The organism is Adhaeribacter aerolatus, from assembly GCF_007991635.1.
GTDB lineage: Bacteria > Bacteroidota > Bacteroidia > Cytophagales > Hymenobacteraceae > Adhaeribacter > Adhaeribacter aerolatus.
Window position 1 is genome coordinate 57,672 of record NZ_BJYS01000032.1, and the last position, 43,820, is coordinate 101,491.

Annotated in this window: 36 protein-coding genes and 1 pseudogene (1 of these 37 only partly in view); 22 read left to right on the plus strand and 15 right to left on the minus strand. The window is 45.6% G+C overall.

The window, feature by feature from the left end:
* Positions 1-1,158: the 5' portion of an NAD(P)-dependent oxidoreductase gene (locus AAE02nite_RS19425; RefSeq protein WP_146901720.1), read on the minus strand. Its footprint begins 72 nt before the window's first position; the window shows 1,158 of its 1,230 coding nt (coding positions 1-1,158); its start codon is at positions 1,156-1,158; its stop codon lies beyond the left edge, outside the window.
* A 369-nt stretch (positions 1,159-1,527) separates the two neighbouring features.
* Between AAE02nite_RS19425 and gcvP the strand changes: the two genes are divergently transcribed.
* The 6 genes from gcvP to AAE02nite_RS19455 all read left to right on the plus strand — a co-directional run bounded on the left by gcvP (position 1,528) and on the right by AAE02nite_RS19455 (position 8,585).
* Positions 1,528-4,452 (plus strand): aminomethyl-transferring glycine dehydrogenase, encoded by a 2,925-nt coding sequence (gene gcvP, locus AAE02nite_RS19430; RefSeq protein ID WP_146901723.1) that lies wholly within the window; start codon positions 1,528-1,530, stop codon positions 4,450-4,452.
* Positions 4,453-4,664: 212 nt separating this feature from the next.
* The gene (locus AAE02nite_RS19435; protein WP_146901726.1) at positions 4,665-5,207 is read left to right on the plus strand and encodes a DUF4136 domain-containing protein; all 543 of its coding nucleotides are present in this window, start codon (positions 4,665-4,667) and stop codon (positions 5,205-5,207) included.
* 206 nt (positions 5,208-5,413) lie between these two features.
* Positions 5,414-6,370, plus strand: coding sequence for an aldo/keto reductase (locus AAE02nite_RS19440; RefSeq protein WP_146901729.1), 957 nt, complete (start codon positions 5,414-5,416; stop codon positions 6,368-6,370).
* 2 nt (positions 6,371-6,372) lie between these two features.
* Positions 6,373-7,392, plus strand: a complete 1,020-nt coding sequence (locus AAE02nite_RS19445; RefSeq protein ID WP_146901732.1) for a zinc-binding alcohol dehydrogenase family protein — start codon at positions 6,373-6,375, stop codon at positions 7,390-7,392.
* Between the two features lie 6 nt (positions 7,393-7,398).
* Positions 7,399-8,217, plus strand: a complete 819-nt coding sequence (locus AAE02nite_RS19450) for a sugar phosphate isomerase/epimerase family protein (RefSeq protein ID WP_146901735.1) — start codon at positions 7,399-7,401, stop codon at positions 8,215-8,217.
* A gap of 26 nt (positions 8,218-8,243) precedes the next feature.
* Positions 8,244-8,585, plus strand: coding sequence for an L-rhamnose mutarotase (locus AAE02nite_RS19455; RefSeq protein WP_146901738.1), 342 nt, complete (start codon positions 8,244-8,246; stop codon positions 8,583-8,585).
* 167 nt (positions 8,586-8,752) lie between these two features.
* Here the strand turns inward: AAE02nite_RS19455 and lipA are convergent, their stop codons facing one another.
* From lipA to AAE02nite_RS19480, 5 genes are all read right to left on the minus strand, one after another.
* Positions 8,753-9,640 (minus strand): lipoyl synthase, encoded by an 888-nt coding sequence (gene lipA, locus AAE02nite_RS19460; protein ID WP_146901836.1) that lies wholly within the window; start codon positions 9,638-9,640, stop codon positions 8,753-8,755.
* A 194-nt stretch (positions 9,641-9,834) separates the two neighbouring features.
* Positions 9,835-10,590 (minus strand): hypothetical protein, encoded by a 756-nt coding sequence (locus AAE02nite_RS19465; RefSeq protein ID WP_246151182.1) that lies wholly within the window; start codon positions 10,588-10,590, stop codon positions 9,835-9,837.
* A 323-nt stretch (positions 10,591-10,913) separates the two neighbouring features.
* Positions 10,914-11,255, minus strand: a complete 342-nt coding sequence (gene ytxJ / locus AAE02nite_RS19470) for a bacillithiol system redox-active protein YtxJ (protein WP_146901741.1) — start codon at positions 11,253-11,255, stop codon at positions 10,914-10,916.
* 14 nt (positions 11,256-11,269) lie between these two features.
* Positions 11,270-11,635: a hypothetical protein gene (locus AAE02nite_RS19475; RefSeq protein ID WP_146901744.1), complete on the minus strand. Its 366-nt coding sequence runs from the start codon at positions 11,633-11,635 to the stop codon at positions 11,270-11,272.
* A gap of 543 nt (positions 11,636-12,178) precedes the next feature.
* Positions 12,179-14,158, minus strand: a complete 1,980-nt coding sequence (locus AAE02nite_RS19480) for an alpha-ketoacid dehydrogenase subunit alpha/beta (protein ID WP_146901747.1) — start codon at positions 14,156-14,158, stop codon at positions 12,179-12,181.
* A gap of 174 nt (positions 14,159-14,332) precedes the next feature.
* On the opposite strand from AAE02nite_RS19480, the gene AAE02nite_RS19485 reads away from it, so the two are divergent.
* The 7 genes and pseudogenes from AAE02nite_RS19485 to AAE02nite_RS19515 all read left to right on the plus strand — a co-directional run bounded on the left by AAE02nite_RS19485 (position 14,333) and on the right by AAE02nite_RS19515 (position 22,314).
* Entirely contained in the window at positions 14,333-15,580 is a 1,248-nt protein-coding gene (locus AAE02nite_RS19485) for a M16 family metallopeptidase (RefSeq protein WP_146901750.1), read from the plus strand.
* 299 nt (positions 15,581-15,879) lie between these two features.
* Entirely contained in the window at positions 15,880-16,359 is a 480-nt protein-coding gene (ispF, locus tag AAE02nite_RS19490) for a 2-C-methyl-D-erythritol 2,4-cyclodiphosphate synthase (protein WP_146901753.1), read from the plus strand.
* A 37-nt stretch (positions 16,360-16,396) separates the two neighbouring features.
* Positions 16,397-18,061, plus strand: a complete 1,665-nt coding sequence (locus tag AAE02nite_RS19495) for a M28 family peptidase (protein WP_146901757.1) — start codon at positions 16,397-16,399, stop codon at positions 18,059-18,061.
* Between the two features lie 229 nt (positions 18,062-18,290).
* Entirely contained in the window at positions 18,291-19,673 is a 1,383-nt protein-coding gene (locus tag AAE02nite_RS19500) for a LutB/LldF family L-lactate oxidation iron-sulfur protein (protein WP_246151185.1), read from the plus strand.
* 416 nt (positions 19,674-20,089) lie between these two features.
* Positions 20,090-20,473: pseudogene (locus AAE02nite_RS19505) on the plus strand (GAF domain-containing protein); the annotation flags it as partial.
* 281 nt (positions 20,474-20,754) lie between these two features.
* Positions 20,755-21,642 (plus strand): glycerophosphodiester phosphodiesterase, encoded by an 888-nt coding sequence (locus AAE02nite_RS19510; RefSeq protein WP_146901763.1) that lies wholly within the window; start codon positions 20,755-20,757, stop codon positions 21,640-21,642.
* Entirely contained in the window at positions 21,643-22,314 is a 672-nt protein-coding gene (locus AAE02nite_RS19515; RefSeq protein WP_146901766.1) for an SdpI family protein, read from the plus strand.
* Position 22,315: 1 nt separating this feature from the next.
* Here the strand turns inward: AAE02nite_RS19515 and sdaAA are convergent, their stop codons facing one another.
* Positions 22,316-23,221: an L-serine ammonia-lyase, iron-sulfur-dependent, subunit alpha gene (gene sdaAA / locus AAE02nite_RS19520; RefSeq protein ID WP_146901769.1), complete on the minus strand. Its 906-nt coding sequence runs from the start codon at positions 23,219-23,221 to the stop codon at positions 22,316-22,318.
* Positions 23,222-23,341: 120 nt separating this feature from the next.
* Positions 23,342-24,757, minus strand: a complete 1,416-nt coding sequence (locus AAE02nite_RS19525; protein WP_146901772.1) for a thioredoxin-like domain-containing protein — start codon at positions 24,755-24,757, stop codon at positions 23,342-23,344.
* Positions 24,758-25,014: 257 nt separating this feature from the next.
* On the opposite strand from AAE02nite_RS19525, the gene AAE02nite_RS19530 reads away from it, so the two are divergent.
* From AAE02nite_RS19530 to AAE02nite_RS19560, 7 genes are all read left to right on the plus strand, one after another.
* Positions 25,015-25,521 carry an NADH-quinone oxidoreductase subunit A gene (locus AAE02nite_RS19530; RefSeq protein WP_146901775.1) on the plus strand — a complete coding sequence of 169 codons (507 nt, stop codon included), beginning with the start codon at positions 25,015-25,017 and terminating at the stop codon, positions 25,519-25,521.
* A 90-nt stretch (positions 25,522-25,611) separates the two neighbouring features.
* Positions 25,612-26,133, plus strand: a complete 522-nt coding sequence (locus tag AAE02nite_RS19535; RefSeq protein WP_146901778.1) for an NADH-quinone oxidoreductase subunit B — start codon at positions 25,612-25,614, stop codon at positions 26,131-26,133.
* Between the two features lie 236 nt (positions 26,134-26,369).
* Positions 26,370-26,615, plus strand: a complete 246-nt coding sequence (locus AAE02nite_RS19540) for a type II toxin-antitoxin system RelE/ParE family toxin (protein WP_371863492.1) — start codon at positions 26,370-26,372, stop codon at positions 26,613-26,615.
* 53 nt (positions 26,616-26,668) lie between these two features.
* The gene (locus AAE02nite_RS19545; RefSeq protein WP_146901781.1) at positions 26,669-26,971 is read left to right on the plus strand and encodes a helix-turn-helix domain-containing protein; all 303 of its coding nucleotides are present in this window, start codon (positions 26,669-26,671) and stop codon (positions 26,969-26,971) included.
* Positions 26,972-27,340: 369 nt separating this feature from the next.
* Positions 27,341-27,898, plus strand: coding sequence for an NADH-quinone oxidoreductase subunit C (locus AAE02nite_RS19550; RefSeq protein ID WP_146901783.1), 558 nt, complete (start codon positions 27,341-27,343; stop codon positions 27,896-27,898).
* A gap of 114 nt (positions 27,899-28,012) precedes the next feature.
* Positions 28,013-29,224, plus strand: coding sequence for an NADH-quinone oxidoreductase subunit D (locus tag AAE02nite_RS19555; RefSeq protein WP_146901786.1), 1,212 nt, complete (start codon positions 28,013-28,015; stop codon positions 29,222-29,224).
* Positions 29,225-29,508: 284 nt separating this feature from the next.
* The gene (locus AAE02nite_RS19560) at positions 29,509-31,011 is read left to right on the plus strand and encodes an NAD(P)H-hydrate dehydratase (RefSeq protein WP_146901790.1); all 1,503 of its coding nucleotides are present in this window, start codon (positions 29,509-29,511) and stop codon (positions 31,009-31,011) included.
* Between the two features lie 22 nt (positions 31,012-31,033).
* Here AAE02nite_RS19560 and AAE02nite_RS19565 read toward each other — a convergent pair whose 3' ends face one another.
* From AAE02nite_RS19565 to AAE02nite_RS19575, 3 genes are all read right to left on the minus strand, one after another.
* Positions 31,034-31,825 carry a UbiA family prenyltransferase gene (locus AAE02nite_RS19565; protein WP_146901793.1) on the minus strand — a complete coding sequence of 264 codons (792 nt, stop codon included), beginning with the start codon at positions 31,823-31,825 and terminating at the stop codon, positions 31,034-31,036.
* 322 nt (positions 31,826-32,147) lie between these two features.
* Complete coding sequence (locus AAE02nite_RS19570; protein ID WP_146901796.1) at positions 32,148-32,708, minus strand: inorganic diphosphatase; 561 nt, start codon at positions 32,706-32,708, stop codon at positions 32,148-32,150.
* Positions 32,709-33,015: 307 nt separating this feature from the next.
* Positions 33,016-33,690: a hypothetical protein gene (locus tag AAE02nite_RS19575; protein WP_146901799.1), complete on the minus strand. Its 675-nt coding sequence runs from the start codon at positions 33,688-33,690 to the stop codon at positions 33,016-33,018.
* Between the two features lie 150 nt (positions 33,691-33,840).
* Here AAE02nite_RS19575 and AAE02nite_RS19580 point away from each other — a divergent pair, with 150 nt between their 5' ends.
* The gene (locus tag AAE02nite_RS19580) at positions 33,841-34,662 is read left to right on the plus strand and encodes a phosphatase PAP2 family protein (RefSeq protein WP_146901802.1); all 822 of its coding nucleotides are present in this window, start codon (positions 33,841-33,843) and stop codon (positions 34,660-34,662) included.
* 116 nt (positions 34,663-34,778) lie between these two features.
* Here the strand turns inward: AAE02nite_RS19580 and AAE02nite_RS19585 are convergent, their stop codons facing one another.
* The 4 genes from AAE02nite_RS19585 to AAE02nite_RS19600 all read right to left on the minus strand — a co-directional run bounded on the left by AAE02nite_RS19585 (position 34,779) and on the right by AAE02nite_RS19600 (position 42,746).
* Positions 34,779-35,255 carry a GNAT family N-acetyltransferase gene (locus AAE02nite_RS19585; protein WP_146901805.1) on the minus strand — a complete coding sequence of 159 codons (477 nt, stop codon included), beginning with the start codon at positions 35,253-35,255 and terminating at the stop codon, positions 34,779-34,781.
* A 121-nt stretch (positions 35,256-35,376) separates the two neighbouring features.
* On the minus strand, positions 35,377-37,770 hold the full coding sequence (locus AAE02nite_RS19590; RefSeq protein WP_146901841.1) for a S9 family peptidase: 2,394 nt from the start codon (positions 37,768-37,770) through the stop codon (positions 35,377-35,379).
* 184 nt (positions 37,771-37,954) lie between these two features.
* The gene (locus AAE02nite_RS19595; protein ID WP_146901807.1) at positions 37,955-39,517 is read right to left on the minus strand and encodes a RagB/SusD family nutrient uptake outer membrane protein; all 1,563 of its coding nucleotides are present in this window, start codon (positions 39,515-39,517) and stop codon (positions 37,955-37,957) included.
* A 10-nt stretch (positions 39,518-39,527) separates the two neighbouring features.
* Entirely contained in the window at positions 39,528-42,746 is a 3,219-nt protein-coding gene (locus AAE02nite_RS19600; RefSeq protein WP_246151190.1) for a SusC/RagA family TonB-linked outer membrane protein, read from the minus strand.
* 832 nt (positions 42,747-43,578) lie between these two features.
* On the opposite strand from AAE02nite_RS19600, the gene AAE02nite_RS26865 reads away from it, so the two are divergent.
* The gene (locus tag AAE02nite_RS26865; protein WP_262713470.1) at positions 43,579-43,710 is read left to right on the plus strand and encodes a hypothetical protein; all 132 of its coding nucleotides are present in this window, start codon (positions 43,579-43,581) and stop codon (positions 43,708-43,710) included.
* Positions 43,711-43,820: the final 110 nt, after the last annotated feature.

Here is a 43,820-nt window from a genome sequence, read left to right on the forward strand (position 1 = left end):
GGCAATGGTAGCCCGCTGAATAATGCCTTGCGCATCGTTCCGGAACAAATGGGGAAATACTACGTCTATTAACTGCCGGCCAAAGTCGCGGGAAGCGTTGCGAGGCAATTCACAAGGCAAATTATCTACGGCCATTACCGTAATATTCTTCGATCGGCTAAAAGCTGGTTCCAGTAATTCCGTTTGGGGGTTGTAATCGTAAACCGGGTCCAGGATGGTAGAAGCCCGTTTGGTGCTGGGTACCGAGCCATCAATATCGCAGGTAATATCGGCAATGGTGTTTATCTTAAAATTAGGGTGGCGCATTTCGGCTGGGGTAAATAATACAGGCGCGGCCGGATTCCAGTAAGCCCCCGCCATTAATAAATCTGTTACTTCGCTAAATTTCCCAAACGTAGATTGATATTCTTTCGGGTGGGCATAAAAGTCCGGCGTATCCCATACTTTGCCGTCGCGGCGGGCATTATAATCCGACGAGTGCAGTTGCGCGTAAACCGGTTCCGCAAATTCTTTATACAAATAATCAAATACGCTCACTTTCCGGATGCCCATGCGGGTAAGCACCTCCATGGCGCCGGTTGCTACGCGGCCGCCACCGGTTACAGCAATTTTAATTGGCGGCAAGGCTTTTACTTTAAAATATTCTTCTTCCATGTCGTCCATGTCCACGCATTGCCAGGCTGGTTTCAAGTCGAAAAGGCCCCATTTTTTACCGTAAGTCTTTATTCCGTTGTAAGCGCCCACAATACCGGCGTAGTAGCCAAATGCCACCATGCGCTCGCCTTTATCGGTGGTTAATAATTCATAATCGATGAGGGTAATATTTTTTTCCAGAATGGCTTTTAACAACTTCTGGTTATGCGGCTGCTTTTTAATGGTGTGGGAGAAAAACAAATAAGTTTTATTTGGAATCAGTTGGTCTACGGGCACTTCTTTTACACCCATCAAAATATGGCAACTAGTTAAATCTTCCTGCACCGGTATGCCTAGTTCTAAATATTCCTCATCAGCGTAACTGCGCACCGGGCTGGCCTGCACAATTATTTCTACTTCCGGAAAAGCTGCTAAAGTCTCCTGGCACTTTAAAGGGGTTAAGGGCACACGCTTATCCGGCGGTATACGCCCTTCCCGGATAATGCCTAATTTTATTTTATTCATATACAGAATAAACAACAGCAGTTGCCGCGTGTTTGCAGCTTTAATTCAGAACCGAATAATAATCCCAAAACCAGTTGCCGCGCTTAGTCAGGTAAAATAAGGAATCTTCCGGTAAAATACAATTGGGTCGGCACAAGTCTTAAGTGTAATAAGGTAGCTTATAGTTTTTTGGTGCGCGCTAAAAACAACAATAGCAAACCTTCAAATACCAGCCTATTACTTTTAAATATCTATAGCATTGGGTTATACTGATAGGGCTTTGGGAAAATAATACAACTGGTTTAAAATTCTAAATTATTCCCGTTACTTTTGTGTTAAGAGGTTATTAAGACCAGATTCATCCTAATTCTCAGCTCATAATATTCTTATATGTCCTATAAAATTAAGCCTGCCGATATTTTTAAAGAGCGCCACAACGGCCCGGTAAAAAGTCAGATTCAGGCGATGCTTAAAACCGTTAAAGTTGATTCGCTGGACCAACTGATTGATGAAACCGTACCGGCGGCTATCCGGCTGAAAAAACCGTTAAATATTCCGGAGGCTTTAACCGAGCGTGATTTTCTGAAGAGGTTTAAGAAAATTGTCCAGCAAAATAAAGTTTTCCGTTCCTACATTGGCCTAGGTTATCACGATACTGTTTTACCTCCGGTAATTCAGCGGAATATTCTGGAAAACCCGGGTTGGTATACCGCCTATACGCCTTACCAGGCCGAAATTGCGCAAGGCCGTCTGGAAGCCCTGATAAATTACCAAACCATGGTAATGGACCTGACCGGGATGGAAATTGCCAATGCCTCGCTGCTCGACGAAGCTACTGCCGCCGCTGAGGCCATGGGTATGTTTTACGCCCAGCGCAAGAGCACCCGCAAAAACGCAACCCGCTTTTTTGTGTCGGAGCAGGTATTGCCTCAAACTTTAGATGTACTTAAAAGCCGTTCTACGCCGTTGGGCATTGAACTAATAGTAGGCAATCACCGCGAAGCTGACTTAACCGACGAAACCATTTTTGGAGCGCTGCTGCAATACCCTGGTGCCGACGGCGAAGTTTTTGACTATACTAATTTCTTTAAGCAGGCCCACGATAGCGATATTATGGTGGCCGTAGCCGCCGATTTATTAAGCCTGACCTTATTAACTCCTCCGGGTGAACTGGGTGCCGATGTAGCCGTGGGTTCGAGCCAGCGTTTTGGCGTACCCATGGGCTATGGTGGTCCGCACGCGGGCTATTTTGCCACCAAAGATGCCTTTAAACGTAATATTCCGGGCCGGATTATTGGGCAGTCGGTAGATGCACACGGCAACAAAGCTTATCGCATGGCGCTGCAAACCCGCGAGCAGCACATCCGCCGCGAAAAAGCTACTTCTAATATTTGTACGGCCCAGGTATTATTATCGGTTATGGCCGGTATGTACGCGGTTTATCACGGTCCGCGCCGCTTAAAATATATTGCCCTGAATGTGTATCTGCTTACCCAACTCCTGGAAAAAGCTTTACAGGACTTAGGCCTGGAGCAGGTAAACGAATATTATTTCGATACTTTAAAGATTCGGGTGGAAAGTGCGGAACTTAAAAATGCGATTCGCCAGGAAGCCGAGGCCGCCCAGATAAACCTACGTTACTTCGAAGATAATTTTATCGGTATCTCGCTTAATGAAAATACTGATTTAGCTGATTTACAGGAACTGGTGGCAGTATTCTCGAAAGTAATGAATAAAACTACCGAAGCCGCTAATTTATCGGAATTGCCGAACGAAGCCGACATTAACTGGCCAGAGGCATTAATTCGGAAAACCACTTACCTGGAGCACGAAGTTTTCAACCGCTATCATTCCGAAAGTGAGCTGTTGCGCTACATGAAATACCTGGAGAACAAAGATTTTTCTTTAACCAACGGCATGATTCCGCTGGGCTCCTGCACCATGAAACTGAATGCCACCGCCGAAATGATACCGGTTACCTGGCCCGAAATCGGCAACCTGCATCCCTTTGCGCCCGCCGACCAGGCCCAAGGTTACCAACAGATATTCGCAGATCTGGAAGGTTGGTTATGCGAAGTTACCGGGTTTGCCGGCATCTCACTGCAACCTAATTCCGGTGCGCAAGGCGAATACGCCGGTTTAATGGTTATCCGGGCGTACCACGAAGCGCGCGGCGACCACCACCGGAACGTAGCTTTAATTCCCACTTCGGCCCACGGCACCAACCCGGCTAGTGCCGCTATGGCCGGTATGAAAATAGTGCTGGTGAAATGCGATGAGAGCGGTAATATTGATGTAGCCGATCTACGTGCCAAAGCCGAAGCTCATAAAAACGACCTCTCCTGCCTGATGGTAACGTACCCGTCTACCCACGGCGTTTACGAAGAAAGCATCATCGAAATTTGCCAACTGGTACACGAGAACGGTGGCCGGGTTTATATGGACGGCGCGAACATGAACGCCCAGGTAGGCCTGACCAGTCCGGCTAATATTGGCGCCGATGTGTGCCACCTGAACTTGCATAAAACTTTTTGTATCCCGCATGGTGGCGGCGGACCGGGCGTGGGCCCGATTGGCGTAGTAGCGGATTTGGTGCCATTTTTGCCAGGCCACGCCATAGTGCCCATTGGTGATGAAAAAGCTATTTCAGCGGTATCGGCAGCTCCTTGGGGCAGTGCCAGTATTCTGCCTATTTCTTACGCTTATATTTCGATGATGGGCGGCGAGGGCTTAACCGAAGCCACCAAGTTTGCTATTCTGAACGCCAACTACATTAAAGCCCGCCTGCAGGATCATTACCCGGTATTGTACACTGGCACCAACGGCCACTGCGCCCACGAAATGATTCTGGATTGCCGGGCTTTCAAAAAAGCCGGGGTAGAAGTAGAAGATATTGCCAAACGTCTGATGGACTACGGTTTCCACGCCCCGACTGTATCGTTCCCGGTACCGGGCACTTTAATGGTGGAGCCTACTGAAAGCGAGCCAAAAGAAGAACTCGATCGTTTCTGCGATGCCATGATTTCTATCCGGGAAGAAATAAGAGAAATAGAAGAAGGCCGCGCCGACCAGAAAAACAACGTACTTAAAAATGCCCCGCACACTGCTCAGGTTGCGTTGGCCGAAAACTGGGACAAACCTTATACCCGCGAAAAAGCCGTTTACCCTTACGAGTTCTCCCGTATTGCTAAATTCTGGCCAGCCGTTAGCCGCGTAGATAACGCTTACGGTGACCGTAACTTAATTTGTAGCTGTACACCGCTGGAAGCCTATGCGCAACCCGAAGAAGTTACAACTGCTACGGGTATTGAGTAATATTTAATAATTCTTACTTTTTTAAGAGGCCCGGTTACTTAGGTAACCGGGCTTTCTATTTGTATACATATGAAGGTAATGCCTATTCTTCCGGTATATCAAAATCGTTATAGAATATAACTCCTGCTTGACCACTTCGTAAAAATTAAGAAAAAATGGTCCCATTATTGCTATAGGTAAATAGCATTTAATTAACAAAAACCTAATCAGAGATGAAAAAATATAGTAGTATTTTAATATTATTCTTATTTGTACTCCTGGCTTCCTGTTCGCCGGGTTTGCAGGTTAGCAGCGATTACGACGTTGCCACGAACTTCCGGGAGTTTAAAACTTTTGGCTGGTATACCGATAAAGTTAAAACCAAATCCGATTCAGTAGGGTACGATACCTTCTTCGATAAGCGTATGAAAAGATCCATCGAAACCCAGTTGAAAGGCCTTGGTATGACCTATACCGATAACAATCCGGATGTGCTGATTAACTATTCTGTTAATGTGTCGAATCAGCAGCGTTACCGTAACAACTCGCCTTATGGATATGGCTATTATGGCTACCCGTTCGGCATGGGAACCACCGTACAGCAATACAAAGAAGGAACCATTACCATTGACATGGTTAACGCCAACAAAAAAGAATTACTTTGGCGTGGGGTAGGCGAAACGGAAGTTGGTAACCGTAATATCAGCGAAGAGAAAGTTCACCAGATTGTTACGAATATTCTGCGGCAATATCCACCGCGGCCCGATAACCGGTAATATTTATTAGTTTCGTTTAAACAGGAGAGCCTTAGCAATTTTTTGCTAAGGCTTTTTATTTGCATAGGTACTCACCTGAAAAAATTACCTATATTAAACCCCTTATAGCTCAAAGCTTAAATTCTGATAAAAATATATTGGCTATATTAAGTTCTTACTAGCGGTCTTTGTAATAAAGGCCAAAATCAACCTTGTTAGAGTAAAAAATGGAATATCGCAGATTAGGTAAAACCGATATGGACGTTTCGGTGCTGGGCTTCGGCGCCTCGCCGATGGGAAATGTGTTTGATGTAGCCACTGAGCAGGAAGGCATTCAGGCCGTGAACGATGCCATTAACCAAGGTATCAACTTTTTTGATGTAGCTCCTTTTTATGGCTTTACCTTAGCCGAAGAGCGGCTGGGCAAAGCACTGGTCGGCAAACGAAAAGATATATTTTTAGCTACCAAATGCGGCCGCTACGGCCTGGATGATTTTGATTTCTCCTACAACCGGGTTTTGCAAAGCATCGACGAATCGCTAACCAGGCTTAAAACCGATTACGTTGATATTTTACAATTGCACGATATTGAATTTGTTGACCGGGAACAAATATTAAACGAAGCTATTCCGGCTGCCCTGAAAGTAAAGGAAATGGGGAAAGCCCGCTACATTGGTATTACCGGTTTGCCCGTGCGCTACCTCGCCGATATTGCCCGGCAAGTAGAAATAGACACGGTACTTTCGTGGGCGCACTATAATTTGCTCGAAGATGAAGTTAACGACGAATTAGTACCGCTCTCGAAAGAAAAAGGGTTTGGCCTGATGAACGCGGCGCCTTTACTGCAGCGGATTTTATCGGACGCCCCCCTGCCCGAATGGCACCGTTCACCTCAGGCCGTGAAAGACATGCAGCCTCGTTTATTAGCGTTATGCAAAAATTACGGCGTAAACTTAAGCGAAGTAGCGATGCGTTACGCCATGGATCACCCGGATATTGCCACTACCATTGTGGGCATGTCTAACCCTACCCACGTGCAACAAAACCTGAAAGCAGTAGTTTTGCGGATACCCGACGGGCTTTTAGCCGAAATAGAAGATTTAGTGGCACCCGTTAAAAACCAGATGTGGTTTGAGGGCAACCCGGCGAATAATATTCCTAAAAAAGAAAAACTAACTAAATAATTATGAAGGCATTATTTTTAGTTGAACCCGGCAAAACTGAAGTCCGGGAAGTTGAGGCGCAGGCACCCGGACCAGAAGAAGTGTTGTTGCGGATAGGCATGGTGGGTTTCTGTGGCGGCGACCTGAACGGCTACCGGGGATTGTTTGAATTGCAGGAATACCCGAATATTTTAGGCCACGAAGTAGGCGCTACTATTGAACAAGTGGGCGATAAAGTGCCGGATAATTTTAAAACTGGCATGCGGGTTACGGTTTATCCTTACTTAAACTGCGGCACCTGCGTTTCCTGCCGCAAAGGTCGGCCTAATGCCTGCCAGGATAATAAAACCATGGGTGTCAGGCGCCCCGGTGCCATGACTAACTATATTACTATTAACTGGAAAAATTTATTTACTTCCGAAAAATTATCACTCCGCGAATTAGCCTTGGTAGAACCCCTGACAGTAGGCTTTCATGCGGCTGCCCGCGGACGGGTTTCCGATAAAGACCGGGTGGCGGTAATTGGTTGCGGCATTGTGGGCATGGGTGCCTTAGCAGCATCGGTAAATCGGGGAGCCGAGGTAATTGCCATCGACATTGACGATTCCAAAATGGAAATTGCCAAAAAAATTGGCGTTGCGCATACCATTAATACCACCCAAGTAGATTTGCACGAAGCGCTAGCCCAAATAACAGATGGCGATGGCCCGGACGTAATTATTGAAGCTGTAGGCAGCCCGGCCACGTACCGGGCCGCTGTGGAAGAAGTGGCTTATACTGGTCGAGTGGTTTGTATTGGTTACGCCAAAAAGCCAGCTGAATTCAACACCGGTGTTTTTGTCCGGAAAGAAATTGAAATCCTGGGTTCCCGCAATTGCCTCGGCGAATTTGAAGATGTTATCAGTTATCTGGAATCGGGCAAATTCCCGGTAGAGGCAGTTATCAGCAAGGTAGTATCGATTGAGGAAGCCGGCGCTGCCCTGGCCGAATGGTCGGATAACCCCGGACCAATTACCAAAATAATGGTTGATTTTGATAGATAAAGAACCATGATTAAATCCTGTGTTACCATCGCGTTAGTTCCCGAAATAAAAACTGGTCCCTGGATTTTCTGGGAAAATATGGAAACCAGCATGGCCAAAGCGGCTGATCTGGGCTTTGACGCGATAGAACTTTTCACGCCTTCGGCCGATGCCATCGAGCCGGAAATATTAACCACCTTGCTCCAAAAATATAACCTGGCACTAGCTGCTGTAGGTACCGGCGCCGGCAAGGTAATCAAGGGTTTAACCCTGACTGATCCAAACCAGGAAATAAGGAAACAGTCCATCTCCTTCATTATTGATATGATTTCTTTTGGCGCTCAGTTTGGTGCTCCAGCAATTATTGGCTCCATGCAAGGCAATGTGGTACCGGGTGTAGAACGAGAGAGAGCTTTGGAATGGCTGGCCGAAGGCCTCACAATACTTGGCATATACGCTGAAGCTAGAGGAGTAACGCTCATTTACGAACCCCTCAACCGTTATGAAACCAATCTGATCAACAGGTTAGAGGAAGGAACAGCATTTATTAATGCTTTAGCTACCATCAATGTCAAGTTATTGGCTGATTTGTTTCACATGAATATCGAAGAAGCCTCCTTGCCCGAAAGTATCCGGGCGTATGGTACTTCTATTGGTCATGTCCATTTTGCCGACAGTAACCGGCGACCAGTAGGCTTGGGGCATACCAACATAACAGATATTGCCGCTGCCTTGAGAGAAATTAACTATCAGGGCTATGTATCGGCAGAAGCTTTCCCCTGGCCTAATCCGGACGAAGCCGCTAAACAAACCATCGAGTCTTTTAAGCAATATTTTAATAATTAGTAACACAGCTATTTTTATAAAAAGAAATGCAGAGATTTTGCTTCGCCCTTGATCTAAAAGATGATCCGCAGTTGATAAAGGAATACGAAAATTACCACGCCCCAGGCAATGCTTGGCCGGAGATAACGCAGCATGATTTGGATGCGGGTATTATAAACCTCCAAATTTATCGCACCGGCAACCGTATGTTTATGATTATGGATACGGACGATGACTTTACTTTTGAAAGAAAAGCTGCGATGGATGCCGCTCAACCCAAAGTGCAGGAATGGGAAAAGCTTATGTGGAAATACCAGGTACCGCTGCCTTGGGCTAAAGAAGGCGAGAAATGGATTTTAATGGATCAAATATTCCAATCGCAAGCTTAGCTTCTAACTAAAAAATCAAAAAAAATTAAACAAAATCCCGAATATTTCCCGGACAGGAAGTTGCCCTACCTCTTCTGACAACTTTCAGATATTTTAATGCAGCTTGAAAATGAAAAGAGCCCTATTATTATATAGGGCTCTCCTTTTCAGATGGTTATACACTACTGTTAAATATGCACGTGCCGCTCAGCGTGGTACGAAGAACGCACCAAAGGTCCTGACTCTACGTATTTCAAGCCCCGGTTTAATCCTTCTTCGCGGTAGTGCGCAAATAAATCTGGGTGAATAAATTCGGCTACTTCCAGGTGGCGCTTGGTAGGCTGTAAATATTGGCCTAAAGTTAAAATATCCAAACCATTCGCTGCCAAATCATCCATGGCTTTGTATACTTCTTCTTTGGTTTCGCCGAGGCCTAGCATAATACCGGATTTTGAACGTTTACCGTACTCTTTAATGCGTTTTAACTGCTCCAGGCTCCGCTCGTACTTGGCCTGCGGCCGCACCATGCGGTAAAGACTTTCTACAGTTTCCATGTTGTGCGAAACCACCTCTTGGCCCGGCGAAATCATGGTATACAACGCTTCCCAGTTACCTTTTACATCCGGAATTAACGTTTCGATAGTCGTTTCGGGTGATAGTTGCTTTACCTGCACCACCGTTTCGTGCCAGATGCTGGCACCGCGGTCCTTCAGCTCATCGCGGTTAACCGAGGTAATAACGGCGTGCTTTACGCCCATTAATTTAATCGCCTCAGCCACGCGGCGGGGCTCATCGGTATCGTATTCATTCGGCCGGCCGGTGGCTACGGCGCAAAAAGAGCAGCTCCGGGTACACACGTTACCCAATATCATAAAGGTAGCTGTGCCGGCACCCCAGCATTCACCCATATTGGGGCAATTGCCACTCTCACAAATCGTATGTAGTTTATATTGATCTACCAGGCTACGCACCTGGGCATATTCTTTTCCGACGGGCAATTTTACCCGGAGCCAATCTGGCTTACGCGGCCGGGCTGGTTGCGCGGCTTCCGGCTGAATTACCGGCAATAATACCATTTCATCCATAACACAAAGATAAGCAATATCTGTTAATAGCTAATATACAACAGCCAAAGGGCCGGAAAGATTACAGCTGAGGCTAATTTTGAGGTGGATGAAATAACGCTACTGAAAAAGCAGTGAATAACCAGTAGAATTGTAAGGACTACGTTGTGCTGCCCGAGCTTTGGACCGCTTATTTTAAATATTAATTACTTCCGGCGGCCGTAATACAAGATTAAATAAACCGATGAAAATAAACTGGTGTTGTTGGCACGTGGCACCAGTATCATCTTTTTAGGATAAGCTTCGAGCAAAAAACCTACTTCTACCCCGGTTACGTCCTCGCGGTACCGGCCGTATTCAAAGCTTAAGCCGCCTTTGGCGTGGAGCCCCAGGTTAAAATTAGTTTGTCCGAAACCTGACAAAAAGCCGGCGTTGCCCCGGATACGCTCATTACTATCATGCTTGATTGGGTCGTACTGTTCGGTGCGGTAATCGGTTTGCCCACCTGGCCGGGGTCCGGTGTAAGAACTATAGTCGTACACAATGTAGTAGGGTACCAGTAAACCAATGGTTGGCCCGCCGGCAAAAATACCGTTTACCTGCACCCCCGATTCTGGCGCTTTCCGGAAAAATACATACTCCCGGCCATAATGCGGCCGCAACGCGTATAAATAATTGCTTTTACCAAAAATAAAGGAGTTGCCGGTTTCCTGGCTAAAAACCCGGTTACCTTTTTCTTTTGGGTGCTTCACTTCTACTATTTCCAGGCCCCAGAACTTAGACCAGTTAGGCTTCAGGTACTGCGAAGCTTTAATCATGCCGCCGCCAATCAGACCGCCGTTGGAATTAAAATTAATGCCGTAGTTAAACTCCCGCCGGTAAGCCTCTTCGTCCTGTTGCTGGGCCCAAGCCGTAGAAACGAACAAAAAGAAAGCACAAAAGAGTAGATTTATTCTCAACACAAAACAAACGGTTAATATTTACTTAAATATATATAATATTACGAAAGGTACAAAACCAGGTTTATACCTGAAAATACTGAAAATTAATCTTTTATTCTCGCCTTGGCGATCTCCGGCCACTTATCCGGCTGCCGGAACGGAGAACCTTATAATTATTTTTAAAGAATACCCGATTATTGCCTTGTGTTTATCTGTGAATAACTATCCTTACCGGAATTCCAAACAGCAGGCAACAGCCTTTCTACCAAGGTATAGGCTGCATTATTAACGAAAGGCCAGTTTACTTAGTATCCGGCCTTTCGTTAATTACCTGCGTTTTAGCGCTACGCTATATTCTTTTTTACTTCGTTCAGATTTATACCCAAATGCGAGGCATCGTACTGACAAACGCCATCCTTTATCAGCAATAATTGCGGCGACTGGTGTTCTACGTCAAAAGTCTGCGCCACCAGGTTCGAGATCGGGCGATAGGCCAGTAAATCCAGGTAATACGTTTTAACATTTTTCAGGCCGGCATCTGCCCACTGCCGCTCCAGCCGGTTTTTAGCCGTCGCGCTGATAGAACAAGTAGTACTATGTTTAAATATAATAACCGGCGTTTCCTTCGATTCGGAAATTATTTCCTGTATTTGATTTTGCTGGGTTAATTTATTCCAATTTACCATAATTCGATTAAGCTTTATTTCTCTTGCTGCTTTTGCTCTTTCAAAAGCTTTTTCTTTTTATTCAACGTTTTACGGCTTTCGAAAAGCGCATTTTTTTCTTTGTCGTTACTATAGTCGGTGGCTTCCTCTTCTACCGGCACTGGTTTGCGCCCGGATTGACCAACTTTATAGTTAAACTGATCCACATCCAAATGCGTTTCCTTGTGTTCGGCTTTGTAGGCCGCCGCGGCTTTTTTACTTTTCCGGGTTTCGGCCTTTATACTGGCCGGCGTTGAATAGGAAGTTTGCGCCCAGGCCGGTCTCACCGAACAAACCATGATTAACAAACCAACTGCCAACGCAAAAGTTATATTTTTACCAAGTGTAAAGTTTCTCTCCATATCAGCCGAATATAATTATTACCTATTTCTATACTTTTTGCGTTTCGGTTTGTTTCTCAAATACTTATATTTATTCTTTTTAAGTAAACCGTCTTTCCCATAAGCAACTCTTTCGCCCAGTGGCGCTTCGCCGGGCTTAGTTGCCGCCGATTTAACCTTAAACAAACCAAAGTTCTTATCAGTGCCAAATTTGGGGCAGGGAATTTTGCCGTTCCGGCAACTAGTCAGAGCCAGGCTCCCAACCACCATAATTACAAGCAAATTTCTAACGCCTACCAAAACAATTCGGGTTTATTTAATTTGCCAAAATTACTAAATAAAAGTATATCCATAATTTAATAAATTAATAACGAACTACTTACTTTCTAGCCTAAAAAATTAAGCATGGGTAAAAAGCATTACAGGTACCACATCAACTTTTTAGAAACTTAATATTTACCCAATTATTACCCCTCTAGCCCGACTGGTAGCTCGAACGAAAAATTAAGCTGAATTAGTAGCTGTCCTAAAAATATTTTTTTACCTGCTTTTGGTTTGAAAGCATTAATATTTAAGTAATTGCGCTACTTTTTCCTGCAGGCGCTGTACCGGTAAAAATTGTTGTTCTAAAGGCGGCGAAAAAGGCACTGCCGTATCGAGGCTGGCTACGCGTATAACTGGTCCATCGAGGTAATTAAAGCAGTTCTCCGAAATCCAGGCACTGATCTCCGCGCCTATGCCGCCGGTTAAAGTATCTTCGTGTAAAATAAGCACCCGACCGGTTTTCTTAACAGTCTGGGCTACAGCTTCCTGATCCCAGGGCAGTAAGGTGCGCAAATCCAGTATATCGGCGCTTACTTCGGGCATGGTTTGCAATAAGCGTGTAGCCCAGTGCACACCCATGCCGTAAGTTATTATCGAAATATCGTCGCCTTCGGTAACCAGTTTGGCTTTTCCTATTTCTAAAGTATAATATTCATCCGGAATCTGGCTCGCAACAGAGCGGTATAATAACTTATGCTCGAAATACAGGACCGGATTGGGATCTGCGATGGCCGCGTTTAACAAACCTTTGGCATCGTAGGGGCTGGATGGATACACAATTTTCAGGCCAGGGGTATGAAAGAACCAGGCTTCGTTCGATTGGGAATGGAAAGGCCCGGCGGCCGTACCCGCGCCGGTAGGCATTCGGATAACCACATCGGCGTTCTGCCCCCAGCGATAGTGCGATTTTGCCAGGTTATTTACCACCTGGTTAAAAGCACTCGTCACAAAATCGGCAAACTGCATTTCAATCACCGATTTTTTTTCTTTCACCGACATACCCAGGCCAATGCCCACAATAGCCGACTCGCACAAAGGCGTGTTGCGGATGCGCTGCTTACCAAACTGCTCCACAAAACCTTCGGTAACTTTAAACACACCGCCGTATTCGGCAATATCCTGGCCCATTATTACCAGTTCGGGGTAGTGCTCCAAGCTTTGCCGCAAGCCATCTGAAATAGCATCTACAAAACGTTTTTCGGTGGTGTTAGGTGAAGTTGGGGTAATTAAAGCTGGGGCAAAAGGCCGGTACATGTCGGCCAGTTCTTCGGCCACATTTGGTTCCGGCATCGGCACCGCAAAGGCTTTATCCAGGCCCTCTTCAATTAAACTTTTAAGCTCCTCCCGAATGGCAACCTGGGAACGGGAAGTCAGAACCATTTCGTCCAGGAGGTATTTTTCAAAATTCTCAACCGGATCTTTCTTTACCCATTTTTCAAAGAGTTCCTGCGGCACGTATTTAGTACCGGAAGCTTCTTCGTGGCCCCGCATCCGGAAAGTCATGGCTTCGATTAAAATGGGCCGGGGATTCTGGCGAATACTGGCCGCTGCCTGCCGCACCGTATCGTACACCTCTAATACGTTATTACCGTCTATCTGCAGGGTATCGATACCGTATGCCGGACCTTTATCGATAAAGCTGGCGAATTTAAATTGTTCGCTGTTAGGGGTAGAAAGGCCGTAGCCATTATTTTCAATCATAAAAATAACGGGCAAACCCCATACCGCCGCCACATTCAAGGCTTCGTGGAAATCGCCTTCACTGGCCCCGCCGTCGCCGCTAAATACCAGCGTAGCTTTTTGTTTCCGGTCGAGCAAATCGGCCAAAGCAATGCCGTCGGCTACGGCCAGTTGCGGCCCCAGGTGCGAAATCATGCCCACAATATGGTGCTCTTTGCTGCCGAAATGAAACGACCGATCGCGGCCTTTGGTAAAACCGGTGGTTTTGCCCTGGAACTGCGCAAATAAACGGTCTAGCGGAATATTGCGGCCGGTAAAAACGCCTAAGTTACGGTGCAGCGGCAATATATATTCGTCAGGGTTTAACGCCAGCGTAGCCCCTACCGAAATAGCTTCCTGTCCGATGCCCGAAAACCACTTGGTTATTCTGCCCTGCCGCAGCAAAATCAGCATGCGTTCCTCAATCAGGCGCGGTAGCAAAATGCCCCGGTACAAAGCCAGTAAATCGTCTTCGGTATATTGTTTGCGGTTGAAATTCATTTTAAATGACTAAAAATTATTCAAAATTAAGGTAAAAACTAACATCTATTGAATCTCTTGTTTTAAATGTCGAATTTTGAGAAGATTTACCTTTTGGAATCTGTTTTTCGTATGCTTCTGCCATAGCGGTAGCATCAGAAATAATTTTTCAGCTAAAAAAGAAATAACTCGCCTGTGATAGATTATAAAGAATTTACCTTAGATAATGGCCTGCGGGTAGTAGTACACGAAGATTTTACCACCCCAATGGCCGTTTTAAACGTGTTGTACGATGTGGGCTCGAAAGACGAAGCCGAATCCCAAACCGGCTTTGCGCATTTGTTTGAGCACCTGATGTTTAGCGGTTCGGTAAATATTCCGAGCTACGACGAGCCCCTGCAAAAAGTAGGCGGCGAAAACAATGCTTTTACCAGCCCCGATATTACCAATTATTACCTGTCGGTGCCGGCGCAGAATATCGAAACCGGTTTCTGGCTCGAATCGGACCGCATGCTGGGTCTGGCTTTCGACGAGAACGGCCTGGAAGTGCAGCGCAAAGTAGTAATTGAAGAGTTTAAACAGAATTATCTGAACCAGCCTTACGGCGATGTGTGGCTGAAGCTACGGCCTTTGTCTTACGACGTGCACCCGTATAAGTGGCCGACCATTGGCAAAGAAATTTCGCACATAGCCGATGCCAGAATGGAAGATGTCCGCAGCTTTTTCCGGAAACATTATTCCCCAATTAACGCCATTCTGGTCATTGCCGGTAATATTACCTTTGATAAAGCCCGCGAACTATCCGAAAAATGGTTTGGCCCGATTCCATCGGGTGAAAAATACGTACGCAACCTGCCCCCCGAACCTGTTCGTACCGAAGCTAAATTACTGGAGCATACGGCTAATGTGCCGCTGACCGGTATTTACAAAACTTACCTGATGCCCGGCCGCACCGATGCCGATTATTATGCTGCCGATTTGGTAAGCGATATTCTGGGCCGGGGAAAATCATCACGGTTGTACAGCGAACTGGTGAAAGAGCGTAAATTATTCAACTCGATTAGTGCCTCCTGCACCGGTTCCAACGAAAAAGGTCTGCTTGTAATTCAGGGGAAGTTAAACGAAGGCGTGGATGCGCAGGAGGCCAATGCCGCCATCGAAGAAATAAACCAGGCCTTAATGGAAGACCTGATAAGCGAGGAGGAATTAACGAAAGTAAAAAACCACGCCGAAGCTTCTATTGTTTTCTCCGAAATAGAGTTACTGAACCGCGCCATGAACCTGGCCCACAGCAAGCTTTTGGGTGATGCCAACTTAATAAACCAGGAAACGGAAAGAGTACAGGCCGTAACGGGCGGAGACATTCTGCAGCAGGCGCAAAATATTCTGCGGCCAAATAACTGCGCCACTTTAATTTATTACGCCGAACCAAAAGAAGCTTAGGCAAATAGTTATTTTCTGTTTTTTCGGCATTAGTGCTATCAAATAAAAGGTCTTCCCTAAAAAGGAAGATTTTTTATTTAGCCAACCTGATGGCTAAGCGTTCTTACTCTAGACTTGCCCTATATGCCTCCGCTTGCAGGTTAGGTTTGTTAAAATAAAATAAATATTCGAAAAGGCCCTAGCCCGATATATCTTCTTCCATTCTCCCCCGAAGCTTAAATATTTTACCCGTATTCGGTCATTGTCAGGGGTAATCCGTACTTTTGTAGGTTAAATTTTATCAACGTAAAACCGATTTAATGAAAATAAGAACAGGCTTCGGCTACGATGTGCATCAGTTGCGCGAAGGGCTTGATTTCTGGTTAGGCGGCATTACCATTCCGCATACGCACGGCGCCCTGGGCCACTCCGATGCCGATGTATTAATACACGTTATTTGCGATGCTTTGCTGGGAGCAGCCAACCTCCGCGATATTGGTTATCATTTCTCCGATAAAGATCCGCAGTACAAAGGCATTGATTCCAAAATATTGCTGCGGCGGGTAGTAGCTTTATTAGCCGAAAAAGGTTATACCATTGGGAACATCGATTCTACGGTTTGTTTGCAGGAGCCTAAACTAAACCCGCATATTCCGGCTATGAAAACCTGCCTGGCCGAGGTGATGAACATACCCGAAGATGATATCTCTATTAAAGCTACTACTACCGAAAAGCTAGGCTTTGTAGGCACCAAAGAAGGCGTTGCTGCGTATGCAACCGTACTGATTTACAAAAACTAAAGCCTTAAATACCCGAAAACGAAAGACGAGCGTTCACATGAATAAATCATATTATCCTTTTATATTATTAATGGCCTTGGGTGCCGGTTGCGCACCCAAAAATATTTCGCAGAGCGGCGGCAACACCAGCCAGCTACCTGCCAATGCTGGTAATATATCAGAATCTGCTGCTAAATACGCCGCTACCATTACGGCAGCCGATTTATCTAAACACCTGCATATTATTGCTTCCGACGAATACGAAGGCCGCGATACCGGCCAGAAAGGTCAGAAAATGGCGGCGGCTTATATCTCGAAAGAGTTTAAAGAAGATGGCCTGCAGGGACCGGTAAAAAACAGTAGTACCAGCCCTTATTACCAAACTTTTGATCTCGAAAAAAGCGCCTGGGGCGAAGGCTACCTGACTGTAGGCACCCGCAAATTTACCATGCAGCAGGATTTCTTTGTTATAGGTAGCTCGCCTTACCAGACCGAAGAAACCACCGAAGTTGTTTTTGCCGGCTACGGCATAGATGCCCCTAAATATTCGGATTACACCAACCTGAACGTGAAAGACAAAATGGTGGTGGTACTGGCCGGTGAGCCGCGGGGCAGCAATGGCAACTACCTGGTAAGCGGAAACGGCAAAGCCTCGGACTGGGGCAACGACCCGCGTACCAAACGGAGTGCTGCCATGAAACATGGCGCCAAAAGCCTGGTGGTAATTACCGGTACCAACGCCGAAGAATTTAACGATCTGACCAACCGCTTCAAAAGCCACGGCAAGCGCCCTACCATTGGCTTGAAAAGCGGAACAGATGGCCAAACCAACACCGGCATGCTGTACGCTTCGCCGGCTTTGGGAGCGGCTTTGCTGAATACCACCACCGATAAACTTTTTGCTTACCGGCCGGCTGCCGGTAACGGCAACCAACCAGCAACCAGTAATTTTTCGGCCGCTAAAAACGTAAAAGTTAAAACTACCCGCCTGATAGAGCCGCTGCCTACCGAAAACGTACTGGGCTTTATAGAAGGCACCGATAAAAAAGACGAAATTGTGGTAATTACCGCCCACTACGACCACGTAGGGGTAGACGAAGACCTGCCCGGCGATAAAATATACAATGGCGCCAACGACGATGGTTCCGGTACGGTAGCCGTAATTGAAATGGCCGAAGCTTTTGCCCAAGCCAAAAAGGATGGGGCTGGTCCGCGCCGCAGCTTATTGTTTATGACCGTTACAGCCGAAGAAAAAGGCTTGCTGGGCTCTGAATATTACGCCAATAACCCGTTGTTCCCGCTGGAAAACACGGTAGCTAACATCAATATTGATATGATTGGTCGCATGGATAAAAAGTACGAGCGCACCAAAGACAGCAATTATATTTACGTGATTGGCGCCGATAAGCTTTCGTCGGAACTGCACCAGATAAATGAGCAGGCCAACCAGAAATACGTTAATTTAAAGCTGGATTACACGTTTAACGACGAAAATGATCCCAACCGGTTCTACTATCGTTCCGACCACTATAATTTTGCCAAGCACCGGATTCCGATTATTTTTTACTTTAACGGCGTGCACGACGATTACCACCAGCCCAGCGACGAAGTAGATAAAATATTATTCGATAGCGCCGAAAAAGTAACCCGCCTGGCTTTTCACACGGCCTGGGAAATAGCTAACCGCGACGAACGCCTGAAAGTAGACAGCAATAAGCAGTAGCTGGCAGGGATTAGCGGGTAGTTGTTATTGTTAATTTCTGACCGGAATTTTATATTTTCTAATGCCAGTGCAATCGAAAACAATTTTGCCCTTGCGACATAAAGAGCGGCTAATTACGTTCCTTTAAGAAACGGTTTAATATTTATCGTAAAAGAAATTAACCGCTTTAGTTAGTTTGATATAAATGGTGATAGTCTGCCCAAGCAGGCTACAAATAAAAATATACAAGGTGAGCATTAAATTAAAACAATTTTTGCAGGACTCCGAAGCCAAAGCATTTGACCTGGAGCACCGGCGAAAAATAAGATTTAATATTGGCAAGTATAATGTTGCTGTCAAAAATGGCCTGAACCAATACGTTGATCACGAGTTGGCGCGGGCGCGGGCATCTTATATCAAAACCAACGTAATTAATAACCTGGATAAATACCTGACCGAGTTTGAGCGGAATTTTACGCAACGCGGCGGGAAGGTTATCTGGGCGCAGAACAAAGACGAGGCCCTGCGCGAAATCGGGCAGATTATGCAGCGCCGGCGGGTGAAAACAGTGGTAAAATCAAAATCGATGACTACTGAAGAAATTCACCTGAATGAATATTTAGGTAAGCATGGCATCGATACCGTAGAAACCGATCTGGGCGAATATATTGTGCAGTTAGCCGACCAGCGACCCTACCACATTGTAACGCCGGCCATGCACATGTCTAAAAAAGACATTGCCGAACTGTTCGTAAAAAAACTGCGTATCCGTCCCACCGACGATGCGCAGGAACTGGTTTTAACTGCCCGGCGGTTGCTCCGCGATAAATATACCTCGGCCGAGGTGGGTATTACGGGCGGCAACTTCCTGATCGCCGATATCGGTGGGGTGGCCTTAACCGAAAACGAAGGCAACGGGCGCCTGTCTACCACCTTCCCGAGAACGCATATCGCCATTGTCGGCATTGAAAAAGTAATACCATCGGTAAACGATTTGGATTTATTCTGGCCCCTGCTGGCGACGAGTGGTACCGGGCAAAATGTAACGGTTTACAACACTATTTTTAGCGGCCCGCGGCAACCTCAGGAAAAAGACGGTCCCGAAGAAATGTATGTTATTTTGCTGGATAACGGCCGCACCGATTTACTGGCGTTGCCCGAAAAACGCGAAGCGCTGAACTGCATCCGCTGCGGGGCCTGCCTGAATGTTTGCCCGGTTTATAAGAACGTAGGCGGCCACACCTACGAAACCACTTACAGCGGCCCCATTGGTTCGGTAATTTCGCCGCACTACGAAGGCATGGCCGAGAACAAGCACCTGAGTTACGCCAGCTCCTTATGCGGGGCTTGCACCTCGGTTTGCCCGGTAAAAATCAATCTGCATAATTTATTGCTGTTAAACCGGCAGCAAAGCGTTGCCGAAGGCCACGTAGATAAGCAAGAGAAAATGGCTTTCCGGATTTGGGAAACCGCCATGAAACACAAGTCGTGGGTAAACATGGTACCAACCGGCCTGAAAAATTACGGCTTGCGTTTAATCCTGAAAGACTCCTGGAGCAAAAAACGGGAACCGCTTACCGTTCCGTCTAAAACTTTTAAAGATTTGTGGAACGAGCACCAGAAGAAAAAGTAAAGAATAAGCCTCTGTTTGCAGAGGCTTATTTGTTTAAACTTCTCCTCATAAAATATTCAAATGCAGATTAATGGGGCCTTCGCTGCCGGGCGGAAAGTTACCCTGTTTTTAAACATTAATTTCGAATACAAGTTATTTCATTATCCTGCCCCCGTTTCTCTTTTATCCGGAACAATGGAGCCAGAAATTATTTTTTATCAGCCACGCGCTTGGTTTGGCAAACTTATCAGCTGGTTTAACACGTAATAGCTATATAAAGCTGCGTTCCGGTACCGGTTGCCCCTGAATTTTAAATTTATATTATGAATAATACTTTTGGCATACCTATTATACCAGATAACGAGGCAGAAAGAACGGCCCGCTTAAAAGCACTGCAGATTCTGGATACACCTGCCTAAAAATCTTTTGATAACGTAGCGGCTATGGCGGCGCATATGTTTAATGTGCCGATTGCCCTGGTTTCTTTTGTCGATTCAGACCGGGTTTGGTTTAAAGCTAATGTGGGCATGGAAGATACACAAGAAGTGAACCGGGGCGTAAGTCTTTGTTCTTTGGTAATCCTGAACGAGGACATGACCGTTTTCAAAAATGCCACCACCGAATCCTGTTTATTGGCCAATCCATTGGTTGTGGGCGAGTTTGGCCTCCGCTTCTATGCCGGCGCTCCAATAAAAACTGCCGACGGCTATACAGTTGGCTCCATTTGCGTGGTAGATAAGGAGCTCCGTGAATTTACCGAAGCCGACCAACGCGTACTCCAGCACCTGGCGGCTATTGTGGAAGATGAAATTAAAGGATAATTAAGAAATAAAATATTACTCTTTCTTCGTATAAGTACCTGATAAAAGCTTCCGGGTTCAACCCTGGGAGCTTTTTATTTGCCGCTAAATCTGAGCATTACTTCAAAAGCGGGCCTGATGCTAATTCAGCATCTAGCAGAAATTTTTAATCTTTGTTCACTCCTCCTCTCCAGGTAAATTTTAGCCCAATCTATCCGCTTTTGGTTATAAAATTTAGCTAAACTTAACTATTTATAATGCCACTTATTATTGTAAATTAGCTTCGCATAATCTGTATTGTCGTGGCTATAATATTTACTTACCTCCGCCGGTTAAGGAACAACCGGTTTGTATTGGGCCTGGTAGTAATGGCCTGCATCTCTTTATATTTTGCCTCGTGTGATTCCGGCAGCAGCGAAAAAATAGAATTGACCAAGCTTCGCCGAAAAATAAGCCTGATTGCCCACCGCGGCGCCTCCGATGCTGCTCCCGAAAACACCCTGGCCGCCATAAAAAAAGCGTTGCAGGGCCCGGCCGATTATATCGAAGTGGATGTTCACCAGACGAAAGACGGGGAAGTAATATTGATGCACGATGCCACGGTAAACCGCACCACCGATGGGCATGGCGCCATTGCCAAACTTACCCTTGCCGAAATTAAGAAACTTGATGCCGGCTTATGGTACGATTCAGCATACCGGCACGAGAAAGTGCCAACCCTGGCAGAAACGTTGCAGTTGGTGCGGGGCCGGAAAAAGTTACTGATAGAGATTAAAAAAGGCCGAGATGGGTTTTACAAAGGCCTGGAGCATAAAATATTAACTATTATCAGAGAAAACAAAGCACAGAACTGGTGCATCTTACAAACTTTTTACGACCCGGTTCTGGAGAATATCTGGAAAAATGAATTAGCCGTGCCGACGCATAAATTAATAGTAGCCAAAATTCCTTTCCTGCCGCTTTATTTTGACCACCGCATCCGCTGGGGCAGTTTTGATAAGTATGACCGGGCCATAGCCATTAATGCCAACCAGTATTTTACCACCCAGGGGTTTGTAAAAGAATTGCATAACAATGGCTTTAAAACCTACCCCTGGACCGTAGATGACCCGCAGGCCATTAACCGGGTGCTGGCCCTGGGGGCCGACGGCGTTATTACCAATACCATTTCGCACCTGGAAATTGAATAAATGAGTGGCTTAAAAAAGACTAACTGGCTGGAGAAGGAAAGCCTGCGCCTGATAATTATTGCCCTCCCTTTTGTTTTCCTTGGCTTATTTTGGCCCGAACTACCCAGCCGCATTCCGCTGCACTGGAACTTACAGGGCGAGGCCGATGGTTATGGCAGCAAATGGGCTTTCCTGGGTTTAGCCGGCTTAAACGTATTATTATTCGGGCTATTCTTAATCCTGCCCCACCTGGATCCCAAAAGCAAAAACTATGTCCATTTCGCGAACGAATGGCATATCATACAAGTCATTCTTCACCTGTTTATTACTTATTTGTTTTTTATTGTAGGCTTAACGGCTTTGGGGTATGGGTTACCGGTAATTTTAACTATTAAGTACGGTTTAGTTGGCTTGTTCCTGCTAGTAGGGAATTACCTAGGTACCGTCCGGCCCAACAGCTTTATCGGCATTAAAACGCCCTGGACAATCAGCAGTGATTACGTCTGGCACAAAACCCACCGGTTTACTGCCCAGGTTTGGGTATTGAGTTCGTTGCTGTTACTTATTTTTGATTTCTGGCACCAACGTTACCCATGGGCATTCTTTGTTTATCTGGGGCTGTTGGTAGTGGCGCCGGTGGTTTATTCTTACCTGCTTTATAAAAAACAACCGGAAGTAAATCCAAAAAAATAAACTACTCGGCCGGTGTGTCCGGCAGTATCTGGATATCCTGTATTAATACCCGTTTTTCAATAGCCTTACCAATAGGGGTATTAGCCAAACCACCCAGGGCAGTTTCTTTGTAGCGCGTTTCCATACTCTGGCCTACTTCCCCAAGTGCCATTACACACTGATCTACCGGGATTACAGGATCTACGCCGGCAATGGCAATCTGCGCCGACGAAAAAGCAATAGCGGCTGCACTGGCGTTACGTACAATACAAGGCACTTCTACCAACCCGGCTACCGGATCGCATACCAAACCCAGCATGCACTGAATGGTAATAGCTACAGCATTAAATACCTGTGGCACGGTACCGCCCAGGCAATACACAATAGCCCCGGCTCCCATAGCGGCAGCGCTACCCGTTTCGGCCTGGCAGCCGCCTACGGCTCCGGCCAGCGAGGCATTTTCTTCTATAATTAAAGCGATACCGGCTGCCACCAGCAAAGCTTCGTGAATTTTACGGTCGTCGAGTTGGTGAATTTCCTGCAAGGTGGTTAGAACGCCGGGCAGAATGCCCGATGCGCCGGCGGTGGGTGCCGCCACCACCCGGCCCATGCAGGAATTTACTTCTTTGGCGCCTAATGCCCGGGCTACCAGCAACTGGAAATCGGTACTAAGCACCGTTACCGGAGCAGCCGCTACTTTTTTTGCACCATTGTTTACCATGCCCGATCGGGAAGTCATGTTCTGGGTTAAGCCGGTTTTAACGGCATCGCGCATCACGTCATAGGCGCGGGCAATATTTTCCCAGATGTAGGCTTCGGTCCGGCCTTTTTGTTCTATCTCGTATTGCAATACCGGCTGGTACAGCAGTTCTCCGGTTTCCTGGCAATGCTTTTCCCAACTAACAAAATCCTGAAATAACAACGACATGGGTATATTTTAAATATAAATCGTTAAAACAGTGGTTATAGCACCACGTTCTATATTATACGATTATACGAATTTAAAATTGCTCTTGCCCTTTAATCAGGATAATAATACAAGGCTGCCTTAAAAGGTAATCGGTACCAGATGCTTCTCGCTGGTTTCGAGATTTACTTTTAAAAGTTGGTGATGGTTGGTATCGGTTACCCACAAATAGCCATCGATAAATTTGACATCGTTGGGTTCATCCAAACCGCCAATTACGGTACGTACCCGCTTCTTTTCCAAATCAAGTACTTTTACTTTGCCGTTGTAGGTATCGGCTATATACAAATTATTATCCACCACCGTCAGGCCTACTACGTGCTGCAGTTGGGCCACTTCAGCCGCACCGTCCAGATCGCCGAAATCGAAAAGGCCATGGCCCACTAAGGTGTGTACCGTGCCCGCTTCCAGATTTACTACCCGGATGGCACTGGCTTCGGCATCGGCTACGTACAATAAGTTACCCGCTAAGGCCAGGCCGCTGGGCTGGTTAAAACTAGCTTCAGACAAAGAGCCGTTAACCAAAGCTTCGCGACCCGTGCCGGCAAAGCGCATTACCGTTTCGGTTGCTAAATCCATGCACAAGAGCTGGTGGTTACCGGCGCTGGCAATGTACATTACTTCTCCGGCTATAGCCAAATCCCAGGGGCTGTTGGGGTTTACGGGTTCCCCCAGCTTATCCTGGTAAAAGTAATATTCGAGTTCGCCGGTACCAACGGCGGTAACTACCGCCCTTTCTACTAAATCTACCAGCCGGATAGCGTTGTTTTTGGTATCGGCTACGTACAGAACATGACCTTTTAAGGCTAAGCCCTGTGGTTCCCGGAAGGTGGCCTCTTCGTAAGTTCCATTCTGGAAGCCCGCTTCGCCGTTACCAATAATGGCTAATACTTGTCCGTCGGCGCTTATTTGTAAAATACGGTTGTGTCCGCTGTCCGATAAAAAAATAGTACCATCCGGGGCCGCCAACATTTTGCCCGGGAATTGCAAAGGCGTATCCAGGCTGGTTTCGCGCTGAAATGGAAATATCTGGCGGTTAAGCTTATGTCCGAAATCTCGTATCAGTTGGTCAATGTTAGGTTTAACGACTTCGTATATGCCTTCGCCGGCTTTCTGACCAATTACGTTACCATCCGGGTCTATTAATACTACCGTAGGCCAGGCGTTAATGGCATACTGCCGCCATATTTCAAAATCGGCATCGTTTACCACGGGGTGGTTGATACCAAATTTTAAGATGGCCTTCCGAATGCTGTTCTGGTTTTTCTCGGCGTCGAATTTGGCCGAATGCACGCCAATGACGACCAGTTCTTCAGGGTATTCGGCTTCTAACCGGTTTAAATCCGGAATAATGTGCTGGCAATTAATGCAGCCCATGGTCCAGAAATCGAGCAGCACAATTTTACCCCGAAAATCTTTTAAAGTATAGTTTTTATCTGCGTTCAGCCAACCGTGCCTGGTGTTTATTTCAGGAGCACGTACACGTCCGGTTATCATGGTTTATGAAGGTTTGCGGAATTAATCTAAATAATAATATATTAATAGATAAGGCTATATTCAACAGGTTTCGGCGTTTAAATGTTACGCCCTGCTCTAAATTTTTGCGTGTAATATTTCAACTATAAACCACCTGCCGCTATTGTGTGCCGCCTTGCATTATTTAACCAGCTTGAATCCGGCTTCGGGTAAGCAGGAATAATTTTGCACAAAAAACGTAAAATAGGACGTATCTTTGTATTTACAACATGTAAGCTATGGCAGCAGGTTATTTATCGGACTTTGGCACTATATTATTATTCCTGATTGGCGGCGCTATCTTTATATTAATTGGGTTATTTACCGCCCGCTTAATCCGGCCGCACCGGCCCAACGCCGAGAAGCTGGCCACCTACGAATGCGGCGAAGAAGCCGTGGGCAGTTCGTGGGTGCAGTTTAACCCGCGGTTTTACGTAATTGCGCTCATATTTATCATTTTTGATGTTGAACTGGCTTTTATGTTTCCGTGGGCGGTGGTTTTTGGCCGGCGCGATTTAGTAGAAGCTACCGACGGGTTGTGGGGCTGGTTTGCCTTAGCCGAGATGGTCATATTTATCTTTATTCTGGCTTTGGGCTTGGCTTACGCTTGGGTAAAAGGGCACCTCGACTGGATTAAACCCAAACCTATTCTGCCAACGAGCCATTCGCCGGTTCCCGCCGATTTGTACCAGCGCGTAAACGAGCGGCAATACACCGTCCGGAAAAAAGAGGAAACAACCGTTTAACTACCGAACCTGCGCCAGTAAAAAGCTTTCTAAAACTAAATTATCAAATCTAAACACTAATAACTAATAACTATCAGCTAACCACTACCTATGAGTTTTATGCGCGAAAAAGATGGAGAAGGCAGTATTGTGGTTGCCAAGTTAGACGACCTCCTCAATTACGCCCGGCTTTCGGCATTGTGGCCCATGCAATTTGGCCTGGCCTGCTGCGCCATCGAAATGATGGGCGCCTGGTCTTCGGGTTATGATATCGATCGGCTGGGCATTATTCCGCGGGCTTCGCCGCGGCAGTCCGATGTAATTATAATTTCGGGCACGGTTACGTTTAAAATGGCCGACCGCATCCGGCGGCTTTACGAGCAAATGCCGGAGCCCCGTTATGTGATATCGATGGGTAACTGCTCTAACTGCGGCGGCCCTTACTGGGAAGAAGGCTACCATGTGGTAAAAGGCGTCGACCGCATTATTCCGGTTGATGTTTACATCTCGGGTTGTCCGCCTCGGCCCGAGGCCCTGATTGGCGGTTTTATGAAACTGCAGGAAAAAATCCGGAATGAAAGCTTGTTGGCGCCTAAAGCTGTGCAAAATTTATTGGGAAAGAACAGCTTATAGAACTCACTAATAAAGGCCAACGTAAGCTACAATGCCGCTTTGAAGAACCGTAATCTTGATCATTACAACCTATCTTCGCTAATATTTCCTTGCATTTATCCTAAACCATTTTCTTTTGTTCCATTATTCGTTAACTTTGAGAAATGGAATACATAAGAAAGATTGTATTCTACCAGAATCACTTTCTCTAATTTTATGAAAGACAAACAGAGAAAGTAAAAGGTAAGATCGACGAAATACTCTTTCTTATAACCATTGTAGAAAGAGTGCCTAAAAAGTTCTTACAGTATATGGAAGGAACTAATGGGCTTTATGAAATTCGTGTAGAATTAGGAAGCAATATTTATAGGATTTTCTGCTGCTTTGACGAGGGAAAGCTGGTTGTACTTTTCAACGGATTTCAGAAAAAGACACAAAAAACGCCAAAGGCAGAAATAGAGCGGGCAGAGAAACTTAAAGCAGAATACTTCGGACAAAAGTAAGTACTCAAATCCTAAGGAGGCGGCAACTCATACAATACGGCGATAAAGAAGTTATGGGCACCAAGAATAAAAATACCACCACATTCGAGGAACATCTTGATAAACGTTACGGTGAGCAAGGTTCTTTGAAGAGAACTGAGTTTGAAATCAAAGCTAAGGCATTTGCCATTGGAGAAGTTATCAAAGAGGAAAGAAGGCTTGCAAATATGACCCAAGAACAATTAGCCGAGAAAACAGGCACAAAAAAGAGTTTTATATCCAGAATCGAAAATGGGCATAGTGATATCCAGCTTTCAACACTCTACCGAATCTTAGAAATCGGCCTTGGACGGAAGATAACCTTGTCTATAGAATAAGGCATAACAACACCTAAACGTCAGATGCGTTTTCCTTCAGCCAGCATTATATCGCCTCTTAATAGCGCTGGTTTAGTGGACGGGGACCTGTGGTTCAACCCCCAGCCGCCATTAAACAGAGACGTTGAATATAAGGTCTATCACTTTCTCTTGCATTTCTTTTCATATTCCATTGAGCGGTACGTTAGAAACTACAGTTAAGCCTGACTGGACACAAAACTGAACTATTCTTTATAATGAGCAGGATCATAAATCTCAAAAGCTAAAAAATTAACGGGTCTTAAGCCCAAACTTGCGTAATACCAATAGATAAATATTACCGTCAGGTTAAGATAAATTTTGACTTCGGTAAAAAATAAAAGTTAAAACGTGACCTACAACGAATTAAAAGACCTGCTAACCGAAAAGTTTGGCGCTGAAATAATCACTGGCGAAAACACGCAGAATCCGCAACCGTTTTTAAATATTAAAACCGATCGGCTGGCCGACGTTTGCCAGGAATTATTCACGAACCCGCAAACTTACTTTGATTATTTAGCTTGTATTACCGGTTTAGATAACGGCCCGGAAGTGGGCACCCTCGAAGTTATTTACAATTTATATTCCATTCCTTACGACCACCACTTAACCTTAAAAGTAATAACCGAGCGTTTAACCCCAACCGGTGCCCTGCCCACCGTACCCACGGTAAGCCACATCTGGCGCACCGCCGACTGGCATGAGCGTGAAGCTTACGACCTGGTGGGCATTAACTTTACCGGCCACCCCGATTTGCGCCGCATTTTATGCGCCCACGATTGGGAAGGTCACCCTTTGCGCCGCGATTACGAATGGCCGGAATATTACCACGGCCTGAAAGTTCGCTACGACAACCACAACGAGGTAAACGGCTTTAAAGGCGAATTCTTCAAAACTTTTGAAGATTAACCTATAAAAATTTATTAGGAAAAGAATACACAATTGCCGGGAGCTTATCCGCTACCAGGCTCAAATTAAATATTGTTCAACAAAATAATACCCTTGGACAGCGGATTAAAAAATATGTCGCAAACAAGTTCTCCTTATTCTAACTACATTATTCAGGCGGAGCCCACCTTGCATAACCCGGACAACCTGAAAGCCGGTGAAATGCTTTTAAATATGGGCCCACAGCACCCTTCTACCCACGGGGTGCTGCGCCTGGAAGTAATTACCGATGGCGAAATAATTACCGACGTGGTTCCCCATATTGGTTACCTGCACCGCTGCTTCGAGAAGCACGCCGAAACCCGCGCCTACAACCTCACCATTCCGTTTGTGGATCGCATGGATTACCTGGCAGCCATGAACTCAGAACACGTTTGGGCCATGGGCGTAGAAAAAATGCTGGGGATTGATGGACAGTTACCACGCCGGGTAGAATTTATCCGGGTGTTAGTGGCCGAACTAAACCGCATTGCCTCCCATTTTCTGGCTATTGGCACCTACGCCATCGATATTGGGGCTTACACGCCTTTTTTGTGGATGCTCCGCGACCGCGAACACATTCAGCGTTTATTGGAATGGGTATCGGGTGCGCGCATGCTTTATAATTACATCTGGATTGGCGGCCTGTACTACGATTTGCCGGTCGGTTTTGAAGAACGTTGCCGTGAGTTTATCGATTACCTGCAGCCCAAACTGGATGAGTTTGAAGATATCCTGCTCAAAAATAAAATATTTATCGACCGTACGGCTAACATTGGCGTTCTGCCGCTGAATGTGGCCATTAATTACGGTTGCTCCGGCCCGATGCTACGGGGCTCCGGTCTTAAATTCGATTTACGGCGGGTGGATGGCTACTCGGTGTATCCCGAACTGGAATTTGATATTCCGGTGGGCCAGGGCATTATGGGTACTACCGGCGATTGTTGGGATCGCAACTATATCCGGGCTTTGGAATGCCGCGAATCGTCCCGGATAATTCGCCAGTGCCTCGACCATTTGGAAACCGATTGCAAACGCACCCCCGATTTTGACCCGCAGGCCATGTGTCCGAAAAAAATCCGGCCCAAAGAACAGGAATTATATTTCCGGGCCGAAACACCACGCGGGGAATTAGGCTACTTTTTCCGGGCTACGGGTAAATCCGATATTCCGTTCCGGTGCAAAGGCCGTTCGCCATGTTTTTCTAACTTATCAGTGCTCCACGAAATTTCGCGGGGCTGCATGGTGGCCGATATGATCGCCATTGTAGGTTCGGTAGATATTGTATTGGGTGAACTGGACCGGTAATTTGTTGTGGAGATAAGTAATAAATATAAGTTTAAGCAATCCAAACGTGTCATTCAGAAGGAAACTTGTTAGCTGCCTGCTAAATAGATTCCTGCTGAATGACAGGAGTGGGCTCAATGACCTAAATTAAGTGTTACAATCCTCTTTTACGTACAGTAGTAAGTAAATTCCAAGGTAAATAACTTAAGAGCTATGTTAAGTTTCCTAAGTACCATTATTATATACTATCTAATCTGATTTTGATAAACGTAGTACTTACAACTTTACCGCCACCCGCTAAACCTATGAAAATACTTACTGCTCTCCAGATTCGCGAAGCTGACCAGCGTACAATTGCGGAAGAAAATATTCCTTCGGCTGCGTTAATGGAGCGGGCCGCCAATGCTTTTACCGAATGGTTTACCCGTAAATTTCCGGATACCGGTAAAAATATTCTGATCTGTTGCGGCCCGGGTAACAACGGCGGCGATGGGCTGGCTATTGCCCGGATGCTCCACGCGTTGGATTATGCGGCTACTGTCTGGATTGTTGCGCCGGAAAATAAGTTTTCTCCGGATTTCCTGACCAATCAGGAACGTTTGCCGGCCGCTATTCCGGTTACTAATATTAAGCAAACATCAGATTTCCCGGAAGCTTCCGAATTTAATTTAGTGCTGGATGGTTTGTTTGGTACGGGTTTAAGCCGGTCGGTTACCGGAATTTACGCCGAAATAATTCAGCATATTAATCATTTGCCGGCACAGGTAATAGCCATTGATGTGCCGTCGGGTTTATATACAGAAGCACCTAACCAGCTGGGTGATGCGATTGTGCAGGCTGACTATACGCTTAGTTTTGAAGTACCCAAATTAGCCTTTTTACTGGCCCAGAACGAAAAATATGTAGGCGAATGGTACCTGGTAGCCATTAACCTCAGCCCGGCATTTTTAGCAGATGTTACTACAGATAAATTTATCTTTACCCGGGAGCAGGTAACCCAAATAATTCAACCGCGTCGGAAATTTTCGCATAAAGGCACCTACGGACACGCGTTGCTGCTGGCAGGCAGTTACGGTAAGATGGGCGCGGCGGCTTTAGCGGCGCGGGCTTGTTTGCGGAGCGGTGTCGGTTTACTATCGGTGCATTGCCCCAAAGTTGGTTATACCATTTTACAAACAGCCGTTCCCGAGGCCATGACCCTGCCCGATACCGAAGCAACCCACCTGACGCAACTGCCGGATTTAAACACCTACCAGGCTATTGGTATTGGCCCCGGCTTGGGCAAAGAACCCGCCACCCGCCACCTGGTACGCCAACTATTACAAACCACCCCAGCACCGCTCGTAATAGATGCCGATGCCCTGAATATTATTGCGGAAGAAAACCTACAGCCGGCTTTGCCCCCGAATACCATCTTAACCCCGCACCCGAAAGAATTTGAACGCCTGGCCGGTCCGGCTTCCGACGACTATAATAGGCTGAAGCTACTGCAGAATTTTTGCCGGCAGTACGGATGCTTTGTGGTTTTAAAAGGCGGCCATACCTGCATTGGTACCCCGGCGGGCGATCTTTATTTTAATATTACCGGCAACCCCGGTATGGCTACCGGCGGTACCGGCGATGTGCTTACAGGCATTATTACCGCTTTGGTAGCGCAAAAATATTCGCCGCTGGATGCCTGCCGCCTGGGCGTGTATTTGCATGGTTTGGCCGGCGATTTAGCCCGTGACCAGGTAGGCGAAACCGCTCTGATTGCATCGGATTTAATTGAGAATTTGGGAGCTGCTTTCCGGCAGTTTGGGAGTTAATTTCGTGGATATGGAAGTTTATTCAGAGCAGCCAGACTAGCAGAAACTGCAAAACCATCATGCCATCGGCTATTACCGAGAAGAAATATTCGTTATTAGTAGAATGGGTTTGCCACACCACGTAAGCCGTAATGCCGGCCGAGAGCAACAAAGCTGCCCGGTAGTTTTGCAGGGGTATTAAACTTACCAGCAAAGCGAAAAAGGCTAAGCTTATCCAGGCAATGTATTTGGCTTTCTTAATCCCGATGGTACCGGGTAACGTTACGGTGCCGGTTGCCCGATCCCGGTCCACATCCCGGATATCGAAAATAATGGTAATAGCCAGGATAAACAGGAACCGCCGCAGGAAAAACAGCCAGGCCTCCGTAGAAAATATATCCTGGTTATACGCCAGCAACGGTAACCACACTGTTACGCAAGTCCAGACGTAGGCAATCAGGAATATTTTGAGCAAGGGAACATGCCGCAGGGGCCACAACTCGCCGCGCCGGGGCAGCACCGGCAAAGAATATAACACCGATAACAAAGCCAGGTGCCCCAGCAGTAAAATATTATACCGGTAAAATCCCGCCGTGAAGAAGCAATAAAGCGCCGCTGCGCCGGCTACCGCCATTAAGCCCGTTATTATAGGTTTATGCTGTGCCGCCCACGCCCGGCGCTCCGAAAAGGAAACTTGTTGCCGTAATTTATAGGGTAGTAAGCTATCGAAGTTATACAGCAGAAAGGTGGAAAAAAACACAAACAAACTTAACGCGACCGGCAACGGCAAATCCCACAACAAACAAGTAGTCCAGATTTGGCAAAAGGCGCACACGGAAATAAAAATATTTCCGAAAAATAAATAGTTCCGTGCGCTTCTGATTAGCCCTGTGGATGGTAAGCTCAACTAAATAAAAATAGCAAGGGTTGTAACTTAAATTTTTACGTGGTTATCAGGCTATCGGATATTAAATAACCGGAACAGATAAATGAGACCGGTGGGGCCGCTTGCTCCTGCGCAACGCTCGGCGCCTAAAAAAAGCCTGGTAGCCGTAGTACCCAGGGCACCACTACTAACAGGCTTATTATCTAAGTAATATTTTGGGTAATATTTGGCCAGCGTACCTGAAAATATTACAGCGGTACTTAACTTTTTGTTAAATAACTTCTTTAGGCTGACTTTTAAAAGTGCTGTTGTATAAGTCAATGCTTTTCTGAATAATTTCGTAAGCCTGTTCTCTGCCTAAAAACTGCTCTACAATCACTTCTTTATTTTCGAGCTTTTTATAGTCTTCGAAGAAACGACGAATTTCGAGTAAAGTATGCGGCGGCAACTGCGCAATATCGTTAATGTGGTTAACCGACATGTCGTTTTTAGCTACCGCTATAATTTTGTCATCTTCTTCGTTGTTATCAATCATCTGCATTACGCCAATAACTTTGGCATCCAGCATACACATGGGCTGCACATCAATAGAGCAAATTACCAGAATATCGAGGGGGTCGGAGTCGTCGCAGTATGTTTGCGGAATAAACCCGTAATTAGCCGGATAATGTATAGATGAAAATAACACGCGGTCCAGTTTCAATAGTCCGCTTTCTTTATCTAACTCGTATTTTGCTTTCGAACCTTTCGGAATTTCAATAATGCCAGTAACTACTTCGGGTGCGTTTTCGCCGTATTTTACACTGTGCCAGGGATTGTTTTTTCTTGTCATGTATTAATAATAAAAATATGCTGCTAAGGGAGCCATGCCTTTATTCATTCTGGTTTATACTGTTTTTGCAAGGCTCGGGGTTTATGATTTTTAAGTTATCTTTTGGTTGCTTCCGTACAGCTGATTTTAGCCGAACAGCCATCTCGCCAGAATAAAACGGGATAGTTTGGGTTTTAGCGCTGCAAAGATAACATACTCCGCATCCTTTTACGAAATTTTTAAGAAAATGTAAGAGGTTTAGAATTTTAAACAGTATTTCGGCAAAGAATAATGAATATTTAAACAAAGCCGGCAGGAGGCATTTTTTTTATTCAGCCAGATATATTTCTTTGTTCCGGGGATATTTAAAGATGAGCAAAAGCAAAAAGCAACTGCAAAACTCCAGCAATTCGGACCTGCGGCCCGAAGGGCAAAGCGCAATGAGGCCAAAAACCAGGAAAAAAGAAATAATCTGGTAGAGCTGCGGCACAGGTATAGCCAGGGAATCGACTATGTTCTTAATTTTTTGTTTACGCGGGTACAAAATGGGCAAAACTACCAGGTAGCAGGCCATAACCAGAATAAGCGTCCGCGAAAAAATAATTAAGTTGATGCTTCGACCGGCTATTACCAAATTATGCAGGTTAGTTTCTTTCTGCGAATTATTAGATTTAAAAAACTCGGAGCTTTCCAAACCCAGAAACCGCTGTCCCCAGCTCAGTTCTTCACCAATTAAAAAAACACAAACCAGGATTATGCCGGCCAAAGCACTTAAGAACAAGGGCCGCCGCAACCGAAATAATTTTGCCAGACGCAACCCGCTAATCACCATCATGACTGTCAGGGGCAGCAAAGTCATCCATTCAATAAAACCGTCTTCGGCGGTGTAGGTAAAATCGAACCAGTACCGGTCGGTGCGCGAAAGAACAATGCCAAAAAAAAGTAACCCAAAGGTAAAGTAAAGAATAGCGGCTTCGGGTTTCGATATTTTGTTTGGTGTCATTCAGGTCAGTTTCTGTTGCCAAAGATAAGGTTAATGCTTCTTACTACCAACACAGCGTTCCAGGCCGTATGAGTCCGGCAACACAAAAACTTTTACCCTGGGTTTACCGTTTCAAAACCACTCAAAATCCTTAAAAACGAAAATTGGTTTATGAAAAATAAATTATTACTTCTGTTTACTTTATTTCAGATTTCTATTACTACTTATGGTCAAAACAACTCGCCGTACAAAACCAACCTGAAAGTAGATTTACCGGTTACCATTGCGGGCATGGGGCTCAGCGGATTAGGCGTATATTTTATCAGTCAGAAAGACCGCATTCCGGATGCCCAGGCCTTAACGCTTTCCCGGTCTAAAAACGAGGTAAACAGTTTCGACCGCTTTTCGGCGGGCTACTACAGCGAATCGGCTAAAAAAACGAGCGATATTCCGTTCTATGGTTCTTTTGTAGCGCCGCTGGCCTTGCTCCTCGACAAAGATGTGTACCAGAATGCGCCCCAGGTTTTTCTGCTTTACGCCGAAACCATGTCGGTTACAGGTACTTTATTTGCTATGACGGCGGGCCTGGTAGATCGGAAAAGACCTTTGGTGTATGGCACGGAAGCGCCTTTAAAGGAGCGCACCAGCAAAAACGCCCGCAATGCTTTTTTTGCCGGGCACCCGGCGGCTACGGCATCGGCTACATTTTTCCTGGCCAAAGTATTTCATGATTTTAATCCCGATTCGCCGGCCCGTCCGTTTGTGTGGGGAGTTGCCGCCGCCGTACCGGCCACTGTAGGCTACTTACGCCTGCGGGCCGGTAAACATTTTTTAAGCGATGTAATAACTGGGTACACTATAGGTACTACGGTGGGAATTCTGGTGCCGCAATTACATAAAAAGGGCGATGCCAACGGTCTTTCTATTACGCCCGTTACCATTCCGGTTTTAGATGGTGTTACCAACGGGGTAGCTCTGAATTATAAGTTCTGATGCTGAGTTGTTAGTAATTAGCTGGTAGTGGTTAGTTATCAGGAATTAGTTTTGAATAAGCGGGGATTGTTGTTTAAGTTGGATTTGATTCTGCTTATAAAATAAACACTCACAGCTTAATCCTTAAACGATGTGGTGGGCCCGGCTTTTATTTTATAAAGGCCGGGCCGGGCTATTTCCAGGCAATTAGCGGCATCTTTTACCGGCGTAAAACCAAAACGGGTATACAGGCTGTGGGCATCCCGGGTCATGAGCATAAACCGCCGCAGGTTTTGTAAATCCGGGTGGGCCAAAATGCATTCTATCAGACATTTCGACAAGCCTTGCCCCCGGTGTTCGGCTAGTACAAAAACATCGGCCAGATAAGCAAAAGTGGCATAATCGGTAATTACACGGGCAAAACCAACCTGCTTACCCGAAGATGTGTACAAGCCAAAATTTAAAGAGTTGGCAATCGCCCGCGTTACAACTTGCAGTGGAATATTTTCGGCCCAGTAAGATTCTTTTGCCAAATATTCGTGAATCACCTCCACTTGCAGTTTTGTTGGCTCGGACGAAATAATATAATCGCCTTTGGTATATTCTACTGGCATTTACTTGACTTTAAATGATTATTAACCCGGCGCGGCGTTGGTTCTCCGCAAAATCTTTATTCTACTTGCTTTTGCCAATAAATAGCCGGAAGAAAAAGCAGTTAAGGTCAGATGCGCTTATTTAAGGTTGTGGTTTTAAATTGGTTTCGAAGAGCTTAAAAATACGCTTATATTCATCGGCCCAACTGCTGGGTTCCGTAAAGGCATGATCCTCTACGGGGTAAACAGCCAATTCCCAGTTTTCTTTTTTAAGTTCAATCAGCCGCTGCGATAAGCGCACAATATCCTGGAAATGCACGTTGGTATCTACCATGCCGTGGCACATGAGTAAAGCGCCTTTTAATCCGTCGGCAAAATAAATCGGTGAGCTCCGCACGTAAGCCAAACTATCGGTAAAAGGTTCGTTTAAAATATTGGAGGTATAGCCGTGGTTGTAATGGGCCCAATCGGTAACCGAACGCAGGGCCGCACCGGCGGCAAAAACATCGGGTTGGGTAAACATGGCCATTAAAGTTATAAAGCCGCCGTACGAGCCACCGTAAATACCAATGCGTTTTGGGTCTACGCCATATTTATCCACTAATAATTTAGCGCCATCTACGTGGTCGGAAAGGTCTTTGCCGCCCATGTGCCGGTAAATGCCGGTACGTATGTCGCGGCCATAGCCCGAACTACCCCGGTAATCAATATCCAGTACGGTATAACCTTGATCTGCCAGAAAATTATGGAACATGTACTCCCGAAAATATTGGCTCCACCATTTATGCGCATTTTGCAGATAGCCGGCACCGTGTACAAAAACAACCGCCGGGCCTCTGCCAGCAGTTTGCGATGGCCGGTACAACCGGGCAAAAATATTAACGCCATCGGTAGCTTTAAACGATATTACTTCGGGTTCGCGCCAGTTATAGGCTTTAAAGGCTGCGGTTAAGGAATTGGTTACCTGCCTGGGTTTGGCCCCCGGCCGGTTATCCTGTATATAAAGTTCCCAAGGCTTGTTGCTGGAGGAATACCGGATAGCCAGGTTTTTTTCGTCCGGCGATAAGGTTACCTCGTGGTGGCCGGGCAGAGAAGTTAAAGCCACGGCCTCGCCGCCCCCGAGCGGCAACCGGTAAAACTGCACATCGCCGGGATGATTTTTGTTGGCGTTGAAATACCAGTGCTTTTTATTTTTAGACATTTGCAGGTTCGATACTTCGTAGTTGCCTTGGGTTAAGGCTTTCTTAGCGCCCGTATTAATATTTACGGTATACAAGTGCGAATAACCGGCTTCTTCCGATTGAAACCAGATGTGCTCGTTATCGGGCAGCCAGCCAATTTCGCCGGCTCCGTAGCCAATACCGGGGCCGTTTATCCAGGCATCATCGTGCTGGCGGTACAATAATTTGCTGGTGCGGGTAGCCGGGTCGAAATGCAGCAGCCAGCGGTCTTTGTTATCTTGGGAGCGCACCACCAGCAACGCATTTTTACCGTTATCCGACCAAACCGGTCCGTAAGTTATTACAGCTCGCGGATTAGCGGCTTTAGCTTGTTTAGCCGGATAATCTTTTTGGTAGGCCGGTACTTCGTTAATGCCCGCCAATTCTTTAAAGGAAACCTGAAATATTGTATCCTGCTGGCGATCATAAACAGCCATTTCGTAAACAGGCTGCGGGTTACCTACCTTGGAACGGGTTGGAATATTTTGGGTAAAGCCCGAACTAGTTACAAAATTAGGTACCTGCGCTATTTGAGTGTTTGCTGTTACGGAGGTGGCAGCCCGGTAAGTAATGTAGCGTTCATCCGGACTTAGCACCATATTATCAACCGACTTATCACCGAGATAAACTTCAACAGGACGGTTTTTCCCCATTTGCCTGACTTGGGCTTTTGCGAGCGCTTTATCGGCTTCGCGGAGCTTCACAATATCCAACAGTACGGTTTGCTGTTTGCGAAGCCACTTTTCCTGTTCGTTTTTGGGCGCTTCTGGGTCAACGGGTTTGGCGCCTTTCCGGAAATCGGTTAGCTGCACCAACTGGCCGGATCCCAGGTGCAGGTAAAACAAATTATCCTTCTGCAGGAAAGCTATTTTCTTTTGGTCGAAAGTAAAGTCCGGTAAATATTCCCGTTCTACGGTATGGGTGAGTTGCTGTATTTTACCGGACTTAACATCCAGCAAAAATATATCGCCGTTTTTTTCATATACTTTTTGGGTGTAGTTGCGGTTGTAAGCACCGTTAGTAGTTGGCAATAACCGGCTTGCCGATGCACTTACTTTCCGGATATTTTTGCCGTCGGCATTTACGGTGTATAAAGAATCGCGCCGGTTGTTTTCGGGGTTCCACTGAAAATATATTTGCCGCCCATTTTCCGACCAAGAAATATTGCTGGGCGAAGTACCGGTAAAAGCGGTGCCCTGCATAATCTGGTCGATGGTTAAGCCTGCATTAGGCTTAACCTGGCTATAAACAGTTTGGGCACCTACAAAAGCTAAATACGCAAAAACAGCAAGAAATAATCGAATCGAAGAAAGCATGTCCGGGATAAATAAATTCAGCACAAGATTTAATAAAATTCTGAAAAAACACAGTAGTAGCGCCGGTATTCTCTAAATACAAAAGGGCTGCTCTTGCGAACAGCCCTTTTGTATTAAATTAATTTGTACTTTCTAATCAGGAGATAAAAGCCTTACTTAGAAAACATTGATTGGTACTTATTACTTATTGGCTTAACACCGGGTTATTCAGTACCTCTGCTTGTGGAATCGGGAAGGTTAATTCGTCGGCATCATACGCAAACGACTTACCGGCCTCGAACAAGTGGTTTGATCCGCGGGTAACGGTTTTCTTCAAACGCTTCATGGCTAAGTAAGCTTTACCTTCGCCCCATAACTCAATACGGGTCTGGAGATAAATTTCGTTTAACAATGCCTGGCCGCTTAACGCATCTACATAACCAGCATTGGTTACCCTTTTGGCTAACAGTTGTTTCAGCATGTCTTTGGCAGCGCCATCCTGACCTAGTCTGGCTTTCGCTTCTGCATTTAACAAATACATCTCCTCTAAGCGCATATACACATAGTCGGTGGTAACATTCCGCTGACCACCAATAACCCGGGCCGGATCGAAGAATTTATTTACCGGCATTAAGTCCAGGTCACCTTCGGCGTAGCCGTCCTCTTCGTAGAACTTTTCAATTCCCCCATTTTCCGGGTCGAACTGGCCTTTTCTAACATCATCGGCCCGAATAGCATTGTATAATCCTTTGTCGATGGTTTTGGGGTCACCGGCCCAGGCATAGCTATAAGTAAATACGTCCATTTGTCCCCACCAAGAAATCAGGTCCAGGTTAATGGCCAGGGTTAAATCAACGCCCCACATCCAGCTTGAGCTAGCCACATTGTTAAAGCCGGATTGCGGATTTAATACGCGGCCGGTAGCCGGATCCAGCTGAGCTACCACTTCATTTTTCTCTAACAATTTAAATCCGCCGGTCGAAATAATCTCATCGGTCAGTTTTACCACCTGATTTAAATCGGCGGTTGTACCCCGTGCCGATAAAGCATAAACCAATAAGCCTTTTGCTACTTGCTGGTTAATCTGGTCTTTAGAAGCCCGGTTAAAACCATCTAAATAGGCTACTGCCTGGGTTAAATCGGCTATAATAAAGTCATAAACCTCGGCGGTAGTGCTTTTTGGCTGGTTCGGCGACTTGGTATCTTTGTAAATTGGCAATATTTTTTCCGTTCCATCGCCGTAACCGGCTGAATAAAACTGGGCCAGATAAAAGTAGGCGTAAGCCCGGATAGCTTTGGCCTGCCCCATGGTGTAACGGTTTTGCGGCACGGTTTGCTCTTCATCTGTACCACCCAAAGCATCAATTACCGTATTGGCACCCAGCACCAGCCGGTAGTAGTACCGCCACGGCTGATAAGCCGGGTTAGAGGTAAAATCTTTGGTAGACTGATAGCGCACTACGCCGGTATACCAGCCGTAGTTTGTTCCGGCCAGCGCCACATCCGATACCAGCATATCGCTGTAAACGTCGTAGCCTTTCTGCCCGTAATCGTCGTGGTTAGTGGTTCCGCCGGTGCCGGTTTTGTACATGGTAGCGTACAAACCTGCAATACTGCCATTCAACAAAGAAGGGTCCTTTTCAGCGGCTTTGGCAATCTGCTCCGGCGATAAACGCTGGGTTGGCTCTTCTTCCAGGAAATCATCTTTACAACTGCTCACCATAAAAGAAAGAGCAACTGCACTTATTATATATAAACTTCTTTTCATTTCTGTTTAATTAAAATTTCACTCTTAAACCACCGGTGAGGGTAGATAAAGGATTATATTGGTATCTGCTTTGGCTATTATCCCGGTTAGAGCTACCTGCCTCCGAAATAGCCGGATTAAAGCCTTTACGGGCGGTGTTAATCCATAAGTTATCGCCGGATACCCAAACGGTAAGGCCACCCAAGCCCACTTTGCTGGTTATGTTTTCCGGTACGGTATAGCTCAGCCGAACATTGTTCAGACCCAGGTAATTGGCTTTGGTCAGGAAGCGGGTAGAAGCACCGGCAGCATTTACATCGGCGTTATTAGAAAGCCGCGGAACAATGCCATCGCCTGGGCTGTCAGCGCTCTGCCATCTGTTTAAAATATCGGTATGCCAGTTGTTGCTGCCAATTAAACCATTGCCCATTAAAGAAGCATAGCGGTAATCGTAAGCGTAACCACCCACACTGTAGATAAACTGCGCGCTTAAATCAAAACCTTTATAACCGCCAGCCAGGTTAAAAGCACCTCTTACTTTAGGAATAGCCGATTTGCCAACATATTTCTGCGTAGCACTGGTATAGGTTTTGGTAGTAGTGGTTTTCAATTCACTTTCCCGTACATCCGGATTGCTGGCTAAATAATTGCTCAGGTCCGTTATTCCTTCGCCGGCATCTAACGCATCATTGCCATTAGCATCGTTGTATACCACATTCCAGGTAGCCCGGCCATCCTTCAGGTCTACACCGGCATACTCTCTCATATAAAAATCAAAGATAGAGTGGCCTACTGACCAGCCGAAAGGTGCCTGAACGTCTATTGGTTTCTGCTTACCCGTAACCGGGTCTAAAGGCATTTCGGTGATTTCATTGTTAAACATTTCGCCGTTTACATTCAGGTCCAAACGGTAATCTTCGGTTTTCAGCACGTGGCCGGTTAAGTCAAACTCCAGACCCCGGTTTCTTAGCTTGCCGTCGTTTACCAGCAGCAAGGCATACCCTAACGAAGGGCCAACTCTTCTTTCGAATATTAAATTGTCGGTATTTTTGATATAATAATCTATCGAACCATCAATATATTCGCCTAAGCCAAATTCAATACCGGTCTGGAACATCTTAGAAGTTTCCCAGGTTAAATCCGGGTTACCTTTAGAGTAGAAGGCAAAAGCCGGTGCATCGTTCAAGTTATCTACATCAAACAAATCGTACCCCGGATAGAAACCGACACCGGCCTGGTCGCCGATTAAGCCGTAACTGGCCTTTAACTTTAAGTTGTTCAGTAGCGGCAGGCTGCTCATGAAGTCTTCGCTGGAAATTAACCAGGCAGCCCCCACCGAACCGAAAGTACCCCATTTGTCTTCGCGGAACCGGGAAGAACCATCTCTCCTAATAGTACCAGACAGGAAGTATTTTTTAGAAAAGTCGTAGTTAACCTGCGCAAAATAACTTTCTAAGGAATACCGGTTGGTGTAAGAGTTAGAAGGGTTAAATACCACGGCATTGCTTAAATCCAACAAATCCGGATCTACCAGGTTATAACCCGAGGCTATTAAGAGGCTACGGCCCCAGTTACTGGCTTCGTGTGCGGCCAACGCCTCAATACCGTGCTGCCCGAAGGACTTGTTGTATCTTAACAGATTCAATAAGTTGAAAGTGGTTAACTCTTCTCTTTCGGTATAAATGCTACCATTCTGCGAAGCAGAACCACCGTAATATTTATTGCCTCTGTTTACGTATTTGTCGTTGTAATACTGAACGCCTAATCTGTTCTCGAAAGTTAAACCATCCAGAATATTAAAGTTTAAATTGGCACTACCGTTCAGTTCGTTCCGGTTGTTGCGGTTAACATCGTACGTAGCATCCGAAATAGCATTGGTTAAGCCACCAAAACCCCGCGAAGTAGCATTAGAGCCCCCGCCGTAATCAAATCGGTTACCACCAAAAATCGGGTCAGTCAATAATTTACCTTCGGCATCGCGCATAAACAAAGGATAAATCGGCGGCATATTATCGGCAAACCAGAAAATACTACCGGAGTCTTCGCTCTGGCCGTTGTTATTGCTTTCGGTTCTGGCATAACCAAAGTTTACCCCTCCGGTTAACCATTTTTTAATTTCCTGGGTAACATTTAAACGGGCTGATAAGCGCTGAAAATCAGAATTAATAATATAACCCTGATCGTCTAAATAACCGAAAGAAGAATAATAATTGGTTTTACCATTCGAGCCGCCAAACTTCAGGTTAACCTCATTCCGGGCAGCATTCTGGAACGCGTAATCTTCCCAGTTTTCCGGGTCGTATTTACGAGTAACATCTGGTCTCACTGTGCGGGTAGCCGGATCTATTAACTGGGCGGCGGTGGCATTCCATAAGTTATAGTTAGTACGGATACCAGCCGTAGAAAATAACCGGGTATTGGCATAGTTAGTCGGATTGGCATTGTTCAGCGCAACCCCCTGGTTATACAAAGCTTCCCAGCCTAAGCCTATATATTGCTCCGGCGACTTAATGGTGCTGTACCGCGGCAATAAAGCCATGTTGGTACCAGTGCTGGCATCGGCTTCGATATAAGAAGTTTTACCCCGGCCGCTTTTGGTAGTTATTACCACTACCCCGTTGGCCCCTCTCGAACCGTAAATAGCCGTTGCAGCCGCATCTTTCAGCACCGTAGCCGACTCAATATCAGCCGGATTGATGGAATTTAAGTTTCCTGAAAATGGCACTCCATCTACCACATATAAAGGATCGCGGTTACCATTTACCGAACCTAAACCCCGGATACGGATTGTTCCGGTGGAACCAGGCTGGCCGCTGGTATTAATTACCCGCACCCCGGCTACTTCGCCGGCTAAGGCCTGCGTAACGTTAGAAACATTCTTTTTTTCTAAGTTTGCGCTGCTAACCACCTTGGCCGAACCGGTAAATGATTGCTGGGTTTGGGTAGAATAACCCGTAATAACCACCTCGCTTAACTGAGCGGCATCCACGTTTAAGGTAACATTTATGGTTGTAGCGCTACCAATGGTTCGCTCCACAGTAGTATAGCCAATAAAGCTAAAGGATAAAACGCCGGAAGCTGGGGCATTGATAGAATAATTACCTTCCACATCGGTACTGGTACCCGTTGAAGTACCTTTTACCAAAACAGTTACACCAGGCAGGCCCTGGTTAGTGGCACCATCCGTTACTTTACCGGATATGGCCTGCGACTGTGCATTTACTTCGCTTATTAAGAAAAGCAGAAGCATACACTTCATTAATAAAAATTTTGCCATAAGATTTGTTTGTTGTTTGTATGGGTTGTTAAAATTAAATAGACAAGAAGGCTGATTTAAAAACTAACCTTTTGCTTATTCAGAGAGATAATTAGGGAAAATCAGATTAGTATTATTCTGAAAATCGCGTAGTAATGAGCTAATTAACAATAAAGTGCAAAGATTGTTTTTATCAGGCTAGGTAAAAAACAACCTCATCAGCTTTAGTTGAACAGCCAGGTGTTGGAGCATTTTTTGGTTTTAAAGCAGGCTAAACCCTTGGGTATATAACTTTTTTGGAGACAAGCGCTGTTAGAGACGGGGAAAATCAGTTTTTACTTTTAAAATCATAATTTGTACTTAAGTTTATTGGATAGTTAATACATAATATCAAATTTAAAACTATATTGGATATAAAAAAAACGGCCCCAATTATCTATTAGTTTAGTATAAGTCTTCTGATTAAACAATATCTAATGTAAGTGCTCATATTATAAAATATTTTGAATTAACAATCGCCTAACAGCCGTTCGTCAGGATTATATTCAATTGTTCTTATACTTTTAAAATTTTTTAATTTTTTATCGGTTTCTAAAATATGTATAAGCTTCTTTGGTTTGGCACATACTTTAACCACATAAGCTACTTACTGCTATTTTAACAAACATTAGAGCTAAATATTAAATATTAAGCAACAAATTGGGCAAGTAACTACATAACCAAAAGCCAATAATAACTTTTAAATATCTCGCCTTTCGCTCCCTTCCCATTCGGTTTTTTTATAATTTTTAAATTACCTGCTCCGTTAAATTTTATCCACTTAGAAATGCAAACCGTAGTTCAGTGGAAAAATTCGGATGACAACCAGGAACATGATGGCAGTATTTTGCCAAGACCAGCTAACAGATTTTACGTACCCATCTTTCGCAAGAAAGACACAGACCGTACCACCAAATAATTTGCTAAACCAGGCAGGAACTAGCTCTTACTAAAATCTGGTTATTCTTAATTAACACCTAACTAGAGAATGGTTTAAACAGTTTTGTTATTTTACCGGATGTTATAATA

What these genes read in the sequence shown, in the direction of transcription:
- gcvP (WP_146901723.1), top strand. Translation starts at nt 1,528, where the DNA reads ATGTCCTATAAAATTAAGCCTGCCGATATTTTTAAAGAGCGCCACAAC.
- AAE02nite_RS19435 (WP_146901726.1), top strand. Translation starts at nt 4,665, where the DNA reads ATGAAAAAATATAGTAGTATTTTAATATTATTCTTATTTGTACTCCTG.
- AAE02nite_RS19440 (WP_146901729.1), top strand. Translation starts at nt 5,414, where the DNA reads ATGGAATATCGCAGATTAGGTAAAACCGATATGGACGTTTCGGTGCTG.
- AAE02nite_RS19445 (WP_146901732.1), top strand. Translation starts at nt 6,373, where the DNA reads ATGAAGGCATTATTTTTAGTTGAACCCGGCAAAACTGAAGTCCGGGAA.
- AAE02nite_RS19450 (WP_146901735.1), top strand. Translation starts at nt 7,399, where the DNA reads ATGATTAAATCCTGTGTTACCATCGCGTTAGTTCCCGAAATAAAAACT.
- AAE02nite_RS19455 (WP_146901738.1), top strand. Translation starts at nt 8,244, where the DNA reads ATGCAGAGATTTTGCTTCGCCCTTGATCTAAAAGATGATCCGCAGTTG.
- lipA (WP_146901836.1), bottom strand. Translation starts at nt 9,640, where the DNA reads ATGGTATTATTGCCGGTAATTCAGCCGGAAGCCGCGCAACCAGCCCGG.
- ytxJ (WP_146901741.1), bottom strand. Translation starts at nt 11,255, where the DNA reads ATGGTAAATTGGAATAAATTAACCCAGCAAAATCAAATACAGGAAATA.
- AAE02nite_RS19475 (WP_146901744.1), bottom strand. Translation starts at nt 11,635, where the DNA reads ATGGAGAGAAACTTTACACTTGGTAAAAATATAACTTTTGCGTTGGCA.
- AAE02nite_RS19480 (WP_146901747.1), bottom strand. Translation starts at nt 14,158, where the DNA reads ATGAATTTCAACCGCAAACAATATACCGAAGACGATTTACTGGCTTTG.
- ispF (WP_146901753.1), top strand. Translation starts at nt 15,880, where the DNA reads ATGAAAATAAGAACAGGCTTCGGCTACGATGTGCATCAGTTGCGCGAA.
- AAE02nite_RS19495 (WP_146901757.1), top strand. Translation starts at nt 16,397, where the DNA reads ATGAATAAATCATATTATCCTTTTATATTATTAATGGCCTTGGGTGCC.
- AAE02nite_RS19515 (WP_146901766.1), top strand. Translation starts at nt 21,643, where the DNA reads ATGAGTGGCTTAAAAAAGACTAACTGGCTGGAGAAGGAAAGCCTGCGC.
- sdaAA (WP_146901769.1), bottom strand. Translation starts at nt 23,221, where the DNA reads ATGTCGTTGTTATTTCAGGATTTTGTTAGTTGGGAAAAGCATTGCCAG.
- AAE02nite_RS19525 (WP_146901772.1), bottom strand. Translation starts at nt 24,757, where the DNA reads ATGATAACCGGACGTGTACGTGCTCCTGAAATAAACACCAGGCACGGT.
- AAE02nite_RS19530 (WP_146901775.1), top strand. Translation starts at nt 25,015, where the DNA reads ATGGCAGCAGGTTATTTATCGGACTTTGGCACTATATTATTATTCCTG.
- AAE02nite_RS19535 (WP_146901778.1), top strand. Translation starts at nt 25,612, where the DNA reads ATGAGTTTTATGCGCGAAAAAGATGGAGAAGGCAGTATTGTGGTTGCC.
- AAE02nite_RS19545 (WP_146901781.1), top strand. Translation starts at nt 26,669, where the DNA reads ATGGGCACCAAGAATAAAAATACCACCACATTCGAGGAACATCTTGAT.
- AAE02nite_RS19555 (WP_146901786.1), top strand. Translation starts at nt 28,013, where the DNA reads ATGTCGCAAACAAGTTCTCCTTATTCTAACTACATTATTCAGGCGGAG.
- AAE02nite_RS19560 (WP_146901790.1), top strand. Translation starts at nt 29,509, where the DNA reads ATGAAAATACTTACTGCTCTCCAGATTCGCGAAGCTGACCAGCGTACA.
- AAE02nite_RS19570 (WP_146901796.1), bottom strand. Translation starts at nt 32,708, where the DNA reads ATGACAAGAAAAAACAATCCCTGGCACAGTGTAAAATACGGCGAAAAC.
- AAE02nite_RS19575 (WP_146901799.1), bottom strand. Translation starts at nt 33,690, where the DNA reads ATGACACCAAACAAAATATCGAAACCCGAAGCCGCTATTCTTTACTTT.
- AAE02nite_RS19580 (WP_146901802.1), top strand. Translation starts at nt 33,841, where the DNA reads ATGAAAAATAAATTATTACTTCTGTTTACTTTATTTCAGATTTCTATT.
- AAE02nite_RS19585 (WP_146901805.1), bottom strand. Translation starts at nt 35,255, where the DNA reads ATGCCAGTAGAATATACCAAAGGCGATTATATTATTTCGTCCGAGCCA.
- AAE02nite_RS19590 (WP_146901841.1), bottom strand. Translation starts at nt 37,770, where the DNA reads ATGCTTTCTTCGATTCGATTATTTCTTGCTGTTTTTGCGTATTTAGCT.
- AAE02nite_RS19595 (WP_146901807.1), bottom strand. Translation starts at nt 39,517, where the DNA reads ATGAAAAGAAGTTTATATATAATAAGTGCAGTTGCTCTTTCTTTTATG.
- AAE02nite_RS19600 (WP_246151190.1), bottom strand. Translation starts at nt 42,746, where the DNA reads ATGCTTCTGCTTTTCTTAATAAGCGAAGTAAATGCACAGTCGCAGGCC.
- AAE02nite_RS26865 (WP_262713470.1), top strand. Translation starts at nt 43,579, where the DNA reads ATGCAAACCGTAGTTCAGTGGAAAAATTCGGATGACAACCAGGAACAT.